This window comes from Streptomyces sp. 3MP-14, assembly GCF_006334905.2.
In the GTDB taxonomy this organism is placed as follows: Bacteria; Actinomycetota; Actinomycetes; order Streptomycetales; family Streptomycetaceae; genus Streptomyces; species Streptomyces triticirhizae.
In genome coordinates this window covers 339107-394309 of the sequence record NZ_VDLZ02000007.1, presented here as the reverse complement: position 1 = coordinate 394309, position 55203 = coordinate 339107, and the positions used below count along the sequence as shown (strand labels likewise).

49 protein-coding genes, 1 pseudogene and 1 riboswitch (2 of these 51 only partly in view) are annotated in these 55203 nt (G+C 73.7%); of the genes and pseudogenes, 19 read left to right on the top strand and 31 right to left on the bottom strand.

The window, feature by feature from the left end; all coding sequences use genetic code 11:
- Positions 1-814: the 5' portion of a stage II sporulation protein M gene (locus FH609_RS14755; RefSeq protein WP_139674208.1), read on the bottom strand. Its footprint begins 197 nt before the window's first position; the window shows 814 of its 1011 coding nt (coding positions 1-814); the start codon lies at positions 812-814; the stop codon falls past the left edge of the window.
- 85 nt (positions 815-899) lie between these two features.
- Between FH609_RS14755 and FH609_RS14750 the strand changes: the two genes are divergently transcribed.
- Positions 900-1853, top strand: a complete 954-nt coding sequence (locus FH609_RS14750; protein WP_139674210.1) for an RDD family protein — start codon at positions 900-902, stop codon at positions 1851-1853.
- A 20-nt stretch (positions 1854-1873) separates the two neighbouring features.
- Here the strand turns inward: FH609_RS14750 and FH609_RS14745 are convergent, their stop codons facing one another.
- From FH609_RS14745 to FH609_RS14715, 7 genes are all read right to left on the bottom strand, one after another.
- Positions 1874-2497, bottom strand: a complete 624-nt coding sequence (locus FH609_RS14745; RefSeq protein WP_139674212.1) for a hypothetical protein — start codon at positions 2495-2497, stop codon at positions 1874-1876.
- Positions 2498-2560: 63 nt separating this feature from the next.
- Entirely contained in the window at positions 2561-3994 is a 1434-nt protein-coding gene (gene ahcY / locus FH609_RS14740; protein ID WP_139674214.1) for an adenosylhomocysteinase, read from the bottom strand.
- A 292-nt stretch (positions 3995-4286) separates the two neighbouring features.
- Positions 4287-5501 carry a mannose-6-phosphate isomerase, class I gene (gene manA, locus FH609_RS14735; RefSeq protein WP_139674216.1) on the bottom strand — a complete coding sequence of 405 codons (1215 nt, stop codon included), beginning with the start codon at positions 5499-5501 and terminating at the stop codon, positions 4287-4289.
- Between the two features lie 28 nt (positions 5502-5529).
- The gene (locus FH609_RS14730) at positions 5530-6675 is read right to left on the bottom strand and encodes an SIS domain-containing protein (protein WP_139674218.1); all 1146 of its coding nucleotides are present in this window, start codon (positions 6673-6675) and stop codon (positions 5530-5532) included.
- Positions 6676-6722: 47 nt separating this feature from the next.
- On the bottom strand, positions 6723-6902 hold the full coding sequence (locus tag FH609_RS14725; RefSeq protein ID WP_139674220.1) for a Trm112 family protein: 180 nt from the start codon (positions 6900-6902) through the stop codon (positions 6723-6725).
- A 125-nt stretch (positions 6903-7027) separates the two neighbouring features.
- Positions 7028-8386, bottom strand: a complete 1359-nt coding sequence (locus tag FH609_RS14720; protein ID WP_139674222.1) for a phosphomannomutase/phosphoglucomutase — start codon at positions 8384-8386, stop codon at positions 7028-7030.
- Positions 8387-8462: 76 nt separating this feature from the next.
- Entirely contained in the window at positions 8463-8849 is a 387-nt protein-coding gene (locus FH609_RS14715; RefSeq protein ID WP_193318098.1) for a DUF3499 domain-containing protein, read from the bottom strand.
- Between the two features lie 279 nt (positions 8850-9128).
- On the opposite strand from FH609_RS14715, the gene FH609_RS14710 reads away from it, so the two are divergent.
- Entirely contained in the window at positions 9129-9500 is a 372-nt protein-coding gene (locus tag FH609_RS14710; RefSeq protein ID WP_139674223.1) for a metallopeptidase family protein, read from the top strand.
- A gap of 41 nt (positions 9501-9541) precedes the next feature.
- On the opposite strand, the gene FH609_RS14705 is transcribed toward FH609_RS14710, so the two are convergent.
- The 3 genes from FH609_RS14705 to FH609_RS14695 form a co-directional block, all read right to left on the bottom strand.
- Entirely contained in the window at positions 9542-11119 is a 1578-nt protein-coding gene (locus FH609_RS14705; RefSeq protein ID WP_139674225.1) for a DUF5719 family protein, read from the bottom strand.
- On the bottom strand, positions 11116-14724 hold the full coding sequence (locus FH609_RS14700; protein WP_139674227.1) for a glycosyltransferase family 2 protein: 3609 nt from the start codon (positions 14722-14724) through the stop codon (positions 11116-11118). Before FH609_RS14700 ends, FH609_RS14705 begins: the two co-directional genes overlap by 4 nt.
- A 185-nt stretch (positions 14725-14909) precedes the next feature.
- Complete coding sequence (locus FH609_RS14695) at positions 14910-15173, bottom strand: WhiB family transcriptional regulator (protein ID WP_003950432.1); 264 nt, start codon at positions 15171-15173, stop codon at positions 14910-14912.
- Positions 15174-15684: 511 nt separating this feature from the next.
- Here FH609_RS14695 and FH609_RS14690 point away from each other — a divergent pair.
- The 3 genes from FH609_RS14690 to FH609_RS14680 are packed head-to-tail and all read left to right on the top strand — an operon-like array spanning position 15685 to position 18536.
- Positions 15685-16203: a cysteine dioxygenase gene (locus FH609_RS14690; RefSeq protein ID WP_122185170.1), complete on the top strand. Its 519-nt coding sequence runs from the start codon at positions 15685-15687 to the stop codon at positions 16201-16203.
- 12 nt (positions 16204-16215) lie between these two features.
- Positions 16216-17229, top strand: a complete 1014-nt coding sequence (cofD, locus tag FH609_RS14685; protein ID WP_139674230.1) for a 2-phospho-L-lactate transferase — start codon at positions 16216-16218, stop codon at positions 17227-17229.
- Positions 17226-18536, top strand: coding sequence for a coenzyme F420-0:L-glutamate ligase (locus tag FH609_RS14680; RefSeq protein WP_139674233.1), 1311 nt, complete (start codon positions 17226-17228; stop codon positions 18534-18536). The genes cofD and FH609_RS14680 overlap by 4 nt, the downstream gene beginning before the upstream one ends.
- Before the next feature lie 1554 nt (positions 18537-20090).
- On the opposite strand, the gene FH609_RS14675 is transcribed toward FH609_RS14680, so the two are convergent.
- Positions 20091-21182, bottom strand: a complete 1092-nt coding sequence (locus FH609_RS14675) for an LCP family protein (RefSeq protein WP_193318099.1) — start codon at positions 21180-21182, stop codon at positions 20091-20093.
- Positions 21183-21294: 112 nt separating this feature from the next.
- Between FH609_RS14675 and FH609_RS14670 the strand changes: the two genes are divergently transcribed.
- Entirely contained in the window at positions 21295-22314 is a 1020-nt protein-coding gene (locus tag FH609_RS14670) for a glycosyltransferase family 2 protein (RefSeq protein ID WP_264372791.1), read from the top strand.
- Between the two features lie 37 nt (positions 22315-22351).
- Here FH609_RS14670 and FH609_RS14665 read toward each other — a convergent pair whose 3' ends face one another.
- The 4 genes from FH609_RS14665 to FH609_RS14650 form a co-directional block, all read right to left on the bottom strand.
- On the bottom strand, positions 22352-24136 hold the full coding sequence (locus tag FH609_RS14665) for an LCP family protein (RefSeq protein ID WP_226961654.1): 1785 nt from the start codon (positions 24134-24136) through the stop codon (positions 22352-22354).
- A gap of 54 nt (positions 24137-24190) precedes the next feature.
- Entirely contained in the window at positions 24191-25978 is a 1788-nt protein-coding gene (locus FH609_RS14660; RefSeq protein WP_139674242.1) for an LCP family protein, read from the bottom strand.
- A 191-nt stretch (positions 25979-26169) separates the two neighbouring features.
- Entirely contained in the window at positions 26170-26544 is a 375-nt protein-coding gene (locus tag FH609_RS14655; protein ID WP_139674245.1) for a hypothetical protein, read from the bottom strand.
- Between the two features lie 39 nt (positions 26545-26583).
- Positions 26584-27336 (bottom strand): TIGR03089 family protein, encoded by a 753-nt coding sequence (locus tag FH609_RS14650; RefSeq protein ID WP_139674248.1) that lies wholly within the window; start codon positions 27334-27336, stop codon positions 26584-26586.
- A 129-nt stretch (positions 27337-27465) separates the two neighbouring features.
- Between FH609_RS14650 and FH609_RS14645 the strand changes: the two genes are divergently transcribed.
- Together FH609_RS14645 and FH609_RS14640 are read left to right on the top strand one after the other, a co-directional pair.
- Positions 27466-28707, top strand: coding sequence for an N-acetylmuramoyl-L-alanine amidase (locus FH609_RS14645; RefSeq protein ID WP_226961653.1), 1242 nt, complete (start codon positions 27466-27468; stop codon positions 28705-28707).
- Positions 28708-28786: 79 nt separating this feature from the next.
- Entirely contained in the window at positions 28787-29692 is a 906-nt protein-coding gene (locus tag FH609_RS14640) for a DNA-3-methyladenine glycosylase family protein (protein WP_139674254.1), read from the top strand.
- Positions 29693-29720: 28 nt separating this feature from the next.
- Here the strand turns inward: FH609_RS14640 and FH609_RS14635 are convergent, their stop codons facing one another.
- Positions 29721-30248 carry an acyl-CoA thioesterase gene (locus FH609_RS14635; protein WP_139674257.1) on the bottom strand — a complete coding sequence of 176 codons (528 nt, stop codon included), beginning with the start codon at positions 30246-30248 and terminating at the stop codon, positions 29721-29723.
- A 104-nt stretch (positions 30249-30352) separates the two neighbouring features.
- On the opposite strand from FH609_RS14635, the gene FH609_RS14630 reads away from it, so the two are divergent.
- A complete protein-coding gene (locus FH609_RS14630; protein ID WP_139674261.1) occupies positions 30353-31654 on the top strand; it encodes an LCP family protein in 1302 nt (433 codons plus the stop codon).
- Here the strand turns inward: FH609_RS14630 and FH609_RS14625 are convergent.
- Positions 31629-32267 carry a CGNR zinc finger domain-containing protein gene (locus FH609_RS14625; RefSeq protein WP_139674263.1) on the bottom strand — a complete coding sequence of 213 codons (639 nt, stop codon included), beginning with the start codon at positions 32265-32267 and terminating at the stop codon, positions 31629-31631. The two genes, FH609_RS14630 and FH609_RS14625, sit on opposite strands and share 26 nt — an antisense overlap.
- Before the next feature lie 117 nt (positions 32268-32384).
- On the opposite strand from FH609_RS14625, the gene FH609_RS14620 reads away from it, so the two are divergent.
- From FH609_RS14620 to FH609_RS14605, 4 genes are all read left to right on the top strand, one after another.
- Complete coding sequence (locus FH609_RS14620) at positions 32385-32759, top strand: VOC family protein (protein WP_139674266.1); 375 nt, start codon at positions 32385-32387, stop codon at positions 32757-32759.
- 177 nt (positions 32760-32936) lie between these two features.
- Complete coding sequence (locus FH609_RS14615) at positions 32937-33812, top strand: putative RNA methyltransferase (protein ID WP_139674463.1); 876 nt, start codon at positions 32937-32939, stop codon at positions 33810-33812.
- A 210-nt stretch (positions 33813-34022) separates the two neighbouring features.
- Entirely contained in the window at positions 34023-35618 is a 1596-nt protein-coding gene (locus FH609_RS14610; protein ID WP_226961651.1) for an alkaline phosphatase D family protein, read from the top strand.
- A 38-nt stretch (positions 35619-35656) separates the two neighbouring features.
- The gene (locus FH609_RS14605; RefSeq protein ID WP_193318100.1) at positions 35657-35875 is read left to right on the top strand and encodes a DUF6011 domain-containing protein; all 219 of its coding nucleotides are present in this window, start codon (positions 35657-35659) and stop codon (positions 35873-35875) included.
- Here FH609_RS14605 and FH609_RS14600 read toward each other — a convergent pair.
- The 3 genes and pseudogenes from FH609_RS14600 to FH609_RS14590 form a co-directional block, all read right to left on the bottom strand.
- Positions 35861-36550: a GNAT family N-acetyltransferase gene (locus FH609_RS14600; protein WP_139674269.1), complete on the bottom strand. Its 690-nt coding sequence runs from the start codon at positions 36548-36550 to the stop codon at positions 35861-35863. The two genes, FH609_RS14605 and FH609_RS14600, sit on opposite strands and share 15 nt — an antisense overlap.
- 153 nt (positions 36551-36703) lie before the next feature.
- A pseudogene (locus FH609_RS14595) lies at positions 36704-37462 on the bottom strand (GH12 family glycosyl hydrolase domain-containing protein); the annotation flags it as partial.
- Positions 37463-39363: 1901 nt separating this feature from the next.
- Positions 39364-40704 carry a UDP-glucose dehydrogenase family protein gene (locus FH609_RS14590; protein WP_139674275.1) on the bottom strand — a complete coding sequence of 447 codons (1341 nt, stop codon included), beginning with the start codon at positions 40702-40704 and terminating at the stop codon, positions 39364-39366.
- A gap of 164 nt (positions 40705-40868) precedes the next feature.
- Between FH609_RS14590 and FH609_RS14585 the strand changes: the two genes are divergently transcribed.
- Entirely contained in the window at positions 40869-42029 is a 1161-nt protein-coding gene (locus tag FH609_RS14585; RefSeq protein WP_139674278.1) for an acyl-CoA dehydrogenase family protein, read from the top strand.
- A 41-nt stretch (positions 42030-42070) separates the two neighbouring features.
- On the opposite strand, the gene FH609_RS14580 is transcribed toward FH609_RS14585, so the two are convergent.
- The gene (locus FH609_RS14580; RefSeq protein WP_139674281.1) at positions 42071-42841 is read right to left on the bottom strand and encodes a TetR/AcrR family transcriptional regulator; all 771 of its coding nucleotides are present in this window, start codon (positions 42839-42841) and stop codon (positions 42071-42073) included.
- A 176-nt stretch (positions 42842-43017) separates the two neighbouring features.
- Between FH609_RS14580 and FH609_RS14575 the strand changes: the two genes are divergently transcribed.
- Both FH609_RS14575 and FH609_RS14570 read left to right on the top strand, forming a co-directional pair.
- Positions 43018-44013 (top strand): ATP-binding cassette domain-containing protein, encoded by a 996-nt coding sequence (locus tag FH609_RS14575; protein ID WP_139674285.1) that lies wholly within the window; start codon positions 43018-43020, stop codon positions 44011-44013.
- Complete coding sequence (locus tag FH609_RS14570) at positions 44010-44885, top strand: ABC transporter permease (RefSeq protein WP_193318101.1); 876 nt, start codon at positions 44010-44012, stop codon at positions 44883-44885. Before FH609_RS14575 ends, FH609_RS14570 begins: the two co-directional genes overlap by 4 nt.
- Positions 44886-44961: 76 nt before the next feature.
- Here FH609_RS14570 and FH609_RS14565 read toward each other — a convergent pair whose 3' ends face one another.
- The 4 genes from FH609_RS14565 to FH609_RS14550 all read right to left on the bottom strand — a co-directional run bounded on the left by FH609_RS14565 (position 44962) and on the right by FH609_RS14550 (position 49148).
- Positions 44962-45693, bottom strand: coding sequence for a LysM peptidoglycan-binding domain-containing M23 family metallopeptidase (locus FH609_RS14565; RefSeq protein WP_139674288.1), 732 nt, complete (start codon positions 45691-45693; stop codon positions 44962-44964).
- 1 nt (position 45694) lies between these two features.
- Positions 45695-45909: riboswitch (cyclic di-AMP (ydaO/yuaA leader) on the bottom strand.
- Positions 45910-46196: 287 nt separating this feature from the next.
- Positions 46197-47420: a dipeptidase gene (locus FH609_RS14560; protein WP_139674291.1), complete on the bottom strand. Its 1224-nt coding sequence runs from the start codon at positions 47418-47420 to the stop codon at positions 46197-46199.
- Positions 47417-47956, bottom strand: a complete 540-nt coding sequence (gene purE / locus FH609_RS14555) for a 5-(carboxyamino)imidazole ribonucleotide mutase (protein WP_139674295.1) — start codon at positions 47954-47956, stop codon at positions 47417-47419. Before purE ends, FH609_RS14560 begins: the two co-directional genes overlap by 4 nt.
- A 52-nt stretch (positions 47957-48008) precedes the next feature.
- Positions 48009-49148 carry a 5-(carboxyamino)imidazole ribonucleotide synthase gene (locus FH609_RS14550; protein WP_139674298.1) on the bottom strand — a complete coding sequence of 380 codons (1140 nt, stop codon included), beginning with the start codon at positions 49146-49148 and terminating at the stop codon, positions 48009-48011.
- A gap of 189 nt (positions 49149-49337) precedes the next feature.
- On the opposite strand from FH609_RS14550, the gene FH609_RS14545 reads away from it, so the two are divergent.
- Positions 49338-49814, top strand: coding sequence for a protease inhibitor I42 family protein (locus FH609_RS14545; protein ID WP_193318102.1), 477 nt, complete (start codon positions 49338-49340; stop codon positions 49812-49814).
- A gap of 46 nt (positions 49815-49860) precedes the next feature.
- Complete coding sequence (locus FH609_RS14540) at positions 49861-50349, top strand: GtrA family protein (protein WP_139674303.1); 489 nt, start codon at positions 49861-49863, stop codon at positions 50347-50349.
- Positions 50350-50395: 46 nt separating this feature from the next.
- Here FH609_RS14540 and FH609_RS14535 read toward each other — a convergent pair whose 3' ends face one another.
- From FH609_RS14535 to FH609_RS14520, 4 genes are all read right to left on the bottom strand, one after another.
- A complete protein-coding gene (locus tag FH609_RS14535; RefSeq protein WP_139674306.1) occupies positions 50396-51649 on the bottom strand; it encodes an ATP-binding protein in 1254 nt (417 codons plus the stop codon).
- 12 nt (positions 51650-51661) lie between these two features.
- The gene (locus tag FH609_RS14530; protein WP_122182122.1) at positions 51662-52339 is read right to left on the bottom strand and encodes a response regulator transcription factor; all 678 of its coding nucleotides are present in this window, start codon (positions 52337-52339) and stop codon (positions 51662-51664) included.
- A gap of 144 nt (positions 52340-52483) precedes the next feature.
- A complete protein-coding gene (locus FH609_RS14525; protein ID WP_139674309.1) occupies positions 52484-52975 on the bottom strand; it encodes an ATP-binding protein in 492 nt (163 codons plus the stop codon).
- 261 nt (positions 52976-53236) lie between these two features.
- A complete protein-coding gene (locus FH609_RS14520; RefSeq protein WP_139674312.1) occupies positions 53237-53617 on the bottom strand; it encodes an STAS domain-containing protein in 381 nt (126 codons plus the stop codon).
- Positions 53618-53865: 248 nt separating this feature from the next.
- Here FH609_RS14520 and FH609_RS14515 point away from each other — a divergent pair, with 248 nt between their 5' ends.
- Positions 53866-54771 (top strand): RNA polymerase sigma factor SigF, encoded by a 906-nt coding sequence (locus FH609_RS14515; protein ID WP_139674315.1) that lies wholly within the window; start codon positions 53866-53868, stop codon positions 54769-54771.
- A gap of 299 nt (positions 54772-55070) precedes the next feature.
- Here the strand turns inward: FH609_RS14515 and FH609_RS14510 are convergent, their stop codons facing one another.
- On the bottom strand, positions 55071-55203 hold the end of the coding sequence (locus FH609_RS14510) for a TetR/AcrR family transcriptional regulator (RefSeq protein WP_193318103.1). The gene runs 527 nt beyond the window's last position; only the last 133 of its 660 coding nucleotides appear in the window; its start codon lies beyond the right edge, outside the window; its stop codon occupies positions 55071-55073.

Below are 55203 nucleotides of genomic sequence, written 5' to 3'. Positions count from 1 at the left end.
GCACGACCGCCAGGCCGACCGCCATGCCCAGGGCCGCGCGCCCCTCCTGGGCCAGCGCCGTCGTCCTGGGGCGCCCGCCCGGGTCGACGACCGTCCAGCCGAGGCGGAGCCCGACGCCGGCGGCGACGAAGACGGCGGTCAGCTCCAGCAGGCCGTGCGGCAGGATCAGCCCGAGGAAGACGTCGAGTCGGTCGGCCGAGGCCATCAGGCCCACGCCGGTGGCGACGTTGACCGCGTTCTGGAAGAGGACCCACAGGACGGGCAGGCCGAGCAGGGCGCCGAAGGCCAGGGACATCCCGGCGACCTGGGCGTTGTTCGTCCACACCTGGGCGGAGAACGCGGCGGCCGGACTGCTGGAGTAGTAGGACTCGTAGGCGCCGCCAGGGCGGGTCATCTCGCGCAGCTCCTCGGGGGCCGCGATGCTCGCCTGGACCTGGGGGCTGTCCGCGATCCACCAGCCCAGGGCGGCGACCAGGCCGGTGAACACCAGCGCCGTGGGAACCCACCAGTGCCGGGTGCGGTAGCAGGCGGCGGGAAACCGGGCGGTGAAGAAGAGGACCGCGTCCCGCCAGGTCGCCCTGCGGGTGCCCACGACGGCGCTGCGCGCGCGGGCGACCAGGGTGGTGAGGCGGCTGGTGAGCGCGGGGTCGGGGGCCGTGGACTGGAGCTGGGAGAGCTGGGTGGCCACCCGTTGGTAGAGCTGGACCAGCTCGTCGGCCTCGGCTCCGGTGAGCCGGCCGCGACGGCGGCGGATCAGGGCGTCGAGCCGTTCCCACTCCGCTCGGTGCGCGGCGACAAACACGTCGAGGTCCATGGGAGGCAGCTTGTCAGACCCCGGTGTCACACTGTCCAGCGGAAGTCGAAAACCGCCGAGAGCGTCCGGGGAGAGGGGGCGGTCCATGAACGGCCAGCTGGTCACGGGGGATGCGGTGGTCCTCGGGCTCCAGCCCGCGCGGCTGCCGAGCCGGGCGTTGGCGGTGGCCATCGATCTGACGGTGGTCGTGGGCCTCTATCTGCTGCTCTCCGTGGTCGTGTTGAGCACGGTGCTGCCGCTGGGGACGGCGGCGGCCATGGCGGTGCAGGTGGCGCTGCTCCTGCTGGTGGTGGTCGGGGGCCCGGTGCTGGTGGAGACGCTGAGCCACGGGCGTTCGCTGGGCAAGGTGCTCTGCGGGCTGCGGGTGGTGCGGGAGGACGGCGGGCCGATCCGGTTCCGCCATGCGCTGGTGCGGGGGGCCATCGGCTTTGTCGAATTGCTGATGACGGCCGGCTCCGTTGCCTGTGTGGCCTCGCTGGTCTCGGCGCGGGGGCGGCGACTGGGAGACGTGTTCGCGGGGACGCTGGTGGTGCGCGAGCGGGTCGCGGGCGGCGCGCGTCGACGGCGCGGGGCGGTGCCGGTGGCGCCGCCGGAGCTGGCGGGGCGGTTCGCCGAGGTGGACCTGTCGCAGGTGCCGGACGAGCTGTGGCTGACGGTGCGGCGTTTCCTCGGTCGGGAGGGGCAGTTGGACCCGGTGGTGGCGCGGTCGTTGGCGGTGCGGCTGGCCGACGACGTGCTGGCGCGGGTCGGGGAGCCGCCGCCGGACGGGGTCTCTCCGGTGGACTTCCTGACGGCGCTGCTGGGTGAGCGGCAGCGGCGGGAGGCGGCACGGGTGATGCCGGGCGCGGTGGACGCGGCGGCCGGGGTGCCGGCGGCCGGTGGTTTCCAGCCGATCGTCGGCGGGGCCGCCGAGGCGCCGACGGCCGGGGGCGGGGGTGCGGCGGCGGTCTCGCCGCCCGCGATACCCGAGCGGCCGGAGGCCGGCGGGGAGCCGGTGGCCGAGCCGGGGCGACGGACGGGCTTCGCGCCGCCGTTCTAGCGCGGGAGCGCCGCCGTTTTCTAGCGCGAGGGTGGGGAGTCCAGCTCCTCCAGTTCGACGCCGGGTGCGGCGAGTACCACGTCGCCGGCGAGGTGGACGGTGTGGCGTTCCCCGGTCTCCAGGTCGGCGACCTCGTACGCGTCCACGGTCAGCGGCCCACTGTCCGTGGGGTGGGTCTCGCTGCCGAGGTGGGTCCAGCTCTCGTCGCGGGTGCGGGTGGCGAGCGCCGGTGGCGTCACGGTGACCAGGCGGACCCGGGCGCTGGCGGGGCGTTCGGCCTCCGGGTCCCGGCCGGGCCTGAGCAGGCGGGCGACGGCGACCAGGAAGCCGGGTGACGGGCCGCTGAAGGCGGCGGCCCTGGCGTTGCCCTCGTCGGCCGTGGTGCCGGCGGCGTCCATCCGGACCCAGGTCAGCCCCTCCAGGGCGCCGCCGCGCAACTGCCAGCCGCCGGCGCGGAGTTCGACGCGGAGCTGGCGGCCCAGGGCGTCCAGGGTGAGGTCGGTGGCGAGGCGGGGCGTGCCGTCGGGCGCGGTCTGCTCGCCGGTGTAGCGCCAGCCGGCGGGCCCGGGGGCGCAGCGGAAGCGCTCCTCGCCGAGGGGGCTGCCGTCCTCGGGGTCGCTGATGCTGTATCGGCCTTGGGGCATGGGATCGCGGGGGCGGGCCGCCCGGGCGCGCCGGCGTGCGGCGGGCCCGGGCGGTTCCGGGGATCAGTACCGGTAGTGGTCCGGCTTGTAGGGGCCCTCGACCGGGATGCCGAGGTAGCTCGCCTGGCCCTCGGTCAGCTCGGTGAGTTCGGCGCCGAGTGCCTTCAGGTGGAGGCGGGCGACCTTCTCGTCGAGGTGCTTCGGCAGGACGTACACGCCGGTCGGGTACTCGCTCTGCTTGGTGAAGAGTTCGATCTGCGCGATGGTCTGGTTGGCGAAGCTGTTGGACATCACGAACGACGGGTGTCCGGTGGCGTTGCCGAGGTTCAGCAGGCGGCCCTCGGAGAGCACGATGATGTTGTGCCCGTCGGGGAAGGTCCAGGTGTGCACCTGGGGCTTGACCTCGTCCCTGACCACGCCGGGGAGCGCGGCGAGGCCGGCCATGTCGATCTCGTTGTCGAAGTGGCCGATGTTGCCGACGATCGCCTGGTGCTTCATCCGCTGCATGTGGGAGGCGAGGATGATGTCGCGGTTCCCGGTGGCGGTGACGAAGATGTCGGCGGTCTCGACGACGTCCTCCAGGCGGGCCACCTGGTAGCCGTCCATGGCGGCCTGGAGGGCGCAGATCGGGTCGATCTCGGTGACGATCACCCGGGCGCCCTGGCCGCGCAGGGACTCGGCGCAGCCCTTGCCGACGTCGCCGTAGCCGCAGACCACGGCGACCTTGCCGCCGATGAGCACGTCGGTGGCGCGGTTGATGCCGTCGATCAGGGAGTGGCGACAGCCGTACTTGTTGTCGAACTTGGACTTGGTGACCGAGTCGTTGACGTTGATGGCCGGGAAGAGGAGCGTCCCCTCGCGGAACATCTCGTAGAGGCGGTGCACGCCGGTGGTGGTCTCCTCGGTGACGCCCCTGATCTCGGAGGCGGCCTGGGTCCACTTCTGCGGCGTCTCGGCGAGGGTGCGGGTGAGGAGCCTGAGGATGACCTCGTGCTCCTCGTTCTCGGCGGTCGAGATGTCCGGCACCTTGCCGCTCTTCTCGTACTCGACGCCGTTGTGCAGCAGGAGAGTGGCGTCGCCGCCGTCGTCGAGGATCATGTTGGGGCCGCCGGTCGGGGTGTCCGGCCAGGTCAGCGCGCGCTCCGTGCACCACCAGTACTCCTCCAGCGTCTCGCCCTTCCAGGCGAAGACGGGGATGCCGGCCGCGGCGATCGCCGCGGCGGCGTGGTCCTGGGTGGAGAAGATGTTGCAGGAGGCCCAGCGGACCTGGGCGCCGAGCGCGACCAGGGTCTCGATCAGCACGGCCGTCTGGACGGTCATGTGCAGCGAGCCGGTGATCCGGGCGCCGGCGAGCGGCTGGCTGGCCGCGTACTCCTCACGGATCGCCATCAGACCGGGCATCTCGTGCTCGGCCAGGGTGATTTCCTTGCGGCCGAACTCGGCCAGCGACAGGTCGGCGACCTTGAAGTCCTGAGCGGCGGTTGCGGTCGTTGTCATGACGGCTGCTCCTCACGCGAAGTGAAGTCGGGCGGACAGGAGGCGACAGCGGCGAGGCCCGCGATGCCCCGGGTTGCGGGGACGGGCGTCCGCTGCGCCACGGTCCGTCGGAGGGCCTTCTTACCCCTCGGCCGGGCTGAGCGGCGCCTGCTCGGCTCCGCACCCGACTGCCATCAGCAACGACGTCTGGTAACGGACCGAATGTACACCGCGTGCCCCGGGCGGCACTATGCGAACGGTCATTTCTCGGCCAGCCGGCGCGCGCCGTGACCCCGTTGGTGCGCGCCGGCGGTCAGCGCGCGGGGTGGTCGGCGACGGTGGCGCGGAACAGCGTTCCCGCGCCGGCCAGTTCGACGTTCTCGCCGGCGCTGGCGAACGCGGACTCGCCCGGCGCCAGGTCGATCCGCGCGCCGTCCGGCCCGTGCAGGGCGACGCGTCCCTGGACGCAGAGCAGGATCTGCGGGCGGTCGGCGGGCAGGGCGGTGCGGCCGCCGTCGGCGGACAGGTAGCGGGAGAGCTGGAACTCGTCGATCGGCGTCGCGTACCGCTCGGCGCCGTCGGCGTCGGGTTCGGGGCGCAGCACGCCGGGGTCGCCGGCCTCGAAGCGCACGATGCGCAGCAGTTCGGGCACGTCGACGTGCTTGGGCGTGAGGCCGCAGCGCAGCACGTTGTCCGAGTTGGCCATGATCTCCACGCCGAGCCCGTCGAGGTAGGCGTGCGGCACCCCGGCGCCCAGGAACAGCGCCTCGCCGGGGGCCAGTCGGACGTGGTTGAGCAGCATGGCCGCGATGACCCCGGGGTCGCCGGGGTACTGGCGGGCGATCCGGACGTAGGCGTCGTAGGCGGCGGCGAACGGGGCGTCGGGCGCCTCGGCGACGCGTCGGGCGGCGGCGGCCGCCGCGCGTTCCACCGTCGTGGCCATGGCCTCGGGGTCGGCCGTCAGCACGGCGGTGAAGACCTCGCGCAGCGCGTCGCCCTCGGGGCGGGCGCGCAACAGGTCGGCGTAGGGCTTGAGTTCGTCGACGCCCAGCGCGTCGAGCAGCTCGGCGGTCTCGGCGGCGGGCCGGAAGCCGCAGAGCCCGTCGAACGGGGTGAGGGCGCAGATCAGCTCGGGCTTGTGGTTGGTGTCCCGGTAGTTGCGGTGTGGGGCGTCCAGCGGGACGCCGTTGGCCTCCTCCTCGGCGAAGCCGGCGGCGGCCTGTTCGAGGTTCGGGTGGACCTGGAGCGAGAGCGCGCTGCCGGCCGCCAACAGCTTGAGCAGGAACGGGAGTCGCGGCCCGAAGGCGGCGACGGTGGCCTCGCCCAGTTCGCCCGCCGGGTCGGCGTCGATGACGTCGGCCAGCGAGACGGGGCCCTCGCCCCGGTCGAGGCGGGAGGGCGCGCCGGGGTGGGCGCCCATCCACAGCTCGGCCTGCGGCTCGCCGGTCGGTTCGGTGCCCAACAGCTCGGGCAGCGCGGTGGTGGAGCCCCAGGCGTAGGGCCTGATGGTGTTCTGGAGGCGGTCCATGAGCGTCTTTCTGTGCTGGGGTGAGGCGTCAGCCGTGGTGCCCTGCGGCGAGCGTCAGGTAGACGGCGGCGAAGTCCGTCCTGGCGAGCAGCTCGGCGACCGCGACCAGCGGATCGCCCTCCTCGCAGCTCAGCTCGTCGAGGCCGACGCCCCGGTCCGACGCGAGGTCCCGTGCCGCGTCGGCGGCCGAAGGCAGCCCGCCGGGCGCGCCGTTGGGCGGCGGGTCGCGGAACAGCAGGATGTGCGGGCGCAGCGGCGCGGGCTCGTCGACGCGGTCGCGGAAGAAGTCGTCGGGGTCGGTGGCGGCCGCCAGGTCGCCGCTGAGGAGCGGGGCGTGGGCTTCGAGCGCCTCGGGCAGCTCGGCGCTGAGCGCGGGGCGGCCGGCCAGGGCGGTCAGGGTGCGCTGGGCGTGCCGGGCGACGGCGCCGGCCAGCGGGCCGTCGCTCCACAGCAGCGGGAGCGCGGCGCTGAACTGGGCGGCGAGGGACTTGGCCGGGTTCTCCCGGGTGCGGGTCGCCGGGCCGCACCGCTCGGCGACCAGGTCGAGCCGGTCGGCGAGCAGTTGGAGGGTGGCGTCGGGCGCGGCGAACAGGCCGAGCCGGTCGCCGAGCAGCAGCAGCGGGGTGAGCAGCGCCCAGGCGGGACCGGGGGCTGCCTGGGCGCCGCTGGGCTCCTGGAACGGGGCGTCGGTCAACGGCAGCAGCAGGCCCCTGCGGTACCGGACGACCTCGGCGAGCGGGGAGCGGGCGGGGGTGACGGCGACGACCGAGCAGCCGCGTCGTTGGGCGGCCTCGACCAGCAGGGTCAGTCCCGGCTCGACACCCTCGGCACTGGTGATCACCAGCAGGTCCATCGGGCCGACCCAGCGGGGCAGCACCCAGGTGAGCGCGCCGGGGTCGGCGGCGGGGCCGAGGGGCCGCAGGGTCGCGACGCGCAGCGCGTCGCCGGCGAGGGCCTCGAACAGGTCGGCCAGCAGCGGGACCTGGGGCCCGAGGCCGGCGTGCAGCACGGTGCCGGGGCGGCCCTCGGGGGTGAGGCGGGCGAGCGGCGACTCGGCGGCGCCGTGCGCCGCGCTGCGCACCTGCGCCCCCGCGCCGGCGGCGGCGCGCAGCAGGCCGCGCGGGTCGGCGTGGACCAGCCGGTCGGGGGCGTCGAGCAGCGTTTCGTCGAACATGGCGCGTTCCTGGCCTTCCTGGCCGTTCCGTTGCCTGCCCGGGGGGCTCAGCCGGTCCGGCGGGCCTCGTCCACCAGCAGCACGGGGATGCCGTCGCGCACCGGGTAGGCCAGGGCGCAGGTGTCGCCGGTGCAGACCAGCTCGCTCTCCTGCTCGTCGGCGCGGAGCGGGGCGTGGCAGACGGGGCAGGCGAGGATGTCCAGCAGGGCGTCTTCGACGAGCGGCATGGCTTCCTCCGGCGGTGGACGAACGGGTGCGGACGGGTACGCGACGGTCAACCCTACCCGCAGCTCAGGGCGGCCGGGCACGCGGTGTCCGGCCGCCCCCGGGGGTGCGAGGGGTGCGCGCCGGGTCAGGCGCGGACGATGGCGAGCACCTCGTCGCGGACCTTGTCCACGGTGGCCGCGTCCCTGGCCTCGATGTTGAGCCGGAGCAGCGGCTCGGTGTTGGAGGGGCGGAGGTTGAACCACCAGTCATCGGCGGTGACGGTCAGCCCGTCCAGCTCGTCGAGGGTGACGCCCTCGCGGTCGGCGTAGGCGGCCCTGACGGCGGCGGCGCGGCCGGCCTGGTCGGCGACCCTGCTGTTGATCTCGCCCGAGGCGGCGTAGCGGTCGTAGGCCGCGACCAGTTCGGAGAGCGGGCCCTGCTGGTGGCCGAGCGCGGAGAGCACGTGGAGCGCGGCCAACATGCCGGTGTCCGCGTTCCAGAAGTCCCTGAAGTAGTAGTGCGCGGAGTGCTCGCCGCCGAAGATCGCGCCGGTGCGGGCCATCTCGGCCTTGATGAACGAGTGGCCGACGCGGGTGCGGACCGGGTTGCCGCCGTTCTCCCTGACCACCTCGGGTACGGACCAGGAGGTGATCAGGTTGTGGATGACCGTGGCGCCCGGGTCCTTGGCCAGCTCGCGGGCGGCGACCAGGGCGGTGATGGCCGAGGGGGCGACGGGCTCGCCGCGTTCGTCCACCACGAAGCAGCGGTCGGCGTCGCCGTCGAAGGCGAGGCCGAGGTCGGCGCCGGTCTCGCGGACCCGGGCCTGGAGGTCGACGATGTTGGCCGGGTCGAGCGGGTTGGCCTCGTGGTTGGGGAAGGTGCCGTCCAACTCGAAGTACATCGCGTCCAGTTGGAGGGGCAGCCCGTCGAAGACGGTGGGCACGGTGTGGCCGCCCATGCCGTTGCCGGCGTCGACCACGACCTTCAGCGGGCGGATGGTCTCCAGGTCGACGAGGGACCGCAGGTGGGCGGCGTAGTCGGTGAGGACGTCGCGCTGGTCGATGGTGCCGGGCGTGGCGACGGGCGCGGGCGCGCCCTCGTCGGCCCAGCGTTCCACCAGGGCCCTGATCTCGGCGAGGCCGCTGTCCTGTCCGACGGGGGCGGCGCCGGCGCGGCACATCTTGATGCCGTTGTACTGGGCCGGGTTGTGGCTGGCGGTGAACATGGCGCCCGGCAGGTCGAGCGCGCCGCTGGCGTAGTAGAGCTGGTCCGTCGAGCACAGGCCGATCTCGGTGACGTCGGCGCCCCGCGCGGCGACGCCGCGGGCGAAGGCTCTGGCCAGTCCGGGGGACGAGGGGCGCATGTCGTGGCCGATGACCACGGCGGTGGCGTCGACGACCTCGGCGAAGGCCGCCCCGAACAGCTCGGCGAGCGACTCGTCCCACTGGTCGGGGACCTCACCCCGAACGTCATAGGCCTTCACGATCCCTGACAGGTCCGGCACAGCTGACCCCTTGTCTTGAGGCTTGGGTGAACGGCGGTGCTGTGATGAGCGCGCCCTTCAATGTACCGGGGTGACGTTACGGCTCCGGGGACCGGAGGATACGGAGGTGTCCACGGCGGGCGACCTCGACCGGGTCGGCGGTGCCCCGGCGGGGCAGCGGCGCGCCGGGCGGCGGCTCGGGGCGCGGGGGCGTCCTGGCGGCCTCGCGGACGGCGTCGGCGAGGGCTTCGAGGTCGTCCCCGCTGGGGCGGGTGCTCGCCGGGTCCATCGCGAGGCGGACCACCTCCCAGCCGCGTGGCGCGGTCAGCCGCTCCGAGTGCTCCGCGCAGAGGTCGTAGCAGTGGGGTTCGGCATAGGTGGCGAGCGGACCGAGAACGGCCGTGGAGTCCGCGTAGACATACGTCAGCGTCGCCACGGCGGGACGGCCGCACGCGGTGCGCGAACAGCGACGTACGGGGCTCACGATGTTGGACCGTACCGCACTCCTGAGCGGGCCGCGACGACTCGGGGCGGCGTCACCCGGCCGTGTCGTCCCGGTCCGGCCCGCAGTGTACGGATTCGCCCCGGGCGTCCGGGGGTTGTGCGGGGGCGGTCGGCGGGGGCGTGGGGTGGCCTGAGGCGCTCTGACCGGGGGGCGGGTTTCTGATCTATCGTCGATGCGATGGACAAGTCCAGCGGAGTCCCCCCACCCGTGTCCGGCCCGCCCGAGCGACATCGGCATCGCGACCGGCACGGCCGTGGTATGCGCGGACCGGTGGCGCCGCCGCAGGTGCCGCTGGCGCTGACCCGCGCGGACACGTTCGACTCGCTGGTGCACGACTCGGCGGAGCGGCTGCGGCGGCGGCTGCCGCAGCTGGACGGGGTGGACTTCGTGGTGCGCGAGGTGCCGGTGCTGCGCGACGCCTCGGCGGACGGCGCGGTGCCGCTGGGCGGGGTGGTGCGGGCTTCGCGGGGGCGGCGGGACCGGATCGTGGTCTACCGCCGGCCGGTGGAGTTGCGCAGCCGCAACCGTGACGAGTGCGCCCAGCTGGTGCACGAGGTGGTCGTGGAGCAGGCCGCCGAGCTGCTGGGGCTGGCCCCGGAGTCGGTCGATCCCGGGTACGGGCAGGACTGAGCCCGGGCGGCGCTGCTCGTCGACTGAGCCGGGGCCCGGGCTCAGTCGACGAGCAGCGACAGGTCGGGCCCGGTCTCGGGCACGGAGACGGTGGAGCGGTCGTCGGGCAGCGTCTGGGTGGTGAACGTGGTCGAGCCGTCCTGGTCGATCAGCAGCGTCCGGGCGGCGTAGAGCGTGCCGCCGCCGGAGGGGCGCAGGGTGATCGCGTAGTTCCCCTGGGTGTCGGCCGGTTCGGGGGTGATGGCCAGGGTGGTGCCCGGGTCGACGGTGAAGGTCTCCGAGACGGGCTCGCCGCCGTCGGCGCCGGCCGAGTAGGCGATGTCCACCTCGACCGTCTCGTCCAGCGCGAGGAGCGCGAGCCGGGTGCCGCCGGTCGTGTTGCCGGAGATCGTGGCGCGGTCGTCGACGGGGGCGGTGGCCGGGATGAACGCGGACTCGCGGCCGTCGTCCTCGCCGGCGACCACGTGGAGGCTGGCGATCACGGGGCCTTCGCCCGAGTCCTCCTGCCGGGTCAGCACCAGGGACGCCGCCTCGCCCTGGGTGATGTCGCCGAGGTCGATGGTGGTCACGGTGCCGGCGACCGCCGAGACGGTCTCGTTGCCGGCCGGGACGATGGTGCCGCCGGGTCCCGCGAGGCCGACGTCCAGCGAGAGGTCCTCGTTGCCCGGGGCGAAGACCGACAGCCGCGCGGCGTTGACGCCGGCGGGGATGCCGGGCAGGACCACGGAGTCGGCGGTGGGGGCGGTGACGGGCGGCAGCCAGTCGGTGCCCAGCGCCTCGTCGACCACCTCGACCTGGGCGCCGATCCGGCCGCTGCGGGCGGCGACATGGACGGCCAGGCCCGGCTCGGGGTCGCTGAGCAGGGTGGAGAGGCGGACGGCGACGCTGGAGTGGCCGGGCACGGTGATGCCCTGGCCGTGGTCGGCGGCCAACTCGCCCTCGGCGCCGTAGATCTCGATGTCCACGACGGTGGCGGCCTCGTCCGGGTTGGTGACGTGGACGTAGTCGTGGCGGTCCTCGGCGGCGCTGGCCCCGGCGAACCAGAACTCGGTGTCCGGGGTCTGGCAGGAGGTGCCGAGGGTGCCTCGGCCCTCGCCGGAGTCGACGACGGTGGTCTGCTGAACGGTCCAGCCCGGGGCGAGCAGCTGCTCGGCGGTGCCGGCGAGGGCGGGCGCGTCGGGGTCGTCGACCCTGGCGGTGACGGGGAGGCCGGGCTCGGCCAGCTCGACCACCGGCTCGGCGGCCTGCTCCTCCTCGGCCTCCTCGGCGGTCTCGTCGTTCTCGGCGTTCTCCTGCTCGTCCCCGTTCTCCTCGTCCGGGTCGTTCGCCTCCGGATCGGTCGCGTCGGGGTCGGGGACGTGTTCGGGGGCCGGCGACAGGGCGGCGGTCCCCTCGTCGAAGCGGACGCTCTGGCTCGACGGGGTGAACGCCGTGTACCAGGTGGTCGCGGACTCGGCGCCGGTGGGGCGCGGGCAGGTCAGCGCGGTGCGCTCCACCGGGAGCGGCTGGGCGCGGCGGAGCGGCGTTGCTTCCTCGGCCTCGGGCCGCAGCGCCGCGATCCCCGTGAGGGCGAGCAGCGCGACCACGATGCCGAGCACGGGCAGGGGGAGGCGGTTCACCGGTGATCACTCCCGTCGCCGTAGTCGGTCGGATAGTCGTAGGGCGCCACATAGCTCTGGTCGTAGCCGCCCTGGTCGGGCTGGTCGTAGCCGCCCTGACCCGACGGGTCGTAGGGCTGCTGCGGGTCGTAGGGCTGGGCCGACCAGTCGCCGTAGGACTGCTGTTGGGGAATGGCACCGGCGCCGGGTGGGTCGGCCACCGGCGGATAGGGCTCGGGTGGCTCCGGGGTCCACTCGGGCGGCGCTGGCGGGGCCTGCGGCGCGGCCTCGGGGACCGGCGTCGGCTCCGCCGCCTCGTTCCCCTGGGGGGCGCCCTGCGCCGGGACGGCCGCCATCCGCCGGGCCCTGCGGCCTGACGGCGCGGCGGGGGCCTCGGCCTCCGGCAGGTCGTCGTCCAGCTCGCGGCGGCGGTCGGGCAGCGAGAGCACCACCAGCACCAGCAGCCCGAAGCCCTGCGCCCAGACCCACATGGTGTGCAGCCCCGAGGTCTCGTAGACCACGTCCAACCGGCCGCCGCCGGCGGGCAGTTCGAAGCCCTGCGCCCAGTCGCCCACGGTGACCGGGGTGAGCGGGCGGCCGTCCAGCGTGGCGCGGAAGCCCTCGTCGGCGCGGTCGGCGAGGCGGAGCACCCGGCCGGCAGGCCCGTCCGGCAGGTCGGCGTGGACCTCGACGGCCTCGGCCGGCAGCGGGACGGGCTCGGCCTCTGGCCCCTCCTCCTCGGCCGGCAGCACCAGGGCGCGGGCCGCCTCGCGGTTGACCCGCCACAGGGCGCTGCCGTCCTCCTGGCTGAGGCGCTGGAGGCCGGGCGTGGTGTCCAGCGTCCGGTGCAGGGCGCGCGGGCTGCCGTCCTGGACCAGGACGTAGCGGACGGCGTAGTCGGCGAGCGCCCTGGTCTGGTCGGCGCCGGTGCCGGCCGTGAGGTCGCCGACGGCCTCGCTCAACGCCTCGTCCTCGCCGAGGAGTTCGGCGAGGTCGGCGTCGCCGAGCCGGGCGCCCGAGCCGCGCACCAGGGAGTAGGTGACCTCGCCGACCTCGTCGTCGGTCCGGCCGTCGGCGGAGAGCACCAGGGTGCGGGCCTGGTCGCCGTTGGCGCTCTCCTCGGCGACGAACGCCGGCACCTGCACCGGGTCGGCGCGGCGCAGCGGCCCGTCGGCGCCGCCCAGCACCCAGCCGGCGGCGGCCAGCAGCGGGCCGATCGCGGCGGCGCCGGCCACGGCGACCGCCAGCGGCTGGCGCCAGCCGAAGCTGCGGGCCGCGACGCGGTAGCGGGCGCCGTCGGCGCCGAGCACCGCGGCGCTCAGCAGCGCCAGGCCGTAGACCAGGACGGCCGGGCCGGCCCAGCTCTCGGAGTCGGACCAGATCGCGAGCAGCAGCGCGACCAGGGCGCCGGCCCAGGCGGTGTGGATGGCCAGCCGGCGCTCGCGGCGCAGCAGCGCGCCGAGCGCGGCCAGCAGCACCCCGGCCAGCAGCCAGCCGCCGGGCGTGCCGGGGCCGCCGGGGCTGAGGTTGAGCAGTTGGACGGCGTCCGCGCGCCCGGTCTCGAACGGGAGGCCGGCCTCGCGGAGGAAGGCGCTCGGGCTCAGCAGCGTGGACAGCGACCAGGGTGCGAGCAGCAGCACCGGGGTGCCGAGCGCGGCGCCGAACCGCAGCGCCCTGGCCCGGCGCACGCCGCCCGGCATCCCCCAGGGCAGGGCCAGGGCGAGGCAGGCGAGCAGCAGGGCCAGCGGCCAGATCACCGGCGTGAACGCGGTGCCGACGGTCAGCAGCAGCGCGCACGCCCACACCGCGCGCCAGGGGCCGATGCCGTCGCCCCTGGTGTGGCCGGCGGCGGCGACGGCGGCGCGGGCCAGCGGCGGCAGAAGCACGGCCAGCAGCGCGGTGCCGACCCGGCCGCCGGCCAGCGCGCCGGTGACGGCGGGCAGGAAGGCGTAGGCCACGCTGCCCCAGGCGCGCAGCAGCCGGGACATCACCAGCGGGCGCGAGGTCAGATAGGCGCTGATGCCGGCGAGCGGCACGGCGCCGACCAGCAGCAGGGTCATCGCGGGGCCGGTGTTGCCGAGGAGGACGCTGGCCAGCAGCGCCAGCAGGCCGACGAACGGCGGGGCGGACTCGGTGCCGCCGGTGCCGACCGGGTGCCAGGTCGTCAGGTAGCGGTCCCAGAGGGCGCCGGCGTCGGCCGGCGCCGGGAGCAGGGCGCCGCCGCTGAGGGCGCCGCCGCCGATGAGGTTGCGGCAGGCCAGTAGGGCGACCACCAGCAGCGCGAGGAAGAGCACCGGTCCCGGCCTGCGGGCCAGCCGGCGGACGCGGGCGAACTGCTCGACCTCCAGCACGTCCGCGTCGTCGTCGCTCGGCCCCGACTCGACGGCGCCGTGGCGTCCGCTGGAGGCGGAAGCGGGCTCGGCGCGGCCGCCGAAGTTGCTCGCGATCTGCTCGACGGTGGAGCGGACGGTCGCGCCCGGCGGCGGGAAGAGGGGCCTCAGCTCCTTGGGGTCGTGCCCGGGGGCGGTCGCCTTCGCGCGGGCGCGCCGGGCGCCGATCAGCCGGCCGGGCCGGAGCAGCGTGGACAGCAGCCCGGCGGCCTCGTCGAGCGCGCGGCCCGGCTGCTTGCCGACGAGATAGGCGAGGATGCGCAGCAGGGTGCCGAGGACCAGCCGGAAGAGCACCCAGGGCAGCACCTGGACGCGGGAGTTGACGAGCAGGGCGTAGGCGGCGGCGGCCTTGTCGACGCGGTGCGGGCTGCCGCCGAGCCGGCCGGCGCAGTCGATGGAACGGCGTTCCCTGGTCGCGGCCTCGGCGTGCCGGAGCACGGCGTCGGGCGCGATCAGCACCGTGTGGCCGGCGGCCTGGGCGCGCCAGCAGAGGTCCAGGTCGTCGCGGGTCAGCGGCAGCCTGCGGTCGAACCCGCCGAGCTGCTCGAAGACATCGCGCCTGATCAGCATCCCGGCGGTGGAGACGGAGAGGACGGGCCTGATGCGGTCGTGCTGGCCCTGGTCCTGCTCGCGGCGGTCGAGGCCGGTCCAGCGGCGCCCGCTGTGGGCGATGGAGACGCCGACCTCCAGCAGCTGCCTGCGGTCGTACCAGCCGCGCAGCTTGCCGCCGACGATGGCGGCGGACGGGGTGGCGTCCGCCTGGCGCAGCAGGTGGCCGAGGGCGTCGGGGGCGGGGGCCGAGTCGTCGTGCAACAGCCAGAGCCAGTGCACCGGTTCGCCGTGCGGCAGCTCGGGCAGGTCGTAGGTGCTGGTGTCCCAGCGGCGGTTGACGGGGTCCCAGGCGGCGGGCCGGCGCAGATAGGGGAGGTCGTCCGGGGTGAGCACGGGGGCGGTGCGGGCGGCCTCGGCGACGGCGGCCCCGAAGCCGGTGCGGCGGGCGAGGTGCAACACCCGCTCGGCGCCGAGGGCTTCGGTGACCAGGGTGGCCGAGGAGTCGGCGCTGCCGGTGTCGGCGGCGATCACGTCCTGAACGGGCCGCTCCTGGCCGAGGAGTCCGCGCAGGACCTCGGGGAGCCAGCGTTCGCCGTCGTGCGAGACGAGCACGGCGGTGACGACGTGCCGGGGGAGTTCTGGGTGGGCGGCCTGCTGCGCCGCCGGCTGGCTGTGCACGGACATCGAGGTGCTGGCCCCGGTTCGCTGGACGGTGGTGGACGGCGCTGCTCCGGGTGGAGCGGCGCTTGTCGTCTCGGACAGCGCACCACACTAGCGGCTGGTACCGTCAACGCCCCTCGGGCGGGAGATGCCGGGATTGTCCCGGCGTCGGGTGGAACGGGCGGTCGACCCGGACGGTCACCCCCCGGTCAGACGGCGGCCTTCTTCAGGCGGCGACGTTCACGTTCGGACAACCCGCCCCAGATTCCGAAACGTTCGTCGTTGGCGAGGGCGTACTCAAGGCATTCGGAGCGGACCTCGCAGGCGAGGCAGACCTTCTTGGCCTCGCGCGTGGAGCCGCCCTTCTCGGGGAAGAAGGACTCGGGGTCGGTCTGCGCGCAGAGCGCGCGCTCCTGCCAGCCAAGCTCCTCGTCGGCTTCCTCGACCAGCAGTTGTTCGAACAGCTCGGTCATATGCGCGCCCCTCGTCTTCTTTGCGTCCCCGTGATGCCGTCGTTATCCGTGCCGGTCGAACGACATGAGTGAAATTACAGGTGGGCCGCTCACCGGCAGTCAAGCCACGATCTGCCATTCACCCGATGATTCACCCTGTGGCACCACACTCACACGGAAAGTGTTCAAATCGGTACAAATCCTGCTTGTTCTCTCGGGTATCCGTCCCGCAATCCGCCGGTTCCTCGGCCGATTCGGTCCTCTCGTACAGAAAGACGAACGAGACCGTGGATTTGTTGCGCGATCGCGTGGGCCCGCGACGCAGGTCACGTCGAGGTCACGGATCGGCAACGCGCCCACGGGGATGCGTGGATGATGCCGCGCCTGTCCCCGTTACGGCGCGGATAAACCCTGTCGCGGTCCCGCACGCCCGGATCTGATGAAACAATGCCGGCGACAGCACGCCCAGTTGACACCCCATCGACTGACGGGATCGGCCGGGCCCCACCACATTCGAGGCGCACCGCACTCCATGGACAACGACAACGCCATCGCCGGCGATCCGCTGGCCCTCCCCCACCTGCTGCCCGCCCCGGCCGAGCACCCGCACACCGTCGCGGGGTTCGCGGGCCTGGCCGTCGCGCTGGCGGGTGATCGGGAGTGTTGGGCGCCCCTGGTGCGGTACGACGCGACCAGCCGTTGGTACCACCGGCTGCGGGTCGGCCCGGGGTACGAGGTCTGGCTGCTGAGTTGGGTGCCGGGCCAGGGCAGCGGGCGGCACGACCACGGCCCGTCGTCCGGGGTGTACACCGTCCTCTCCGGGGCGCTCACCGAGCACGCCAGCGGGCGCGGCAGCCGGGTGCTCACGCCGGGCTCGCTGCGGGTCTTCGCGCCGGGCTACGTCCACGAGGTGGTCAACGCGGCGCTGGAGCCCGCGGTCAGCCTGCACGTCTACTTCCCCGGCCTGACCGAGATGCCGATGCGGCCACGCCCCGAGGCGGAGCGCGTTCCCCTCGGGGAGCCCAGCCCCCGGGGCCTGCTCGCCTGCTGACAGACTGGCGTCATGCGACGCATCTTGGTTCTGTCCGGTGGAATCGGTGGCGCCCGCTTCCTGCGCGGCCTGTTGCGGGCCGCGCCGGAGGCGGAGGTCACCGTCATCGGCAACACCGGTGACGACATCCACCTCTTCGGCCTCAAGGTCTGCCCCGACCTCGACACCGTGATGTACACGCTGGGCGGCGGCATCCACGAGGAACAGGGCTGGGGGCGGGCGGACGAGACGTTCGCCGTGAAGGAGGAGTTGGCCGCCTACGGGGTCGGGCCCGAGTGGTTCGGGCTCGGCGACCGGGACTTCGCGACGCACATCGTCCGCACCCAGATGCTCGCCGCCGGGTACCCGCTGAGCGCGGTGACCGAGGCGCTGTGCCAGCGCTGGCAGCCAGGCGTCCGGCTGCTGCCGATGACGGACGACCGCGTCGAGACGCATGTGCTGATCGACGACCCGGACGGGAGCGGGAACGACGCCGGGGCCGACGGGAGCGACGGCGGCGCCGAGGGGCGGCGCCGGGCCGTGCACTTCCAGGAGTACTGGGTGCGGCTGCGGGCCGCCATGCCAGCGCACGCCGTCGTTCCCGTCGGCGCCGACCAGGCCAAGCCGGCCCCCGGGGTGTTGGAGGCGATCGCCGAGGCGGACGTCGTCGTCTTCCCGCCGTCCAACCCGGTGGTCAGCGTGGGCACCATCCTGGCCGTGCCCGGGATCAGGGAGGCCATCGCCGACGCCGGGGTGCCGGTGGTCGGCGTCTCCCCCATCATCGGGAACGCCCCGGTGCGCGGGATGGCGGACAAGGTGCTGGCCGCCGTGGGCGTCGAGGCGACGGCGGCGGCGGTCGCCCGGCACTACGGCCCGGGCCTGTTGGACGCCTGGCTGGTGGACACCGTGGACGCGGACTCGGTGGCGGAGGTCGAGGCGGCGGGAATCCGGTGCCGGGCCGTGCCGTTGCTGATGACGGACACCGAAGCGACCGCCGAGATGGCTCGGGCGGCGCTGACCATCGCCACGGAGGTCAAGGCCGCATGACCGCGCCCGCTTATCAGGTCTGGGCCCTGGAGGGCATCCCCGAGGTGCGCCCCGGGGACGAGTTGGCCAAGCTGATCGCCGAGGCCGCCGGTGCGCCCGGCCGGCCGGGGCTCGCCGACGGGGACATCGTCATCGTCACCTCGAAGATCGTCAGCAAGGCCGAGGGCCGGGTGCGACAGGCCAGCGACCGGCGGGACGCCATCGAGGAGGAGACCGTCCGGGTCGTGGCGACCAGGGGCGGGGCACGGATCGTGGAGTCCCGGCACGGCTTCGTGATGGCGGCGGCCGGCGTGGACGCCTCCAACACCCCACCGGGAACGGTGCTGTTGCTGCCCGAGGACCCGGACGCCTCGGCGGCCGGGATCAGGCGCGGGCTCGCCGAGCTGCTCTCGGTCGAGGTGGGCGTGGTGATCACGGACACCTTCGGCCGGCCCTGGCGGGAGGGGCAGACGGACGTGGCCATCGGCGCGGCGGGCGTCACCGTCCTGGACGACCTGCGCGGCGGCACCGACACCTACGGGAACCCGCTGGGCGTCTCGATCACGGCGGTCGCCGACGAGCTGGCCTCGGCCGGCGAACTGGTGAAGGGGAAGGCCGACGGGCTGCCCGTCGCCGTGCTGCGCGGGCTGGCGCACCGGACCGGATCGACGGGCAGCGCGCGGGAGTTGGTGCGGGACGCGAGCCTGGACATGTTCCGGCTCGGCACCTCGGAGGCGGTGCGGGAGGCGGTGACGCTGCGCCGCACGGTGCGGGAGTTCACGCCGGAGCCGGTGGACCCGGGCGCGGTGCGCCGCGCGGTGGCCGCCGCGCTGACGGCGCCGGCGCCGCACCACACCACGCCGTGGCGCTTCGTGCTGCTGGAGTCGGCCGAGGCCAGGACGGAGCTGCTGGACGCGATGAAGGAGGCGTGGATCGCCGACCTGCGGCGCGACGGGCGCTCCGAGGAGAGCGTCGAACGGCGCGTGCGCCGGGGCGAGGTGCTGCGGCGCGCGCCCTATCTGGTGGTGCCCTGCCTGGTGGCCGAAGGGGCGCACGACTATCCGGACGAGCGCCGGGCGCGCGCGGAGCGCGAGATGTTTGTGGTGGCGATGGGAGCCGGGGTGCAGAACCTGCTGGTGGCCCTCGCCGGCGAGGGGCTCGGCTCGGCCTGGGTCTCCTCCACCATGTTCTGCCGGGACGTGGTGCGCGAGACGTTGCGCCTGCCGGCGGACTGGGACCCGATGGGCGCGGTCGCCGTCGGCCACGCGGCGGCCCCGCCGCGGCCGCGTCCGGGTCGCGACCCGGACGCGTTCCTGACGGTGCGCTGACGCTGGGCGCTGGCCGCTGGGCTTTCGGGGACGCCGGGCCGCGGCCGGCCCGGGCGGCCGGGCCCGGCGGGGCGGCCCGGCGGGGCGTGCGCGCCCGGCGCGGCGTGCGGCCGGGCGGGGCCGGCCCGGCGGGCCGGGGGCGGGAGCGGCGCGGCCGGCGGCTCGGCCCGGCGGGGCGTGCGCGGCCTGCGGCCGGGCGGGGCCTGCGGCCGGGGCCGGCGGGGTGTGCGGCCGGGCGGGGCCGACGGCCGGGGTCGGCGGGGCGGGCCGCCCGGTGGCCAGGGTCGGTCGGCCGGGAGCGACCGGGCGGGGCGGCCGGCAGCCCGGTAGCGACCGAGCGGGGCGCAGCGGCCTACTGCCCGGCGACCGAGAGCGGCGCGGCCGGCGGCTCGGGCTGGGTCCAGCGGCCGGGGGCCGGCGGGGTGTGCGGCCCGGTGGCCGAGGCCGGGCGGCCGGGAGCGACCGGGCGGGGCGGCCCAGGCACCGGCGGACGGGACGGCCGGGGCGGCGACCTTAGCCCGGGCAGGGTCCAGCCGCCGAGAGCGGCGCGGCCTGCGCCCCGGGCTGGGTCCAGCGGCCGGGGCCGGCGGGCGTGCGGCCTGGTGGCCGGGACGGGGCCCTCAGCCCGGGTGGGGCTCTGCCGGGGCCGGGCAGTTGCGTACTCGGACCACGAGGGCCCGGGCCGCTGGGCGGTGACGGAGGGGCAGCCGATGGTGGCCGGGGCGCCCGGCCGTTGGCGCCTCACCGGCCACCCGGGCGGTTCTCGGCGAGAGCTGGGCACGCCGTGACAGCCGGTCAGGCCGTCGGGGTGCCGGTCACACAAGGGGCCGGCGAAGCCAACCGGGATTCCCGGTCGTCGGCCACGCGAGTGCTCGGGGCACTGGGCCGCCCCGGGAACCGCCCGAAGGCGGGCTAGCTGCCGGGCCGCCGCACGGGAGCCGCCCAGGCAGTTCTCGGCGAGGGCGGGGACGCGCCGCGCGTGGCACTCTGGCCGCCGGGCTCTCGGCGGGGAACCGCGTTGGGGCTGCCGAACCGCCGGCCACTCGGCCGAGTGGTTGGCCACGCGGGCGCTCGGGCCGTTGGGGTGCTGAACCGGGTGAACCCACAAGAAGCGCGCCGAAGTCTGCCGGGTTCCGGGACGTTGACCTCGCGAGCTACGTGACCCGTGTCGGCGGAAAGCGGCTGGTCCGTTGGCCGTCATGGTCGGCCAGGCAACCGTGGCGAGCGCACGGCCCGGCACCATTCCGCACGGTGCATCGAGCGCCGGGGCCACCAGGCCCGACAGGTAGCGGCTGAAGGGGGCCGAGCCGCCTCGGCGCTCGGTTCGCCGGTGCCGTGTCGGAAATCGGAAATCGGAAATCGGCCGGAGGCGTAGGCCGTTGGGCCACACCGGAGGCCGGCGAGGCCGCTCGGAACCGTGGCGGAAGGCGACCACAGGCAATCGAGCAGGCCGCGACCGACGGTCGACCACCCGACCGCCCGGCCGGCCCCGGCTACCGGGCCGCAGGCCCGGTGCCGTCGCCCGCCGAGCCGCGGCCGCGGGTGCGGCCGGCGCTAGCAGGTGATCTGGTCGGCCGTCGTGGTGCCGTGTTCGCCGCCGGCCGGGGTGGCGTGGGGTTGTTCGGCGGAGGAGTCGCCCGGTTCGGGCCTGGGCAGGGGGTGGTCGTCGCGGAGGGCGGTGAAGAGGCGGGCCGCCTCCTCCTCGTTCCAGACCACCGTGGAGCCGAGCCCGGGCATCTCGCGCTCCCGGTCGGCCACCGGCACCGAGGCGAACTCGGCGGAGCTGGTGGTGAAGTGCCGCATCAGGCCGGCCAGTTCGAGGAGCTGTTCGGTGCCCAGGCCCTCGTCGGCGCGGACCGAGTCGAGCAGGGTGTCGGCCATGGCGGCCACCTTCCCCGGATTGAGCAGCACCCCGCCGCTGACCGCCCGGTCCACGAAGGCGGCGAGGAAGCGTTGCTGACGTTGCATCCGGCCGAAGTCGGAGGCGCCGTCCAGGTGGCGGGCCCGGACGTAGGCCAGGGCCCCCGGGCCGTCCAGGGTGCTGGTGCCGGCCGGCAGGTCGAGGCCGGCGTAGGCGTCGCGCAGCGGCTCCGTGGTGCAGACCTCGACCCCGCCCAGCTGGTCGACGGCCCGCATGAAGCTGACGAAGCTGACCTCCAGGTAGTGGTCGATCCGCACCCGGGTGAGGTCCTCGACGGCCCGCACCATCAGCTGGGGACCGCCGTGCGAGAGCGCCGAGTTGAGCTTGTCGTCGTGGGGCTCGTGCCGTTCCGTGGTGCCCGGCAGGGTGTGTTCGGGGAGGGTGGTGAACGAGTCGCGGGGCAGGCTCACCATGCTGACGCGCTCCCGGTCCTCGGAGACGTGCAGCAGCAGGATCGCGTCGGCGCAGCGGCAGGAGGCGCCGCCCACGTGGTAGCGGGCGCGTTCCTCCTCGCTGAGCCCGTCCCTGCTGTCGGTGCCGATGAGCAGGATGTTGAGCCCCGAGCCGGCGTCGGGCCGGTCCCGCAGCCCGCCGAACGCGTCCACCCGGCTCACCCCGTCGGCGACCTGCGCCACCACGGTGTGGCCGACGCCGCTCGCGGTCAGCACCAGCGCGGAGAGGGTGCTGGCGATGCGGATGCCCCAACGGCGGCGTCTGGCTGGCATGGGATGGACACTCCCGCTATGTCGAAAGACGGCCCCGCCACGGTACGCAGATACGATCTTGGGCTTTGAGGCGGCGCGCACCGGGGTCCCCCGTTCGCGGTAACGTGAGCCGGTGACCAGCTTTCCCACACCAGCCGTGTCCGTGATCATGCCGGTGCTCAACGAGGAGCGTCATCTGCGGGACTCGGTCCGGCACATCCTCGCGCAGGAGTACCCGGGCGAGATCGAGGTGGTGATCGCCCTCGGTCCCTCGACCGACCGCACCGACGCGATCGCCGCCGAGCTGGTGGCGGACGACACCAGGGTGCGCACGGTGCCCAACCCCACGGGCCGCACCCCCGCCGGGCTCAACGCCGCGATCGCCGCCTCCCGCCACCCGGTGGTGGTGCGGGTGGACGGGCACGGGATGCTCTCGCCGAACTACATCGCCACCGCCGTGCGGCTCCTTGAGGAGACCGGCGCGGCCAACGTCGGCGGGATCATGCACGCCGAGGGCGAGAACGACTGGGAACGCGCGGTGGCCGCCGCGATGACCGCGCGGATCGGCGTCGGCAACGCGGCCTTCCACACCGGCGGCACCGCCGGCGAGGCGGAGACCGTCTATCTCGGCGTCTTCCGGCGCGAGGTGCTGGAGCGACTCGGCGGCTACAACGAGGAGTTCATCCGCGCCCAGGACTGGGAGCTGAACTACCGCATCCGGCAGGACGGCGGGCTGGTCTGGTTCTCGCCGGAGCTGCTGGTCTCCTACCGGCCCAGGCCCTCGGTGCGGGCGCTGGCCAAGCAGTACCGGAACTACGGGCGTTGGCGGCATGTGGTGGCCCGTTACCACGCCGGCTCGATCAACCCACGCTATCTGGCGCCGCCGGCCGCCGTACTGGCGATCGCCGCCGGGCTGGTGGCGGGCGCGCTGCTGACGCCGTGGGCGCTGGTGGTGCCGGGCGGCTATCTGGCGGCCATCACGGTGGGCTCGGTGCCGGCCGGGCGCGGGCTGCCGGTGGGGGCGCGGCTGCGCGTTCCAGTGGCGTTGGCGACCATGCACATGTCCTGGGGCTGGGGCTTTCTGACCAGCCCGAGGAAGCTGGCCCGCCGGGTCATCGCGGCCCGGCCGCCGGCGCCCGAGCCCAGCCGCTGAGGCGGGCGGTCACCGCGCGGCGACCGGGCGGCGTCCGCTACCAGGTGTAGTCGGGGTCGACGGTCATGCAGTCCTCGCCGCCGGCGCCCGAGATGATGTCGTCCTCGGCGATGGCCGGCCCTTCGTCGGTCGCCGTCTCCTCCGGCTCGTCCGGCGTCTCGGGGAAGGCGGTGCCCTCCCGCCAGTCGTCGCCGATCACCAGCGCCACGCCCTCGGTCGACGGCGAGGCCATGACCCGGTCGCGCGGGATGCCCAACGCCTCGGCCAGCGCCTCCGCGTCGGCCCTCTCCGCCTCCTCGGCGTACCGGACCTCGGTGGTCGGCGCGGTCTCCACGGACTCGGTGTCGGTGGTGGCCTGGGCGTAGCCGAGGCGCAGCAGTTCGTCGGTGAGTTCCGTGGCGCGGCCGTCCGCCGGGGCCTGGATGTCGGAGCCGGTCGCGTTCCGCACGCTGACCGCCACCTCGGCGGGCGGGTTGGGCTGGGGCGCCTCGCTGCTCTCCTCGGGCGACGGCTCGGTCGGTTCGGCGTCCTGGTCGTCGAGGGGAACGTCGGTGCGCACCATCTCGAACAGCTCGGCGGAGGCCGTCGGTTCGGGTATCACGGTCGCGGTGGGGTTGGCCGGGTCGGGCAGCCAGGGCAGGGTGACCATGTTGATCCGGTCGTTGGGGACCCGCCGCAGGTCCGTGGCCAGGTCGTAGAGCGCCTGCACCGAGCCGATCTCGTTGTTGACGGTGAGCGCGTTGGTGGCCGCCTCGGCCAGGTCCATCAGTTCGCCGGTGTTGGTGAGGGTGGCGCTGGCCTGGAGTTCCTCCACCATGTTGGAGAGGTACATCTGCTGGGCCCTGGTGCGGTTGATGTCGCTGCCGCCCTCGAAGCCCGCACGGGTGCGCAGCCACTGGAGGGCCTGCTCGCCCTGGACGGTGGTCTCCCCGGCCTCCAGACGCAGCCCGGACTTGGGGTCGTCGACGTTGGCGTCGACGCAGACCGGCACCCCGCCGACCGCGTCGGCGATGTCCACCACGCCGGCGAAGTCGACGCTCATGAAGTGGTCGATGTAGATCCCGGTCAACTCCTCCCAGGTGGCGAGCACGCAGCCCGGGCCGCCGCGCGCGTGGGCGTTGTTGATGGAGGTGGACTCGACGGCCGGGTAGACCTCGCCGGTGTCGGGGTCGGTGCACTCGGGGACGGGGACCTGGGTGTCGCGGGGGATGCTGATCAGGGTGATGTTGCTGCGGTCGGCCGAGGCGTGCAGCAGCATCTGCACGTCGGCCCTGACCGGGCCGCCCGCCAGGTCGCGGGCGCCGCCCAGCCGCTGGTTCTCCTCGCCCTCGCGGGAGTCGGTGCCGAGCAGCAGGATGTTCAACGGGCTCTGCCCGGCCGCGTTGGGCGGCGGTTTCTCCAGGTCGTTGCTGCCGGCGCTGCGCGGCTTCTTGGTGAGGTTGCCGTTGAGGTGTTCGAGATAGAGGTAGCCGGCGACGGCCACGCCCGCGACCAGGAGCGCCAGCGAGGCGGCCGTCCAGACCAGCACCCGCCGCCAGCGCGGCTTGGGCTTGCGCCGCTGGCGGCGTGCGGCGCGGCCCCCCTTGCCCGAACCGCCCTGCCCCGTACCGTCGTTGCCCGAACCGCCCCGACCCGAGCCGCCGTCGCCGCCGTGGCCGTCGCCCGGGTTCTCCGCCTCGGGTACCGGCCGCTGGCCGGGGACGGACGCGTCGCCCGCCGGGCCGCGCTCGTAGAGCGAGTCGTCCCAGCCCAGCTCCGAGGCCCTGTCCGGGCTGCCGGGATCGCCCGTGCCGCCCCTGCCCGATATACCGCTCCTCCGCACGGGACCCCCCGCTCGTGTCATCCTTCGGCCCCGCCCCTCGGGGCGGCCCCACCCTCAGGAGGCGCAGACGTCTTCGTCATCCGCCGTGATGCTGTCCACGTCGTCCGGCAGATCGGGGGCGACCTCTATCGGCTCGCCCGCACCCCGGAAGTCGTCGCCGAGGATCAACACCATGGGCGCGTCGCCCGCCTCGGCCGACTGTTCCTGGAGCGCCGAGTCCGGCAGCCCCATCATCCCCGCCAGTGCGGCGGCCTGGCCCGCCTGGTCGGGCCCGTACTCCAGGGTCGTGGTCTCCTGCGGCGACGGGGCGTTGCCCGCGTTGGTCGACAGCGGGACGCCCTGCTGGTTCTGGAGCCAGTCCAGGGTCTCCTGCGCGGCGCCGATCACGTCGCCGCCGTTGTAGACATCCACTCTGATGTCCTCGGGCGCGGCCGCCGCCGCCTCCTCCTCGGCCGCCTCACGTTCCGCCTCGCGCTCCTCCAGCTCCCTGGGCGAGATGTCCTGACGGATCATCTCCAGCAGCGGGGCCGCCCGGCGCTCGTCGACGACGACGGTCGCCTTGGCGTCCTCCGGCTCGTCGGGGTTGTCGAGGACCGGCAACGTCACGAAGTTCAGGTCCGACATCGGCACCCGGCCCAGCGTGGACGCGAGGTCGCGCAGCCGCTGGATGCTGCCGATGCCGTCGTCGACGGAGAGCGAACGGGTGGCGGTGTCCGCCAGGTCCCACAGCTTGCCCGGGTCGGTGAGCATCCCGCCGTCGGTGATCTGCCGCGCCATGGAGGCGACGAACTGCTGCTGCAACTCGATCCTGGACAGGTCGCTGCCGGTGCCGACCGAGTGCCGGGTGCGCACGAAGGACAGCGCGTCCTCGCCCTCCAACACGTGGTCGCCGGCGTCGAGTTGGAGGCCGGACTTGGGGTCGTCGATGGGTTCGGCGACACAGACCGGGACCCCGCCGACCGCGCTGGAGAGGTCCTTGACCGCCTGGAAGTCGGCCATCATGAAGTGGTTGATCTCCACCCCGGTCAGCTGCTCGACGGTGTTCCACACGCAGCCGGGGTCACGGCCGTTGGCCCCCATGCTCTGGTTGAAGCGGACGTTCTCCGAGCCGGGGATCGTCTCGACGGTGCCGTCCTCGCGCCTGACCTCGCACTCCGGGATGTCGGTGATCAGGTCGCGGGGGATGCTCAGGCCGGTGGCGTGGCTCCGGTCCTGGGAGAAGTGCATCAGGATCGTGGTGTCCGCGCCCTCGCTGGCCTCGCCGCCGTAGGCGTCGTTGCCGTCGCCGGTGCGGGTGTCGGTGCCGATGAAGAGGAGGTTGACCTCCTCGTCGTCGGAGAAGTCGTTGTCCTTGCCGACGTCGTACTTGGTGATGTTGTCGTTGAGGCGGTCGATCAACCACCAGGCGCCCGCCGCGCCCATGACCAGCAGCAGGGCCAGGGAGCCGCCGGTCCACATCAGTATCTTCTTGCCGCGCCCGCGTTTCTTCTTGCCGCGTCCCTGGGCCTGGTTGCCCTTGCGGCGACTTCCGCGCTGGGCGCGGCGGTCGCGCTGGGCCGGCAGCGGCCGGTCGCCGGCGCCCGGCGGTTCGCGGTCCTCGCCCTCGACGGACGGGGCGCGACGTTGGCGTGGCGGAGTGTGACGGTCTCTGGACGCCGTGGAGGAGGGTGCCGCATCGGTCGCCTCGGCGGCCGACGGCCGCTCCGGCCGGCCGGCGCCGGTGGCTCTCCGACCGGCCGGGCCGTTCGTCAGCCGCAGCTCGTAGGTGCCGGTTTCCGGGTTGAATACCCACTGGTCAGCGGGATCGACGCCGTCCGCACCGCCTGGTCCCTGCGCGTCCACGTGTTCGCGTACCCTCCGTGTGCCCTGCTAGAGGATCAGACGGGACACACTAGCCCGGAGGTTCCGCGCCAAGCGATGTCGGTGACCTATTCCACCTGCCATACGCAGGTGGAATATCCGGGTTGACCGCGCTATGAGGGGTTTTACCGCGTTGCTCTTTACCGTTTCATGGGTTCGCGAACCGGAGAGTGTTACCCGGCGGGCGGGTTGTCGGCGGCGGGCGGGGGCTCCTCCGGGGCTCCCTCGCCGGTGGTCGCCGGCCGGTGCGGCGGGAGGGTCGTCGCGCTCCTGCGGGTGGTCCAGCCGAGGGCGGCGGTGAGGAGGACGGCGGCGGCGACCGCCAGGGCCACCCAGCGGAGCCAGCGGCGGCGGGGGAACGCCCCGTCCGCCGCCGGGTCGTCCTCGTCCTCCCAGGCGCGCCACTCGTACCACTCGCACCAGTCGGCCCACTGGTCCGGCTCGTCCCAGGGGTCCTGCTCGACGTCAGGACCGTCCCCCGACTCGTCGGCCCGCAGCGGCGCCGGCTCGGTGAGCCGGTAGTAGGCGGGCTGTCGCGGGACCCTCATACGCCCGATCCTGCGGCCGGCCCGCCGGGCCGGCCACCGTCAGTCGGCGAAGTGGGTGACGCGCTCACTCTCCTGGCGCGCGGCACGGGCCTCCGCCGTGAGCCGGTCCGTGTTCCGGCACAGAACCACGGAGCCGCCGGCCGCCAGCGGGGCGAAGAGACCGGCGGACAGCCCGGCCCAACTCCCGTACCCCAGCGTGGACATCAGCCGCGAGCCGGGTACCAGGCCACGCTCGGCCGCGTCCGCCCTGGCCCGCGCGAGCAGTTCGCCGCCGGTGAGCGCGAGGCCGTCGACGACCAGCGCCGGGTCGTCGGGGCCCGGCGGGTCGAGCGCGGCGAAGACGTCGCCCTGGGCGGGGGCGGCCACGGCATAGTCGGTGAAGCCCTCGGGCGCCTCGGGGAAGCGACCGCCCAGGGGGCGCAGGGCCAACGCCAGGCGCTCCCCCCGGCAGGCGCGCGCCTGGTCCAGCCGGTCCGGTCCTGCCACCACCAGGTCCGCCTCGGCCGGGTCACCGTCCACCTCGACGACCACCCCGGTCGCCGCGCAGGCCAGCAGCCAGACGGCGGTCTGCCAGTGCGCGGGCAGCAGCAGCGCGAGGCGCTCGCCCCGGGCGGCGGCCAACTCGTCCTGGAGCAGGTTCGCGGTCTTCGCCACCCAATTGGCCAGGGTCGCGGCGGAGAGTTCGACGCGTTCCCCCGTGGCGTCGTCGTAATAGGTGACGAGGGGGCGGCTCGCGTCTCCGGCGAGCGCGGAACGCAGCAGGTCGGCGGGGGTGCGGTCGGCGGTGTTCATCGTCGCCAGCCTACGCCCGGGCGCTGGGCCGTCCGCGCTACGCCCCGGCCCGTTGATTCCTCACGGAGGGTCAGCTCACGGCCACTCAGAAGTCGACACAACTCGGGATATATGACCACCATCAGAACCATGCGTGCATTCCGAACACTCTCCCTCCGTTCCCTTCCGTTGATCGGTTCGTGCACCGCCGCCCTGCTCGTTCCGCTCGCCCTGCCCCTGGGTGGCGCGGCGCAGGCGGCCGACACCGCCGAGGGCGCGGCGCCGCGCACCGCGGCGGCCACCCAGTCCCTTTCCCTCGCCGAGTTGACCCCGCTCGCCGGCAGCACCGGTGACGGCGACTCAGCCGGCGAGACCGGCGACCCCGTTCTCCCGCTGGCCGGCCAGGGGCTGCCGGCCACCGACACCGACCCCTTCACCCTGCTCGGCGTCGTCTGGTCCGACGCCGACGAGGAACTCCACGGCACCGTCGAGGTCCGCGCCCGAAGCGTCGAGACCGGCGACTGGTCCGAGTGGATCGAGCTGGAGGCCAACCCCGAACACGCCCCCGACGCCGAGTCCGTGGCGGCCGAGGGCCGGCAGCTGCGGGGCGGCACCGCGCCCCGCTGGGTCGGCGCCTCGGACGGGGTGCAGGCCAGGGTCGCGCCCGAGGGCGAGGCGGACGCCGCCGCACTGCCCGAGGGCCTCAGCCTGGAGCTGGTGCACCCGGGCGAGACGGCCGCCGACCTGCTGGCCCCGGAGCCGGAGGCGGTGCCGGCCGCCGGCGACCACGTCGGGCCCAGGCCCGGCATCGTGATCCGCTCCAAGTGGGGCGCCGACGAGAGCCTGCGCGAGAGCGGCTTCGTCTACACGGACACCGTGAAGACGGCGTTCGTGCACCACACCGCCGACACCAACAACTACAGCTGCTCCGAGGCGCCGGCGATGATCCGCGCCATCTACCGCTACCACGTGGTGAGTCAGGGCTGGCGCGACGTGGGCTACAACTTCTTCGTGGACCGCTGCGGCACCATCTACGAGGGCCGCGCCGGCGGCGTCATCGAGCCGGTGATGGGCGCCCACACCGCCGGCTTCAACCACAACAGCATGGGCATCGCGGTGATCGGCTCCTACGGGTCGACCAAGCCCAACCAGGACATCACCGACGCGATCGGGCTGCTGACGGCCTGGAAGCTGGGCCTCTTCGACGTCAACCCCAGCGGCTCGGCCAACCGCACCTCCCAGGGCGGCGGCAAGTACGCCAAGGGAACCACCGTGCGGATGAACAACATCTCCGGCCACCGCGACGGCTTCGCCACCGAGTGCCCCGGCGACCAGCTCTACTCGGCGCTGCCGTCCATCCGTTCGCTGGCCAGCAAGCTCCAGGGCCGGTGACCGGGGCATGACCGATCGGGCGGGGCCCGAAAGCCCCGGCGCTGCCGGCCGGCGGGGCCGCCGCTAGCCTTGCCGGGTCATGCCGGACCGTGAGTGGACCCCGCCCGAACCGTACGACCTGCGCCGCAGCCTCCTCGTGCTGCGGCGCGGGCCGTACGATCCCGCGTTCCGCGAGGAGCGCGACGGCACCCTGTGGCGGGGCACCCGCACCCCGGCCGGGCCGGCGACGCTGCGGCTGCGGCGCGGGGCGGTGATCGAGGCCAGCGCGTGGGGCCCGGGCGCTGACTGGGTGTTGGACCGGCTGCCGGCGCTGCTCGGCGGCGAGGACCGGCCCGAGGAGTTCGTGCCGCGCCATCGGCTGGTCGCCGAGGCCAGGCGCCGGCACCGGGGGGTGCGGCTGATCCGCACCGGGCTGGTGCTGGAGTCGCTGATCCCGTCGATCCTGGAGCAGCGGGTCACCACCGAGGACGCCTACCGCTCGTGGCGGCGGCTGCTGCGCTGGTTCGGCGAGCCGGCGCCCGGGCCCGGCGCCGACCTGGACCTGTGGGTGATGCCGGAGCCAAGGGCGATCGCCCGGGTGCCGTCCTGGGACTGGCACCGGGCCAACGTCGACGGCTCGCGTTCGGCGACCGTGATGCGGGTGGTGCGGGTGGCCCGGCGGATGGAGGAGGCGGCGGCCATGGAGCTGCCCCGGGCGCTGGCTCGGCTCCAGGCGGTGCCGGGCGTCGGCCCGTGGACGGCGGCCGAGGCGTTGCAGCGCAGCAACGGGGCGCCGGACGCGATCACCGTCGGCGACCTGCATCTGCCGGGCACGATCGGCTACGCGCTGGCGGGCGAACGGGACGCGGACGACGCGCGGATGCTGGAGCTGCTGGCCGACTACCCGGGGCAGCGGCACCGGGCGGCGCGCTATGTGCTGCTGACCGGCGTCGCGCCGGCGCGCCGGGCGCCGCGCCAACGGCACGCCCGCATCGCCCGGTTGTGAGCCGTCCGGCCCGCGGCTCGGGGTTCGATCAGCTCGGGTCGGCGCCCCTGGCGCGCAGCTCCAGGATCTCGCGGCGCCTGGCCAGCCGGTGGGTGCGCCGGATCTGCGCCTCCTGGAACCGCCGCCGGTCCAGCTCGGTCTCCGGCAGCACCGGCGGAACGCGGCGCGGCTTGCCGTCCTCGTCCACGGCGGCGAAGACCAGGTAGGCGGTGCCGACCCGGGTGGCAGGCGTCGACTCGTTCCACCGCTCGGCCAGGACCTTGACGCCGATCTCCATGGAGCTGCGGCCGGTCCAGTTGACCTGGGCGTGGACATGGACGAGATCGCCGATCTTCACCGGCACCAGGAAGACCATCTCGTCCATGGAGGCGGTGACGGCCGGGCCCTCGGAGTGTCGGCCGGCGACGGCGCCGGCGGCGTCGTCGACGAGCTTCATGATCACGCCACCGTGCACGGTGCCCAGCAGGTTGACGTCGTTGTGGCTCATGATCTTGGACAGCGTGGTGCGCGAGGCGGCGGTGGGCTTGCCGGGAGGATCGCTGGGCACATCGGTCATAAGGCCAGCGTAAGCACCCCGGTGGGACCGATAATGCATCAGGTCTGCCACAGTGCTCGGCCGGCGTTTCCCCCGAGCGGCCGAGCCGTGCACACTGGCCTGTTATGAGCGACTGGCCCGACGGGTGGAGCGACGACGACCAGGACCGCAGCCGCTACGGCCGGGGACGCGGCAACGCGACCCCGGAGAGCGCGCGGGTCATGCCGCACGTCAACAGACCGCCCAGACAGCGCTCGCCCCAGCACGACTCCTACGCCGCCCCGGCGCGGCCGGCCGGGCCCGGCCGGGACGCGAACCAGGCCCCCGGCTATGACTCCGGCTGGAACGAGGGCCGGGTCTACCGGGGCGCCGGGCAGCAGCCGCCCCCGCCGGACGCCCCGGGCCAGCGCCCGCAGGGCCCCGGCCCCGACCGGCCGAAGCCGCCGCCGCGCTGGGGCCGCCGAATAGGCTTCAGCGCGCTGGCGCTGGTGCTGGTCCTGGTGGTGGTCGCCACCGCGACGTACTTCTGGGCGGACGGGAAGCTCAACCGGGACGTGGACCTGGAGGCGTTGGAGGACCGCCCGGAGCCGGGCGAGGGCACCAACTTCCTGATCGTGGGCTCGGACAGCAGGGAGGGGCTGAGCGAGGAGCAGCGCGACGAGCTGAGCACGGGCAACGCCTCGGGCAGCCGCACCGACACGATCATGATCCTGCACGTCGGGTCCAACGGGAACACGATGGTCAGCCTGCCCAGGGACTCCTGGGTGACCATCCCGGAGTTCACCGGCTCGGAGTCCGGCAACCGCATCCCCGAGCAGCAGCAGAAGATCAACGCGGCCTTCTCCATCGAGGGCCCCTGGCTGCTGGCCCGCACCATCGAATACAACCTCGACATCCACATCGACCACTATGTGGAGATCGGCTTCGGCGGCTTCGCCAACGTGGTGGACGCGCTGGGCGGCGTCGAGATGTGCTTCGACGAGCCGATCCAGGACGAGAACTCGGGCGCGGACTTCGAGGCGGGCTGCCACCAGTTGAACGGCGCGGAGTCGCTGGCGTTCAACCGGCAGCGCTACCAGGAGGCGGAGGGCGACCTCGGGCGGACCAGGAACCAGCAGAACTTCCTCGGCACCCTGGCCGGCCAGGCGGCCTCGCCCAGCACCCTGTTCAACCCGTTCCGGCTCTACCCGACGCTGAACGCCACCGTGGAGGCGCTGACCGTCGACACCAACATGAGCCTGTGGGACCTGCGGTCCATGTTCTGGGCGATGCGCGGCGCCGAGCGGATGAACATGCCGGTGGCCGACCCGGGCTACGCGGCGCCCGACGGCAGCTCGGCGGTGCTCTGGGACGAGGAGCAGGTCGAGGCGCTGATGGCGCAGCTGCGGAACGACGAGGAGGTCACGGTCGGGGTGGAGGAGGAGTAGCCGCTCCCCCGTTCCGTTCACCGCCCGACGGGGCGGGTGCGCCGGCGGGTGGCATCGGGCCCTCGCCGGCGCGCTGTTGTGCCTGCTTCGCCTGTGTCTGCTTCGCGCGGTAGGCGCGCATCTTGGCGCGCGCGCCGCAGGTGCGCATCGAGCACCAGCGGCGGCGGCCGGCCGGGCTCTGGTCGTAGTACGCCCAGCGGCAGTCGTCCGCCTCGCAGACCCTGAACCGCCGCCACTCCCCCCGCGCCTCGGCCGCCGCGACCACGGCGGCCACCCGCGCGGTGAACGCGGGCAGTCCGTGCAGGCCGGGGGCCGGGACCAGCAGCGCGGCGCCGTCGTCGGCGACCTCGACGACCAGCGGCGCGCGCGCGAAGAGCGCGGTCAACTCGGCCGGCGGCGGGGCGTCCTCGACGTGGTGCGCCAGGCCGGCGGCGCGCAGCGCCTCGCGCAGCCGGCGCAGCGCGGGCAGTTCACCCGGGGCCAGGGTGAGCGCCGGGTCGACCTCGGCGAGCGCCGCCGGGGTGACCAGCCCGTCCAGGCCGGCCTCCAGGTCGGACGTGTTCAACAACCGCACCAGCAGCGCCAGGTCCTCCGGGATCGGTCGCTCCGCCATGCCGCCACGGTATCCGGCCCGTCACGCTTGCGTCGGCCTCGACCGTCCCGCATCATGAAGTCCGTTACCCGCTGAACTCGTTTTGCGGTAACGCACCTTCGAGGAAAAGAGCTTCCCATGGCCATCGTCACGCTCGGCCCGACCGTGCTCGACTGTCCCGACCCGCTCGCCCTGGCGACGTTCTACGCGACGCTGCTGGACGGGAAGGTGGACCGGGACGAGGACGACAACGAATGGGTCGAGGTCCAGGTGGCGGGCGGGCCGCCGCTCGCCTTCCAGCGGTCCGAGGGGTACCGGCCGCCGAGCTGGCCGAGCACCGAGAACGGGCAGCAGTTCCACCTCGACTTCTCGGTGCCGCGCGACCGTTGGGACGAGGCCGAGAGGCAGGTGCTGGAGCTGGGCGCCACCAAGCTGGAGGGCGACGGCGGCACCCGCAACTGGCGGGTCTACGCCGACCCGGTCGGGCACCCGTTCTGCCTCTGCGCGCACTGAGGATCGCGGCGGCCGGCCGGGGCTCGTGGCCGGCCGGGGTTCGTGGCCGGCCGGGGCTGGCGGCCGCCGGCCTGGTCGACGGGCCCCGGGTGTCGGACCGCTCGGGTAGCATCTCGCCGCGTGAACGGCGGCGGGGCGGGAGGCGAGGTGTTCGGTCAACGCACCCCCTGGGCGCGGCTGTTGCCGGCGCTGCGCTGCCCGGTCTGCGGGGCGGGCCTCGGCCCCGCCGAGCGGGCCGCGCGCTGCCCCGCAGGACACAGCTTCGACCTCGCCCGCCAGGGCTATCTCGGCCTGGCCGGCGGGCAGGGCGGCGGGGCCGGGGCCGGGGCCGGCGCGGCCAACGCCGACTCCGCCGCGATGGTCGAGGCGCGGTCGGCGTTCCTGGGCGCCGGGCACTACGCGCCGCTGACCTCGGCGCTGGCGCGGCTGGCCGGCCAACTCGCCCCGCCCGACGGGCTGTCGCTCGACGCGGGCGGCGGCACGGGACACCATCTCGCCGGGGTGCTCGACGCGCTGCCCGGGGCGGTCGGGCTCACGTTGGACGTCTCCCGGTTCGCGCTGCGGCGGGCCGCCAGGGCCCATCCCCGGATGGGCGCGGCCAGCGCCGACGTGTGGCGCGGACTCCCGGTGCGCACCGGCGCCTTCAACCTGCTGCTCAACGTCTTCGCGCCGCGCAACGGCGCCGAGTTCCACCGGGCGCTCACGCCGGGAGGCGCGCTGCTGGTGGTCACGCCCGGGCCCGAGCACCTGTCCGAACTGCGCGCCGCCCGGGGCCTGTTGGCGGTTGACCCGGCCAAGGAAAAACGACTGCGGCACGCCCTGGCCGGGCACTTCGTGCAGGAGGCCGAGGAGCGGCTGACGTTCGGGCTGCGGCTGACCGCCGACGAGGCCCGCGACCTGGTGGCCATGGGCCCCAACGCGCACCATCGCGCCACGGACCCGGGCGAGGCGCCGCACCCCGGCACCGTCACCGCCTCCTTCCGGCTGACCGTCCACCGGCCGAGAGCGGGGGCGGGAGCGGGGGCGGGAGCGGGGGCGGCAGGAGCGCGGTAGCGGGAGCCGGCGCGCGGCTAAGGCGTGCGGCTAAGGCGTGCGAGCCGGCCCGGGTGGGCGCGCACCGGACATCGCACGGCCCGAACCGGCGCGCGGTTCAAGCCACCTGTTGTTCAGCCAGAGTTGGCGCGCGTGGTGGCCGGCGCGCACCGTTCGCGCACCATAGTGGCGCTCGTCCTGTCGAGAATCGGCCATGGGAGGTGCCCGAGGATGGTGCGGGCGGGCGAGAACAACACCGGAACGATGGGCCGACGCACCCTGCTGCGCGGCGCCGCCACCGCCTCGGCGGCGCTGGCGCTGCCCGCCGGGGCCGCGCTGGTCGGCGCGGCCCCGGCCCAGGCGTTCGGCGGGCGGCCGTCGGCCGACTGGGGCGTCCAGGTCGGCGACGTGACCGGGGAGTCCGGCCTGGTCTGGGTGCGCAGCGACCGGCCGGCCCGGATGGTCGTGGAGACCTCGGCGACCGAGTCGTTCCGCCGGCCGCGCCGGTTCGCCGGGCCGCTGCTCGGCCCCGGCACCGACTTCACCGGCACCGCCAGGCTGCGCGGCCTGGAGCCGGGGCAGCAGGTCCACTACCGGGTGACGCTGGTCGACCCCGACGACCACCGGCGCACCGGCCGGCCGGTGACCGGCACGTTCCGCACCCCGTCCGCGCGGCGCTCCGACGGGGCCCGCTTCGTCTGGTCCGGCGACCTGGCCGGCCAGGGCTGGGGCATCAACCCGGAGCTGGGCGGCTACCGCGCCTTCGAGGAGATGCGCCGGCTCGACCCGGACTTCTTCCTGTTCAGCGGCGACACGGTGTACGCCGACGGGCCGCTCACCGAGTCCGTCACCCTGCCCGACGGCCGGATCTGGCGCAATATCACCGTCGAGGAGAAGGCCAAGGTGGCCGAAACCCTCGCCGAGTACCGAGGCAACTTCCGCTACAACCTCGCCGACGAGAACCTTCGGCGCTTCAACGCCCAGGTGCCGGCCATCGTGCAGTGGGACGACCACGAGGTCACCAACAACTGGTACCCGGGGGAGCTGCTGGAGGACGAGCGCTACACCGAGAAGTCCGTCGACGTGCTGGCCGCCCGCGCACGCCGGGCGTTCAGCGAGTACTTCCCGATCCCCAGCCTGCGCCCCGGGGCGCGCGAGGGGCGGGTGCACCGGGTCGTGCGCCGGGGCCCGCTGCTCGACGTCTTCGTCCTCGACATGCGCACCTTCCGCGACCGCAACTCGCCCAACCGGCAGGCCGAGAACGGACAGGGCATCCTCGGCCGCGAACAACTCGACTGGCTCAAGCGCGAGTTGATCCGCTCCCGCGCCGTGTGGAAGGTGATCGCCGCCGACATGCCCATCGGCCTGGTGGTCCCGGACGGCGAGACCGACTTCGAGGCCATCGCCAACGGCGACCCCGGCGCCCCGCTCGGCCGGGAACTCCAGATCGCCGAGTTGCTCCGCTTCGTCAAGCGCCGGCGGATCACCGGCACCGTGTGGCTGACCGCCGACGTGCACTACACCTCGGCCCAGCACTACCGGCCCGAGCGGGCGGCGTTCGGCGACTTCGCGCCGTTCTGGGAGTTCGTCACCGGGCCGATCAACGCCGGCGCGTTCCCGGCCAACGCGCTCGACGGCACGTTCGGCCCCGACCGGGTCTTCGTCAAGGCCCCCACCGCCTCCAACGTCTCGCCGGCCGAGGGCTACCAGTTCTTCGGCGAGGTCGCCATCGACGGCGACAGCGGCGAACTCACCGCGCGACTGCGGGAGGTGGGCGGCGGGGTGCTGTTCTCGCAGACCCTGCGGCCCGGCCTCGTCGGGCAGTGAACCGGCCGGGCGCCGGCCCCGGGTGGTACACCTGGGGCATGGCACCCGGCGAGAAGGACCCGCAACCGGCGCTGCTCCCCGACCCCGAGGAGCGGCGCCGGCCGCCCGTGCACTGCCGGCTCTGCGGGCGCCCGCTGCGCGACCGGGAGGCGCGGACCTGGGGCCTCGGCCCCGAGTGCCGCGCCAAGCTGGCGCTGCGCGCCGCGCCCCGGCCGCCCGAGCACCCGGTGGAACAGGACCCGCTACCCGGCGTCTGACCCCGCCGACGCCGCCGCGCCGGCCGGCCGCCCGTCCGCGCCCAGCAGGGCGAGGCACGGCTCAAGTCCGCTGATCTCGACGGGGGTTCGGCGGTGGGCCAGCCAACGGTCCCTGGTCAGCCGCAGCCGCCGCTCGGTCACCGCGCGGCCCCGCACCACCAGCCGAGCGATCCCGTCGTCCTGGTAGCCGAGCTTGGCCGAGACCCGCAGCGAGCCGGCGTTGTCCGCCATGGCCGCCGAGATCGCCTGCTCAGCGCCGAGCCCGGCGAACGCCAGCTCCAGCACGGCGGCCCGCATCTCGGTGCCGATGCCCCGCCCCTGGTGCGCGAGGCCCAGCCACGAGCCGCTGTTGGTCTCGCGCAGCACCGCGAAGTCGTTGGCCATCAGGGACTGGGTGCCGACCAGCCGACCGTCCTCGAAGACGCCCAGGTGCAACTCCCAGCGCTCCGGCGTGAGCGCGGCCCTGGCGCCCCAGTGGTACTGGATCGTCGCCGGCCGCAGCTTCTCGGGCGGCTGATCGGTCCAGGGCGTGACGAACGGCATCTCCGCCGGCGGGTGCACCCCGGCCGCCGCCAGCTCGGCCAGCCCGGCGAGTTCCTCGTCGTCGGGAAGGCGCAGTTCGAGGCGGGGGGTGCGCAGCCGGAGGCCGGCCAGCGGCCAGTGGTCGATCAGCATGGCTCATTCTGGGCGACCGCCGGGGACGGGCTCACCCGGTTTTCGGGGCGTGTCCCTCGCCGGCCGTCAACGGCCAAGGCCCGGACGCCCGCGCCGCCGCGCGCACGTCCGGACCAAGAGCGATCAAAACTCGATTGAACTCAGTCGGCCTCAGTTGAACGAGGACGAGAACGAGTTCAACGCGAGCCCCGCGCCGTTCTCCCAGGGCTCGAAACCGGCCTGGACGCTGGTGATGTACCAGGACGGGTCGGCCAGCCCGTGGGCGACCGTCTCGTCGACGAAGTCCATGACGTCGAAGTTGAAGCTGGTGATGGCGGAGGGCGCGATGAACGAGATCACGTCGTTCCCGCCGTTGTTGCCCTCCCAGACCTCCCACTGCTGGCCGGCGATGTTCGCGGTGCCGGTCGGGGAGCCGATCGGCTGGATCGGGCCGACGCGGTTGAGCCAGATCATGATCTCGGTCTCGCTCACCCCGGTGGTCTGCGGCTCCGGGTCCAGCCAGATGTCGTAGCTGGCGTTGTAACTGGCGTTGTCCACATAGGTGTAGGACACGCTGCTCGGGGCGCTGCCGATCTGGCTCACCTGGCGGGGAAGCGCGGTGCCGGGCGAGCAGTTGCCGTAGTGACAGCCGTCATAGACGGACGGGTACGACTTGGGCGCTCCGTTGGTCGGCACGCTGCCGTTCGCCGTCACCAGCTGGAAACCACTGTCGGTGACGTTGATGCACTGCTCTTCCTGGGTGCCCCAGCGGTTGTTCTGCGCGATGTAGCGGTTTTGGATCACCGTGGTGCCGTACTGGTCACAGATCAGCTCGTCCGCCTGAGCCGACCCCGGCATGAGCGTGAACGTCGCGGCCACCGACGCGAGAACGGCCGGTATGGCGGTCGCGAGGAGGCGTTTACGAGAAGGCATTGGGCTCCTCCGTGGGGGAGTTCCGTGGGGGTGTGCCGTGCGTGGGAGCGCTCCCGCATACTGCCCGGCGGACTTTATGTGCATCTCCGGCGGCTGACAAGGCTTCTCGTCGAATCCGATTCGACAGTGCCTCGGGCCGGCGGGGGGCCTCGGGCCGGCGGGGAGCCTCGGGCCGGCGGGCCTTTGGGGGAGCGCCCGGCCGGCGCGGGGGCGCGCGCCGTGCGCGGCGCGCCGGGCGGCGTGCGCCGCCTGGGGGCGGGGGCGCGGGCCGCTTCGCGGCGGGGGCGCCTTGGCGCGCTGTGCGCGCCTCCGGCGGGGGCCCGGGGGTGGTCACCGTAGGTGACGATTTCCGGCCTCCGGGAGCGGTACCGGAACCGGTGCCACGGGTCACTTTCCCGCCGTCCCTCAGGCCGGCGGGCCCCGGAGGAACGGCCCACCGTGGCGCGTGCGGCGCCCGGGCCCACGGTCCCGAACGGCGGTGTCCCCGCCACCCGTTGCCCCGGTCTCCGGCGAGCCTCTTCCCGACACGCAACGGGCAACGAGGCCCGGCGACGCCGCACCAGGCTCCGCCCCCGCGAAGCGACAACCCCAGCCGCCGGCCTGCCCAACGACCGTGACGACCATGCCCGTTACCCGGCGGGGAGCCCGCGACCGGAGTGCATCGCCGAAGCCGCCGGCACCGGCCAACCTGCCCTCCCAGCTCGATGCGCCCACTCGGCCGGACTCCCAACTGGTCAACTCAAGGGCCGACTTGCGCGGACGATTCCCCGTTCCCCCTGGCCGAGCGCTCCCACCGCCAGCCAAGGAACTTCGCCTCGGCGGACCACTTCCCGCCCTCGGCAACGAGCCCACCGGCCCCGGCGGGCTGCCCCACCGAACTGGCCAGCGCCGCCCCACGGTTGCACGGTGAACACCGACCACGCGGCTCCGCCCCACATCGGGCTCGACCTGCCACACGGCAGCGCCAGCAGTACCTTCCGCACCCACCCGCGCACCGGACCGACTCCTCCGCCGCATGGCGACACCCCGCCGAACTCGCCCACCTGGCATCACAGTTGCCTGCCGGCACACGGCCCCACCGCACAGCGGACCCGCCCTGCCCACATGGCGCCATCCCGCCGAACAGCCGGCGGCACCCAAGGTGGCCGTCAACCACACGGCCCCGCCCACGCTGCGGAACCTCCAGTCCCGGCGGATCACCTATCCGAACTCGCCTGCGACGGTCACGACGGAACGTCAGCCGCGCGGCAACCCCGGCACCACTTCCCTCACCCGCCCGCACAAAGCCCCCCGCCCAGCGAGTCCGACCGGCGCGCACGCCAGCAGCACCCACCCGCGCAAGAGCCCCAACCCGGCGCGGGCCGGACGGCCCCGGCGAACGAACACCACGGCATCGCACCGCAGTTGAACATCCCCACACGGCGCCCCCCGGACCACTCTCCCACCGACGACAACCCACAGCTGCACATCACCCACGCGACCCCGACCAGTAACAGCCCCGGCCCGCCGAGGCGACACCACCCGCACAACAGCCCCCGAGCGCACGGCGCACCGCCGAACTCCCCGGAGGTACCCCGGGCGGACTCCCACCCGCCCGCAACGGCTTCAACTCAGCGGCCCGGACGCCCCCGCCCCATCCGCGCAACGGCCCCAACCCAACGGCCCGGACGGGCCCCACGTCACAGCGCGGCGGAACCCATCCCGGCCCCACGCAGCGGGCTCGGCTGCGCAGCGGGCTCGGCCACGCAGCGGACCCCGCCCACACGACGCCCCCCGCCCCGCGCAGCGGACCCCGCCGCGCGGCGGCGCGCCGCCGCACTCGCCGGTGGCGCCCGGGGGCGCCACCGGCCCCGCCCCCGGCCGGGGGGCGCTCCGGTCCGATCAGGCCTGACCCGCCAGGGTCAGGCCGTCGGGCGACCCAGGGCCCGGTACGTCCAGTCCGCCTTGCGCCACAGCGAAGCGTCCAACGTGTTCCGCCCGTCCAGGATGTGACGGCGCGACACCACCTCACCCAGGGCTGCCGGGTCCAGTTCCTGGAACTCGCGCCACTCCGTGAGGTGCAGCACCACATGCGCGCCCCGCGCGGCCTCTATCGCCGACTCGGTGTAGCGAAGCGTCGGGAAGACGGCCCTGGCGTTGACGACGGCCTTCGGGTCGTAGACGCTCACCTCGGCGCCCTGGAGGTGGAGTTGACCCGCGATGTTCAACGCCGGGGAGTCGCGGACGTCGTCCGTCTCCGGCTTGAAGGCGGCGCCGAGCACCGCGACCCGCCGGCCCAGCAGCGAGCCGCCCAGCGCGTCCCTGGTCAGGGCGACCATGGAGGCGCGGCGGCGCATGTTGAGCGAGTCCACCTCGCGCAGGAACTGGAGCGCCTCCGACGCCCCCAGCTCCCCCGCCCTGGCGAAGAAGGCGCGCAGGTCCTTGGGCAGGCAGCCGCCGCCGAAGCCGATGCCGGAGCGCAGGAACTTCGGGCCGATCCGTTCGTCGTGCCCGAGCGCCTCGGCGAGCTTGACCACGTCGCCTTCGGCGACCTCGCAGACCTCGGCCATCGCGTTGATGAAGGAGATCTTGGTGGCGAGGAAGGCGTTGGCCGCCGTCTTGACCAGCTCGGCCGTCGGCAGGTCGGTGACGACGAACGGGCTGCCCTCGGCGATCGGCGTCGCGTACACCTCGCGCAGCACGGCCTCGGCCCGTTCGCTGGTCACGCCCACCACGATCCGGTCGGGGTGGAGGGTGTCCCGCACGGCGAAGCCCTCCTGGAGGAATTCCGGGTTCCACGCCAGCTCGGCGGCCTCGCCGGCCGGGGCCAGCTCGGCGACGCGGCGGGCCAGCCGGGCGGCGGAGCCGACGGGGACGGTGGACTTCCCGACGACCAGCGCGGGCCGGTCGAGGTGCGGCGCGAGGGAGTCCACCGCGCTGTCGAAGTAGGACATGTCACAGGCGTACTCGCCGGCGCGCTGTGGTGTGTTGACGCAGACGAAGTGGACGTCGGCGAAGGCGGCGACCTCCTCGAAGGAGGTGGTGAACGACAGCCGCCCGGTGGAGCCCGGCAGGCCGGTGACGTGCTGGCGCAGGATCTCCTCAAGTCCCGGCTCGTACATCGGGGAGAGCCCCCGGGAGAGCAGCTCCACCTTGGCCGGCACCACGTCGATGCCGATCACCTCGAAGCCCAACTCCGCCATGGCGGCTGCGTGGGTGGCGCCGAGGTAGCCGAGACCGATCACCGAGATCTTGAGAGGCATGGACCCGAGCATAGACGGACGGCCCTGTCGGCAAGCTCACCTATCCCCAGGCCCGTCATGACCCTAGGATCAAGTTACTTAACAGTCATGAACCAGTGGACGACTGGCCCGGGCCAGTGCGGCACTGAACCAGCGAACCGCTTCGTGGGCAGGGAGTGAGACAGGTGGCAGGAGCCGGGGACTTCGACCTCTACCGTCCGGCCGAGGAGCACGAGATGCTCCGGGAGTCCGTTCGGGCGTTGGCCGAGGCGAAGATCGCGCCGCACGCGGCGGACGTCGACGAGCAGGCGCGCTTTCCGCAGGAGGCGCTGGACGCCCTGGTCGGCAACGACCTGCACGCGGTCCACGTGCCGGAGGAGTTCGGCGGCGCGGGGGCCGACGCGCTGGCCACGGTGGTCGTGATCGAGGAGATCGCCCGGGTGTGCGCCTCCTCCTCGCTGATCCCGGCCGTCAACAAGCTGGGGTCGCTGCCGCTGATGCTGTCGGGGTCGAAGGAGTTGCAGGCGCGGTATCTGACCCCGTTGGCCGAGGGGCGGGCGATGTTCTCGTACTGCCTCTCGGAGCCGGACGCGGGCTCGGACGCCGGCGGCATGAAGACCAGGGCGGTGCGGGACGGGGACTCCTACGTCCTCAACGGCGTCAAGCGGTGGATCACCAACGCCGGGGTCTCGGAGTACTACACGGTGATGGCGGTCACCGACCCGGAGAAGCGGACGCGGGGCGGGATCTCGGCGTTCGTCGTGGAGAAGGGCGACGAGGGGGTCTCGTTCGGGGCGCCCGAGAGGAAGCTCGGCATCAAGGGCTCGCCCACCCGGGAGGTCTATCTGGACAACGTGCGGGTGCCGGCCGACCGGATGATCGGCGACGAGGGCACCGGCTTCGCGACCGCGATGCGCACCCTGGACCACACCCGGATCACGATCGCCGCCCAGGCGCTGGGCATCGCGCAGGGCGCCCTGGACTACGCGAAGGGCTATGTGCGCGAACGCAAGCAGTTCGGGAAGCCGGTGGGCGACTTCCAGGGCGTGCAGTTCATGCTGGCCGACATGGCCATGAAGCTGGAGGCGGCCCGGCAGCTGACCTATGCCGCGGCGGCCAGGTCGCAGCGTGAGGACGGCGACCTGACGTTCTTCGGGGCGGCCGCGAAGTGTTACGCCTCGGACGCGGCGATGGAGATCACCACGGACGCGGTGCAGCTCCTCGGCGGCTACGGCTTCACCCGGGACTACCCGGTGGAGCGGATGATGCGGGACGCCAAGATCACCCAGATCTACGAGGGCACCAACCAGGTCCAGCGGATCGTGATGGCCCGCAACCTGCCCTGAACGAGGGTTCGTTGACCCCCCGGCCCGAGCGGGCCGGGGGGTCAGCACGTTCCGCCCTCCTCCTCGCGGCGGCGGATCAGGGCGGCCACGCTGTCGAGGAGGAAGTCGAGGTTCCCGTTGAAGTCGTCCTCGGCGGTGTTCTCGTTGTCGAAGATCCCCGACCTGGCGATCTTGGCGAGGGTGGGAAACCGCTCGTCGGTGGCGACCTTGGCCATCATGCGGCCGTAGACGCGGCCCCAGTCCTCGTAGGAGACCCCGGTGCGCGCGGAGGCGCTGGTCATGGTGAGTTCCTGTCGGGTGTCGCCCAGGACGAAGCCGCTGATGATCAGCAGCACCCCGATCATGTCGCCCTCGTTGAGCGCGGTCCGGTCCAGCGCCGCGAGCGCCACCTCCATCCAGGCCAGGCTGTTGGGGCTCATCGGTGGGGCCCCGATGGGGATGTCCAGCATCCAGGGGCGGCTGAGCATCAGTTGCCTGGTCTGGAGCGCCCAGTTGCGCAGCACGCCGCGCCAGTCGTCGGGCCAGTCCGAGGTGTCGGGCACCGAGGTGGCCATGGCGAACATCAGGTCCAGCAGGTCGTCCTTGCTGGGCACATAGCGGTAGAGCGTCATCGTGGTGACGCCCAGTTCCTGGGCGATGCGGCGCATCGAGACGCCGGCGATGCCCTCCTCGTCCGCGATCCGGACGGCCACCCCCACCACCTGGTCCACGGTCAGGCTGCCCCTGGGCCCGCGGGTGCCGGGACTGTGGGTGCGCCAGAGCAGGTCGAGCAGGTACTGCGGGTCACGCGCTCGGGTCTCGTCCGCCGCCATGTCGCCGCTCCTCGATCCTTCGTGCCAGGCCAGGGACCGTCGCCATCGTAGAACTATGTACAGCGTCCACAGAAAGTGTACGGTGTACAGAGTAAGTGTACGCCGTACAGGGTTTCCCGTGCGGCGTGCGCCGGAACGTGCGCGAACGCGATACCGAGAGGGCGAGGTGGGGCGCGATGACAGCGATCGTGGCCGAGGGGATACGCAAGCGGTACGGGGGCACCCGGGCCCTGGACGGGTTCGACCTGACGGTTCGGGAGGGCACGGTGCACGGCCTGCTGGGGCCCAACGGCGCCGGAAAGACCACGGCCGTGCGGACGTTGACCACGCTGGCGCGGATGACGGAGGGCCGGGCGACGGTCTGCGGGTTCGACGTGGCCAGCCAGCCGGACGAGGTGCGGGCCAGGATCGGGCTCACCGGGCAGTACGCGGCGGTCGACGAGTTCCTCAGCGGCCGGCAGAACCTGGTCCTCTTCGGCCGGCTCTTCGGGCTGCGGCCCCGGGCCGCCCGGCGCCGCGCGGACGAGCTGCTGGAACGGTTCGACCTCGCCGGGGCCGGGGGACGCCGGGTGGACGGCTACTCCGGCGGGATGCGCCGCCGGCTCGACCTGGCGGCCAGCATGATCGTGGTGCCCCGGGTGCTCTTCCTGGACGAGCCGACCACCGGCCTGGACCCGCGCAGCCGCAACCAGGTGTGGGACGCGGTGCGTTCGCTGGTCGGCGACGGCACCACGGTGCTGCTCACCACCCAGTACCTGGAGGAGGCCGACCAGCTCGCCGACCTCATCTCGGTCGTCGACGCCGGCCGGGTGGTGGCCGAGGGCACCGCCGACCAGCTGAAGTCGCGGCTGGGCGGGGACCGGGTCGAGGTGGTGGCGCGCGAGGCCGCCGACCTCGGGGCCGTGGCCGCGCTGCTGGGACGCGTCTGCGGGGTCGAGCCCGAGGTCGACCACGAGACGCGGCGGGCGGTGGCCGAGGTGGACGACCGGGTGCGCGCGCTGACCGACGTGGCCGCCGCGCTGCGCGCGGCCGGGCTGGTCGTCGAGGACCTGGGCACCAGGCGGCCGACCCTGGACGAGGTGTTCCTCCACCTCACCGGGCGCCCGACGAACGACGCCGACCGCCCGAGGAACGACGTCATGAACGCCGAACGGGAAGGAGCCGCGGCATGAGCACGCACGCCCTCACGAACGCGCCAGGGAACGCGCCAGGGAACGATCCGGGCGAGGCCCGCTGGCAGGGGCGCGCGCGGCGCGGGCCCCGGGTCGCGGTCTCGGACGGCCTGGTGATGACCCGGCGGAACATGGCCCAACTGGCGCGCAGCCCCGAGGAGATCTCCCTCTACTTCAGCCTGCCGATCCTGTTCGTGCTGGTCTTCGGCTATGTCTTCGGCAGCGGGATGCAGGTCCCCGGCGGCGGGAACTACCGCGAGTTCCTGCTCCCCGGTGTCTTCGCCATGACCATGCTCTACGGGATGGGGGCGACGGGAACCTCGCTGGCGTTCGACGTCAGCCGGGGCGTGGTGGACCGCTTCCGGTCGATGCCGATGGCCAGGTCGGCACTGCTGGTCGGCCGGTGCCTGGCCGATCTGCTGCGCGCGCTGCTGGAGATGACCGTGCTGGTGGTCTGCGGCCTGCTGGTCGGCTGGGAGTGGCACCGGGGCGTCGGGCTCGCGCTGGCGGCGGTCGGCCTGGTGCTGCTGCTGCGGGTGGCGATGTCCTGGATCGGCATCTACATCGGCCTGCTGCTGCCCAACCCGGACACGGTCGGCACGGTGATCTTCCCGTTGGCCTTCCCGCTGACGGCGCTGTCCAGCGTCTTTGTCGCGCCCGAGCTGATGCCGGGCTGGCTGGGCGGCATCGCGGAGTGGAACCCGCTCTCGGCGACGGTGGCCGCGATCCGCGAGCTGTTCGGGAACCCGGGTCTGGGCGGCGACTCCTGGGCGGCTGAGAACGCGCTGCTGCTGGCGGTGGCCTGGCCGGTGGTGATGGTGGCGGTGTTCGCGCCGCTGGCCATCCGCCGCTTCCAGCGGCTCACCGACTGAACCGGTCCCGGGGAACGCGCGGGGCGGGGCCGGCCTCCACCGGCCCCGCCCCGCGCTCGCCCCGGAGCGCGAACGCTCAGATGCTGACGCCGTGCTCGCGCAGGTAGGCCAGCGGGTCGATGTCCGAGCCGTAGGACGGGCCGGTGCGCACCTCGAAGTGCAGGTGCGGGCCGGTCACGTTGCCGGTGGCGCCGGAGAGGCCCAACTGGTCGCCGGCGCCGACCGACTGGCCGACGCTCACCGAGAGCGAGGACAGGTGGGCGTACTGGCTGTAGTGGCCGTCGGCGTGCCGCACCACGACCTCGTTGCCGTAGGAGCCGCCGCTGCCGGCGGTCACCACCTCGCCGGCGGCGATCGAGACCACCGGGGTGCCGGTCGAGACGGGGAAGTCGGCGCCGGTGTGGTAGCCGGAGGACCACAGCGCGCCGGCGTTGCCGTAGCCGCCGCCGCTCACGCCGGCCACGGGGGCCACGTAGTCGCCGCTCGGGGCGGGCTCGGCCGGCTCTTCGGCCTCGGCGTCCCCGAGGTCCAGGGACAGGGTGAGGCCGGGGGCGATGTGGCCCGGGTCGTCGCCGATGACGTCGCGGTTGGCCTCGTAGAGCTGCTCCCAGCCGCCCTCGATGTCGTGGTCGGCGGCTATGCGGTACAGGGTGTCGCCGCCCTCGACGGTGTAGTCGGCGGGCGCGGCGCTGGCGGCGCCGGCGGCGAGCAGGGGCAGGGCGAGGCCGGCGGCCCCGGTGGTGAGCAGCGCGGCGGCGCGGGACACGCGGCGGGACGGCTGACGGCGGTGGCGTCCGGTTCCGGACATGGGGTCTCCTCTCCGACGCCTGCGAGGTCAGCTGTCGGGTTCGGGCCGGAGTCGCCCGGCCACGGCCGGCCGCGACGCGCCTGGGCGCCGGGTTCTGCCGTGACTTCACCCCTAGCCGGAGATCGCACGAGATCCGGCGGAATTGGGTCCCCCGCTCCTGTCAGACGGAATGACCACGTTCCCGCTTCCGGTGACAGGATTCGGCGTCCGGAGCGGTTCGCCGCGAATGCGACGCGGACCGAACGTTAAACCCGGGAATTCGCATCGGACAAGAAAGCGGGAACGCCGGGAACGTGACCCGAATATCACCGACGGCGGCATATGACGCTGCGTTCTGATCGTTTTCCGCACGGTAGGCGGCGGGCCGTTTGCGGGAAAGCGTCAACTGCTTGCCGGAAAGGGACACTTCGTGGGGCGGCCGACCGGCGAAGCGGTCGGGAACGGAAAGGAACGGCGGCCGGCCCGTGAGTTCGGTCACGGGCCGGCCGCCGCCGGGCACTATCTCACCTTTGAGTTGATTGTCCGCTTTCCTGGCCGTCCAGGCTCGCGATGGTCGCGATCGACGGCCCGCGCCGGCTCGCCAGATCGGCGGCCACGGTCTCCGCGTCGCGCAGCACCCGCACGGCGTTCTCCCAGGTCAGCCTGGCCAGGTCGGCGTGCGACCAGCCGCGTTCCAACAGCTCGGCGATCAGCAGCGGATAGCCGGAGACGTCCTCCAGGCCCTGCGGCAGGAACGCGGTCCCGTCGTAGTCCCCGCCGATCCCGATGTGGTCGACGCCGGCCACCTCCCGCATGTGGTCGAGGTGGTCGGCCACGGTCGCTGGGGTGGCCAACGGGCGCGGGTTGGCCTCCTCGAACGCGCGCTGCACCCGCATCGCCGGCTCCGTGGTGTCCAGCGGATGGAAGCCGTTGGCCGTCATGTTCGCGTCGGCCCGGCGGGTCCACTCGATCGCCTCGGGCAGCACGAACTTGGGCACGAACGTGGCCATCGCGACCCCGCCGTTGGCGGGAAGCGCCGCCAGCACGTCGTCCGGCACATTGCGCGGGTGGTCGCAGATCGCGCGCGCCGAGGAATGCGAGAAAAGCACCGGCGCCTCGGAGATCCGCAGCGCGTCCCGCATCACGTCGGCGGAGACATGGCTGAGATCGACCAGCATTCCGACGCGGTTCATCTCCCGCACCACCTCGGCGCCGAAGGCCGTGAGGCCGCCGTGCCGTGGCTCGTCGGTGGCGGAATCCGCCCAGTCGATCGTGGAGTTGTGCGTCAGCGTCATATAGCGCACGCCGAGCCGGTGAAAGGCGCGCAGCGTCGCCAGCGAGTTGTTGATGGAATGGCCGCCCTCGGCGCCCATCAGCGAGGCGATCCGGCCCTGCGCCCTGGCCGCGACCATGTCGTCGGCGGTCAGCGCCCGGGTCAGGTCGGTCGGGTAGCGGTCCAGCAACCGGCCGACCACGTCGATCTGTTCGAGGCAGGCGCTGACGGCGTGGTCGCCGCTCAGCTCGGCCGGCACATAGACCGACCAGAACTGCGCGCCGACGCCGCCGGCCCGCAGCCGGCGCAGGTCGGTGTGGAGGCGGCCGGTCAGGTCGCCGGCGATGTCGGCCAGGTCCAGGTCGTAGCCCACGGTCTCGCGCAGCGCCCAGGGCAGGTCGTTGTGCCCGTCGACCAGCGGGTGCTCGGCGAGCAGCGACCGCGCCTCGGCCAGCCGGTCGGCGGCGGCGCTCATCGGGCCTGCCCCTCGGCGCCGTTGGTCGCCGTGGCCAGGGAGGCGCGCAGCCGGCGGCCCTTCTCCGTGGCCTGCTCGCGCAGTTCGTCCTGGAACGCGCGCATCCGGGCGCGCAGCGCCGGGTCGGCCGCGCCCAGGATGCGGGCCGCGAGCAGCCCCGCGTTGCGGGCGCCGCCGACGGAGACGGTGGCCACCGGCACCCCGGCGGGCATCTGCACGATGGAGAGCAACGAGTCCATCCCGTCCAGGTGTTTCAGGGGCACCGGGACGCCGATCACCGGCAGCGGAGTCAACGAGGCGAGCATTCCTGGCAGATGAGCGGCCCCTCCGGCCCCGGCGATGATCACCGAGAGACCGCGTTCGGCGGCATCCTGCCCGTAGGTGACCATCTCGGTGGGCATCCGGTGCGCCGAGACCACATCGGCCTCATAGCGGACGCCGAACTCGTCGAGCGCCTCGGCCGCCGCCCGCATCACCGGCCAGTCGGAGTCGGAACCCATCACGATGCCCACCTGGGGCGCCGGGCTGTCGCTCATGCCTCACCATTCGTCGTCTCGGCGGTCGTTGCGCGGATCGTTCGCAGGTCGTTCACTCGTCGATCAGGCCGCGAAGGTAGTCGGCGGCGTGGCGGGCGCGTTCGATCACGTCGGGCAGGTCGTCGCCGAACGTGGTGACATGCCCCACCTTGCGGCCCGGCCTGACGTCCTTGCCATACATGTGGATCTTCAGGGCCGGGTCCCTGGCCATGCAGTGCAGATAGGCCGGATACATCTCCGGGTACTCCCCGCCCAGCACGTTGGACATCACCGTCCAGGGCGCGCGGGGCCTGGGGTCGCCCAGCGGCAGGTCGAGCACGGCCCGCAGATGGTTGGCGAACTGCGAGGTCACCGCGCCGTCCTGGGTCCAGTGGCCGGAGTTGTGCGGGCGCATCGCCAGCTCGTTGACCAGCACCCGGCCGTCCCGCGTCTCGAACAGCTCGACCGCCAGATGGCCCACCACCCCCAGCTCGGCGGCGATCCGCAGCGCCATCTCCTGGGCGTGGGCGGAGAGTCGGGGCGCGAGGTCGGGCGCGGGCGCGATCACCGTGTCGCAGACGCCGTCCACCTGCCGGGACTCGACCACCGGGTAGGCCACGGCCTGGCCGTGTGGGGAACGCACCACGTTGGCCGCCAACTCGCGGCGGAAGTCCACCCGCTCCTCGCCCAGCACGGGCACCCCGGCGCGGAAGGCGTCGCCCGCCTCCGCCTCGGAGCGCACCAGCCACACGCCCTTGCCGTCGTAGCCGCCGCGCACCGTCTTCAGCACCACGGGGAAGCCGCCGACCTCGGCCGCGAAGCGGGCCACGTCGGACGGGTCGGTCACGATCCGGTGGCGCGGGCAGTCCACGCCCAGCGCGGTGAGCCGGGCACGCATCACGCCCTTGTCCTGGGCGTGCACCAGCGCGTCGGGCCCGGGGCGCACCGGGATGCCGTCGGCCTCCAGCGCGCGCAGATGTTCCGTCGGCACATGTTCGTGATCGAAGGTGATCACATCGCACCCCTTGGCGAAGGCGCGCAGGGTGGCCAGATCGCGGTAGTCGCCGACCACCACATCGTTCACCACCCGCGCCGCCGAGTCCTGCGGGGTGTCGCTGAGCAGACGGAAGGTGATGCCGAGCGGGATGCCCGCCTCATGGGTCATTCGGGCGAGCTGACCGCCTCCGACCATGCCGACCACGGGAAATGTCACGCGCCCCAGCGTATCCGGCCCCCGTTCCGCGCCGGCGGGGGCCCGGAACCGCGACGGCCCGTGGCCACGTCTCTGCCGGTGGTCGCCGATGGTTCGCGACCGCGAAGGCCACCCGAGGCGCCGAGCGCGCGGGGGCGGCAGCACAGAATGAGACAACCCGGAGCACGACGGGGAAGGCGCGGGGACGAGATGAGAAGCGTGAACGACGTGAACGGTGGCAACGGCACGGCCGGCGGGGCGACGCGAGGCCGGGGAGCCCGCGCGCGCCGGCTGCTGCTCGCCCCGCTGGCCGCGTTGGCGCTGCTGCTCACCGGCACCGCCTGCCAGGACGACGAGCCGGAGCAGCAGCGGTTCACCGACGCGGACGCCGACGCGCCGATCGAGGTCACCGCCGGCGAAACGTTCGTTCTCGCCCTGGGCGAGAACCCGTCCATCGGTTGGGAGTGGACCCTCATCGACCCGGAGCCGGACGAGGCCGTGGTGCGGGCCGACGGGGATCGCTACGACTCCGACGGCGACGAGCCCGGCACCGGCGGCACCCGGCTGCTGCACTTCGAGGCGGTCGCCGCCGGCGAGACCGAGATCGCCGTGACCCGCCTCTTCCGTGGCGAGTACGAGCCGGAGACGGACCTCGTCTTCGACGTCCGGGTGGTCGACGCCGGGTGAGCCGCACAACGGGCCGTTGTCGTAGGGGCGGATTAGCATGGCGCACATGAAGGAGGGGCGTCCGCTCCGGGACCGGGTGCGCGGGGTCGCGAGGGAGGCGGCGAAGTTCGGCACGGTCGGCGCGTTCGGCTTCCTGGTCAACGTGGTCGTCTTCAACGTCTGCTCCCAGGTGCTGGGCCTGGCCCCGATCCGCTCCGGGGTCATCGCCACCTCGGCCGCCATCTGCACCAACTACGTCGGCAACCGCTACTGGACCTACCGCCACCGCGACCGCTCGGGCCGGCGCCGCGAGATCGCGCTGTTCGTGCTGTTCTCCTGCGTCGGGATGGTCATCGAGAACGGCGTGCTGGCCCTCTCCCACTACGGCCTCGGCCTCACCTCGCCGCTCGCCGACAATTTGGCGAAGAACGTGATCGGCCTCGGCATGGGCTCGCTGTTCCGCTTCTGGTCGTACCGGACCTGGGTCTTCCGCCGCTCGGGGCGGGCCCGGGAGGCGAGCGACGAGCCACTGCCGGTCGGCTCCGGCGCGCGCTGAGCCGGGCCGCCCGGCCGGGCCGCCCGTCGTTCAGCCGGGCCCTCGTTCAGCCCGCCGGGTCCTGGTCCTCCATCTCGCGGCTGAGGAAGAGCGCGAACACCGGCGGCGAGAGCCCCAGCAGCTCCAGCCGCCCGCCGTCCGCCTCGGCCAGGTCGCGGGCGACGGCCAGCCCGAGGCCGGTCGAGTTCCGGCCGCTGACCGTGCGTTCGAAGACCCGCGCGCCCAGTTCCTTCGGCACCCCCGGGCCCTCGTCCGTGACCTCGACCACCACCTGGTTCCCGGCGACCCGGGTGCGCAGCGCGACCGTTCCCGCGCCGTGCATCAGGGAGTTCTCCACCAGCGTCGCCACCACCTGGGCGACCGCGCCCGGGGTGCCGACCGCGCGCAGCCCCTGCTTGCCCGAGTGCACGATGGCCCGCCCCGCGCCCCGGTAGGCCGGCCGCCACTCCTCCACCTGCTGGGCCACCACCTCGTCCAGGTCGAAGCCGACGGCCGAACCCAGGCGCGGATCGCGGGAGTTGGTCAGCAGCCGCTGCACCACGTCGGTCAGCCGCTCGACCTGGACCAGGGCGACCGTCGCCTCCTCCTTGACCGTGTCCCGGTCCTCGGTGGCGATGATCTCCTCAAGCCGCATGGACAGCGCGGTCAACGGGGTGCGCAGCTGGTGGGAGGCGTCGGCGGCCAGCCGCCGCTCGGCGGTCAGCATCCGGGCGATCCGCTCGGCGCTGGCGTCCAGCACATCGGCCACCCGGTCCAACTCCGGCACCCCGTACCGGCGATGGCGCGGGCGCGGGTCGCCCGAGCCGAGCCGTTCGGCGGTCTCGGCGAGGTCGGTCAGCGGCGCGGAGACCCGCCGGGCCTGCCGCACCGCGAGCAGCGCGGCGGCGGCCACGGCCAGCAGGGAAACCACGAGGATGATCATCAGCATCCGGCCGATCTCGTCGCTGACCACGCTCCTGGGCTGGCGCACCACGACCCGCTCGCCGTTCGCCCCGGCCTGGGCGCTCTCCATCGGGTTCTCGCCGGCCTCGGGGCCGAGCCGGATCGGCGGCTGCCCGACGAGTTCGATCAGCACCTGCCGGTCGGGCGGCGCCGAAGCGGCCATGTCCTCGGCGGTGACCGGCTCCCCGGAGGCGATCCGGCTCTCCACGTCCGCCAGCAGGCGGGCGGTCTCGGACTCCAGCCGGTCCCTGGCGCTGGCCTCGATGGTCCTGGTCTCCACGAGGAACAGTGAGACGCCGAAGACGGCGATCACCACCAGGACGACCGCGAGCGTGGAGTTGATCAGACGACGGCGCACGGCGGCCTCGTCTCAGCTCTTCTCGAAGCGGAATCCCACTCCCCGAACGGTGACGATGTAGCGCGGGTTGGCCGCGTCGTCGCCGAGCTTCTTGCGCAGCCAGGAGATGTGCATGTCCAGCGTCTTGGTCGAGGACCACCAGGTGGTGTCCCAGACCTCCCGCATCAGCTGCTCCCTGGTGACCACCCGGCCCGCGTCCCGCACCAGGACCCGCAGCAGGTCGAACTCCTTGGCCGTCAGGTGCAGCTCGTCCTCGCCCATCCAGGCGCGGTGCGACTCCACGTCGATCCTGATGCCGTGCACGGCGGGGGCCGGGCCGCTCTCCGCGTTCCCCCGGCGCAGCAGGGCCCGGACCCGGGCCAGCAGTTCGGCCAGCCGGAAGGGCTTGGTGACATAGTCGTCGGCCCCGGCGTCCAGGCCCACCACGGTGTCCACCTCGTCGGCGCGGGCGGTCAGCACCAGCACCGGCAGGCCGAGGCCCTCGGTGCGCAGCCGGCGACAGACCTCCAGGCCGTCCATCCCGGGAAGTCCGAGGTCAAGCACCACCAGGTCGACGTCCCCGCGCAGTCCCGCCCGCAGTGCCTCGGGGCCGTCCTCGCGCACCTCCACCTCGTATCCCTCGCGGCGCAGGGCACGGGCCAGCGGCTCCGAGATGGATGCGTCGTCCTCGGCGAGCAGCACACGGGTCATGCGCTGATGGTAGACGCCCGCGCCACCCGGGCATGGCAGGTCCCGGAGGAAGGGCGGGGAACGGACCGTCAGTCGGGAACGGGCCGTCAGCCGGAGCCCGTCACAGCCGGAGGCCGTCAACCGGAGGCCGTCAGCCGGAGCCCGTCAGTCGGGGACCGGCGCCCCCAGCTCGGCCCAGACCGTCTTGCCCGCCGCGTCGGGCTCGTGCACCACGCCCCAGTCGAGGCAGAGCCGCTGGACGATGAACATGCCGTGCCCGCCGGGACGGCCCGGCATCCGGGTGGTCCGCAGCGCGGGGGTGCCGGCGCCCCGGTCCAGCACCTCGATCCGGATCAGCTTGGTTCCTCGGCCTATCCGCAGCTCCTCCGGGCCGCCGGCGTGCAGACAGGCGTTGGTCACCAGCTCGGAGACGACCAGCAGCACGTCCTCGACGGCGGCGAACTGTTCCTCGTTCACGGCCGGCAGCCAGCCCCAGTCATGGAGCGCCTGGCGCGTGAACTCGCGGGCCTTGGAGACCACTCCGCCCGTGCCGATCAGCCGAAGCCTGCGCACCTGTCGAACCGGCTCCTCGGCGGGGGCCACCCGGTGTCGCTGCGCACCCTGGTCATCAGCGGGGCGCGGTCGAGTCGTCCCCATGCACGCCTCCCCTAGCCTTCTCAGCCATCTTCGCGCCCCGTCGTCCTGGGCGGCGTTTCCTCGAACCAGCCGGGTGCCGGGTTCGTTCCGTTCGGTCCGGTCGGTCCGGCATCGCGTCGAGTGGTCTCCTGCCCGGAGGCGCGGGTCGCACACCCGCCCCTTCGGGGCAATCGCTCGGGCGGGGCGACACGCTCCGACGTGCGCTGTCCGAACCAGTGTGACGGGCGGGGATGGCCGCGTACAGCGGCCCCCGCCGTGGCGTCAGTCGCCCGGTGGACCGGCCAGGGCCTCGTCGAGGGTCTCGTGAACCGTGAACACGGCGGTGGCGCCCGTTATCTCCAGAATTCTCGCGACGATCGGCGGCATTTCGGCCAGATGCACGCCGCCGCCGGCCTGCTCGGCTTCCAGTCGTGTGGCGAGAAGCACATTCAGTCCGGTCGAGTCGCAGAACTCCAGGCCAGAACAATCGATGACAATCCGGGCACCTCCGGACACCACACACTCATGGAGTGCGCTGCGGAGCTTGTCGGCGGAATGGTGATCGAGTTCACCGACGGGCGCGACCACAGAGGACCCGGCCGTGCGCCGAACATCGACCGTCAGGCCACGCCGGTACGTCTCCCCCGGCATTCCGCGGTCCATGCGGCCCCCTTCTCATTGGAGCGCCCTCCTGGCTAGGTTCGAAACCTTAGCCCCTGGAGGCCTGGTCCGGCACCCTAACAGGCCCGACATTCCTCGTAATTCGGGCGTAGCAGACTTGCCATAGTTGCCGAAATCCGGGTAGGGCTAGAGGAGCACCTGTTTTTCGAACCGGCTTGGAGGCGCCGCAACCCCCAGCGCACGTCATGGCTTCGGCGGCCATACGCCGTGAGACTACGGAGGACAACCACATGTCACCGGCCCCTCGTACCCACGAACCGCATACCGGCGCTCCCGCGAAGGACGCCGCCGCCTCGACCCCCGCCGGCCCGCCGGCCCAGGCCGAGGACGTACTCGCGTCCATCCCGGAGCTGCCGCCGTTCGACCAGGTGGCCCCGCTGGACGCGCGTGAACTGTCCAGGAGCCTCTTCGGCCGCCTCCGGGATCTGGAGGAGGGCACCCACGAGTACGCGTATGTGCGCAACACGCTGGTGGAACTCAACCTGGCACTGGTGAAGTTCGCCGCCGCCCGGTTCCGCTCCCGCAGCGAGCCCATGGAGGACATCATCCAGGTCGGAACGATCGGTCTGATCAAGGCGATCGACCGCTTCGACGCCGACCGTGGCGTGGAGTTCCCCACCTTCGCGATGCCGACGATCGTCGGCGAGATCAAGCGCTTCTTCCGGGACACCTCCTGGTCGGTCCGGGTTCCCCGGCGACTTCAGGAGCTGCGTCTCGACCTGGCCAAGGCGGGTGACGAGCTGGCCCAGAAGCTGGACCGCTCCCCGACGGTGGCCGAACTGGCCGAGCGCCTCGGGCTGTCCGAGGACGAGATCGTGGAGGGCATGGCCGCCTCCAACGCCTACACCGCGAGTTCCCTCGACGCCCAGCCGGAGGAGGACGACGCGGAGGGCGCGTTGGCCGACCGGATCGGCTACGAGGACCACGGGCTTGAGGGCATCGAGTACATCGAGTCGCTCAAGCCGCTGATCGCGCAGCTGACACCGCGCGACCGCAAGATCCTGTCGCTGCGCTTCGTGGCGAACATGACGCAGTCGGAGATCGGCGAGGAGTTGGGCATCTCCCAGATGCACGTCTCCCGGCTGCTGTCGCGGACCCTCGGCAAGCTCCGTCGCGGGCTGATGGTCGAGGAGTGAACGGGGTTACGCGGAACGGGAACGGGAACGGCGGGCGGAACGGGCCCCGTGCGCGGAGGCGGAACGGGCCCCGTGCGCAGAGGGGGAACCGCCCCGGTGCGCGGAGGGGGACCACCGCGGGGGCCGGGACCACCTGACGACGCCGACACCGACACCGACACCGCCTCGGGGCGAGCGAGACGGTTCGCCGAAGACGGTCAGCCTGGACGGCGCGCGGCTTTTCTCCGCGCGCCGTCCAGGCTTTTGTGCGCGGGGCGGCCGGGGGCGGGCGGGCGTTTGTGGGGGCCGCGCGGGGTGGCTCAGGGGGTGGTGGCCGCCAGCGCCGCGACCCCGGGGAGCAGCGCGAGGGCGTCCCGGGCGCGGGCGACCAACTCGGCGCGCCCCGGCGGCTCGACCCCCGAACCGACGTCGGCGTGCAGCCAGTCGTGCACG

What these genes read in the sequence shown, in the direction of transcription:
- FH609_RS14565 (WP_139674288.1), bottom strand. Translation starts at nt 45,693, where the DNA reads ATGTCCGGAACCGGACGCCACCGCCGTCAGCCGTCCCGCCGCGTGTCC.
- ahcY (WP_139674214.1), bottom strand. Translation starts at nt 3,994, where the DNA reads ATGACAACGACCGCAACCGCCGCTCAGGACTTCAAGGTCGCCGACCTG.
- FH609_RS14725 (WP_139674220.1), bottom strand. Translation starts at nt 6,902, where the DNA reads ATGCCGCTCGTCGAAGACGCCCTGCTGGACATCCTCGCCTGCCCCGTC.
- FH609_RS14560 (WP_139674291.1), bottom strand. Translation starts at nt 47,420, where the DNA reads ATGAGCGCCGCCGCCGACCGGCTGGCCGAGGCGCGGTCGCTGCTCGCC.
- cofD (WP_139674230.1), top strand. Translation starts at nt 16,216, where the DNA reads ATGCGACGCATCTTGGTTCTGTCCGGTGGAATCGGTGGCGCCCGCTTC.
- FH609_RS14600 (WP_139674269.1), bottom strand. Translation starts at nt 36,550, where the DNA reads ATGCTGATCGACCACTGGCCGCTGGCCGGCCTCCGGCTGCGCACCCCC.
- FH609_RS14530 (WP_122182122.1), bottom strand. Translation starts at nt 52,339, where the DNA reads ATGACCCGTGTGCTGCTCGCCGAGGACGACGCATCCATCTCGGAGCCG.
- FH609_RS14605 (WP_193318100.1), top strand. Translation starts at nt 35,657, where the DNA reads ATGGCACCCGGCGAGAAGGACCCGCAACCGGCGCTGCTCCCCGACCCC.
- FH609_RS14745 (WP_139674212.1), bottom strand. Translation starts at nt 2,497, where the DNA reads ATGCCCCAAGGCCGATACAGCATCAGCGACCCCGAGGACGGCAGCCCC.
- FH609_RS14680 (WP_139674233.1), top strand. Translation starts at nt 17,226, where the DNA reads ATGACCGCGCCCGCTTATCAGGTCTGGGCCCTGGAGGGCATCCCCGAG.
- FH609_RS14525 (WP_139674309.1), bottom strand. Translation starts at nt 52,975, where the DNA reads ATGGGGACGACTCGACCGCGCCCCGCTGATGACCAGGGTGCGCAGCGA.
- FH609_RS14650 (WP_139674248.1), bottom strand. Translation starts at nt 27,336, where the DNA reads ATGAACACCGCCGACCGCACCCCCGCCGACCTGCTGCGTTCCGCGCTC.
- FH609_RS14655 (WP_139674245.1), bottom strand. Translation starts at nt 26,544, where the DNA reads ATGAGGGTCCCGCGACAGCCCGCCTACTACCGGCTCACCGAGCCGGCG.
- manA (WP_139674216.1), bottom strand. Translation starts at nt 5,501, where the DNA reads ATGGACCGCCTCCAGAACACCATCAGGCCCTACGCCTGGGGCTCCACC.
- FH609_RS14630 (WP_139674261.1), top strand. Translation starts at nt 30,353, where the DNA reads ATGAGCGACTGGCCCGACGGGTGGAGCGACGACGACCAGGACCGCAGC.
- FH609_RS14575 (WP_139674285.1), top strand. Translation starts at nt 43,018, where the DNA reads ATGACAGCGATCGTGGCCGAGGGGATACGCAAGCGGTACGGGGGCACC.
- FH609_RS14590 (WP_139674275.1), bottom strand. Translation starts at nt 40,704, where the DNA reads ATGCCTCTCAAGATCTCGGTGATCGGTCTCGGCTACCTCGGCGCCACC.
- FH609_RS14570 (WP_193318101.1), top strand. Translation starts at nt 44,010, where the DNA reads ATGAGCACGCACGCCCTCACGAACGCGCCAGGGAACGCGCCAGGGAAC.
- FH609_RS14690 (WP_122185170.1), top strand. Translation starts at nt 15,685, where the DNA reads ATGGACAACGACAACGCCATCGCCGGCGATCCGCTGGCCCTCCCCCAC.
- purE (WP_139674295.1), bottom strand. Translation starts at nt 47,956, where the DNA reads ATGAGCGACAGCCCGGCGCCCCAGGTGGGCATCGTGATGGGTTCCGAC.
- FH609_RS14750 (WP_139674210.1), top strand. Translation starts at nt 900, where the DNA reads ATGAACGGCCAGCTGGTCACGGGGGATGCGGTGGTCCTCGGGCTCCAG.
- FH609_RS14645 (WP_226961653.1), top strand. Translation starts at nt 27,466, where the DNA reads ATGCGTGCATTCCGAACACTCTCCCTCCGTTCCCTTCCGTTGATCGGT.
- FH609_RS14700 (WP_139674227.1), bottom strand. Translation starts at nt 14,724, where the DNA reads ATGTCCGTGCACAGCCAGCCGGCGGCGCAGCAGGCCGCCCACCCAGAA.
- FH609_RS14515 (WP_139674315.1), top strand. Translation starts at nt 53,866, where the DNA reads ATGTCACCGGCCCCTCGTACCCACGAACCGCATACCGGCGCTCCCGCG.
- FH609_RS14730 (WP_139674218.1), bottom strand. Translation starts at nt 6,675, where the DNA reads ATGTTCGACGAAACGCTGCTCGACGCCCCCGACCGGCTGGTCCACGCC.
- FH609_RS14635 (WP_139674257.1), bottom strand. Translation starts at nt 30,248, where the DNA reads ATGACCGATGTGCCCAGCGATCCTCCCGGCAAGCCCACCGCCGCCTCG.
- FH609_RS14620 (WP_139674266.1), top strand. Translation starts at nt 32,385, where the DNA reads ATGGCCATCGTCACGCTCGGCCCGACCGTGCTCGACTGTCCCGACCCG.
- FH609_RS14640 (WP_139674254.1), top strand. Translation starts at nt 28,787, where the DNA reads ATGCCGGACCGTGAGTGGACCCCGCCCGAACCGTACGACCTGCGCCGC.
- FH609_RS14675 (WP_193318099.1), bottom strand. Translation starts at nt 21,182, where the DNA reads ATGCCAGCCAGACGCCGCCGTTGGGGCATCCGCATCGCCAGCACCCTC.
- FH609_RS14625 (WP_139674263.1), bottom strand. Translation starts at nt 32,267, where the DNA reads ATGGCGGAGCGACCGATCCCGGAGGACCTGGCGCTGCTGGTGCGGTTG.
- FH609_RS14710 (WP_139674223.1), top strand. Translation starts at nt 9,129, where the DNA reads ATGCGCGGACCGGTGGCGCCGCCGCAGGTGCCGCTGGCGCTGACCCGC.
- FH609_RS14520 (WP_139674312.1), bottom strand. Translation starts at nt 53,617, where the DNA reads ATGGACCGCGGAATGCCGGGGGAGACGTACCGGCGTGGCCTGACGGTC.
- FH609_RS14545 (WP_193318102.1), top strand. Translation starts at nt 49,338, where the DNA reads ATGAGAAGCGTGAACGACGTGAACGGTGGCAACGGCACGGCCGGCGGG.
- FH609_RS14695 (WP_003950432.1), bottom strand. Translation starts at nt 15,173, where the DNA reads ATGACCGAGCTGTTCGAACAACTGCTGGTCGAGGAAGCCGACGAGGAG.
- FH609_RS14580 (WP_139674281.1), bottom strand. Translation starts at nt 42,841, where the DNA reads ATGGCGGCGGACGAGACCCGAGCGCGTGACCCGCAGTACCTGCTCGAC.
- FH609_RS14610 (WP_226961651.1), top strand. Translation starts at nt 34,023, where the DNA reads ATGGTGCGGGCGGGCGAGAACAACACCGGAACGATGGGCCGACGCACC.
- FH609_RS14540 (WP_139674303.1), top strand. Translation starts at nt 49,861, where the DNA reads ATGAAGGAGGGGCGTCCGCTCCGGGACCGGGTGCGCGGGGTCGCGAGG.